This is a genomic window from Paenibacillus phyllosphaerae (assembly GCF_014192105.1).
In the GTDB taxonomy this organism is placed as follows: Bacteria; Bacillota; Bacilli; order Paenibacillales; family Paenibacillaceae; genus Paenibacillus_Z; species Paenibacillus_Z phyllosphaerae.
Map to the genome: position 1 here is coordinate 641266 of NZ_JACHXK010000002.1, position 57671 is coordinate 698936.

Sequence of the window (57671 nt, forward strand, 5' to 3'; positions counted from 1 at the left end):
AACAAATCCGCTCCGTGCACAAATCGTTCATGATGGAGTTCCGCGGTTCCGTTATCCCGGTTCTGTCCCTTAGCAAGGTGCTCGATTGCCCTTCGTTCAGCGAAGCGGGCGAGGCTGAGACCGAGATCGTCGTCATTCGCAAAGGCGAGAAGCTGGGTGCCATTCTGGTCGATGAATTCATTGGGCAAAGCGATATTGTCTTGAAGTCCCTTGGCAATTACTTAACGAATATTGATGCGATCTCCGGAGCGACGATTCTCGGTGATGGCCAAGTCGCGCTGATTATCGATCCGAACGCGCTTATTAAATAAGGAGGGATTACGTATGGGCGAAGAATTGAAAGTAATCGTATTTGGTCTTGGTGAGGAAGAGTACGGAATCGAAGTGGACAAAGTGAGAACGATCGAGCGCATGCTGCCGATCACGCGCGTTCCGAAAGTTCCTTCTTTCATTAAAGGGGTAATAAACCTACGTGGCGTCGTTCTTCCGGTCATCGATCTTCGCGGCCGTTTCGGGTTGGAGGAATCGGTATCGACAGAGAACTCCCGGATTATCATCGTCGCGGTAGGCGATGTGGAAATCGGCTTTATCGTTGACAGCGCGAACGATGTTATCGATATCGACAGCGACAATATCGAGACGCCACCGGAAATCGTCGGCGGTATCCGTGCCAAATACTTGCGCGGCGTAGCGAAAATTGGCGAGAACCGTTTGCTCATTATGCTCAATCTGGCAGAAGTCCTGAAACAAAAGGAAATCGATCAGATATTGGAAATTGAGGGGTAATGCGAGTGACTAACCCGCTATCTAATCTAGAAGGATTCAAACTCGACGTCTTGAAAGAAGTCGGAAATATCGGAGCTGGCCATGCAGCTACAGCTTTGTCACTCTTGTTGGACAAGCCGGTAGACATGAATGTGCCGACGGTAAGCCTGATTCCGTTCGAACAGGTTGCCGACAAGGTTGGCGGTCCTGAAGAGGTCGTCATCGCCGTCTTCTTAAGAGTCGAGGGCGAAGCGCCTGGCAATATGTTTTTCTTGATCCGTGAGGACTCTGCGCGTAAGATGCTTAAGAACCTGCTTTCATTGGAGCATCGTGAGGATTTCGGCTATACCGAAATGGAATTTTCGGCGCTGTCCGAGATCGGCAATATACTGGCTGGTTCCTATTTATCATCATTAGCTGATTTCACCCAGTTGCCGATGTCGCCGACGGTACCATCGATTGCCGTAGACATGGCTGGGGCCATTCTTAGTTACGGACTAATGCAATACGGTGAGATGGGCGATTCCGCATTGCTGATTGACACCAAATTTTTAGAGGATCATGAATCGCTGGAGGGCTTCTTCTTCCTGATCCCGGATCCGGAATCATTCGATAAAATATTCAGCGCCCTGGGAGTGCCGACCGAATGAATCAAGACAACGTGGTGAAAGTAGGCATGGCTGATTTAAACATTGCGCTGGGCGGACATTCACTGAAGACAACTGGGCTCGGATCCTGTGTCGGACTGACTCTCTTCGACGAGAAGAGCAAAGTCGCCGGCATGGCGCATGTAATGCTGCCATCCTCTGACATCGCCAGGGAATCTTCTATTAATATTGCAAAATACGCAGATACGGCAATACCGGAATTGATTGAGCGAATGAAACAGGCCGGAGCGAATACCGGTCGTCTGTTGGCCAAAATGGCTGGCGGCGCCCAGATGTTTGCCTTCTCCTCGCAAAGCGACACGATGAGGATCGGTCCGCGAAACGTGGAATCATGCAAGGCGGTATTGTCACAACTTAAGATACCGATCTTAGCGGAAGATACGGGCGGCAATTACGGCCGCACGATCGAGTTTAACAGCGCTACAGGAATTCTTGTCATTCGCAGCGTTCAGTTCGGGGCAAAGGAGATTTAATACATGATTGGCTCATGGCGCTGGAATGCCGTGCTCGGATCGATCGGCGGTTTTCTAACGATGTTTGCTTCGCTTGGCAGCAATGGTCTGGCAATTTCAGCGATCCGGTTCCTGTACGCCTTTATTGCATTTTTTATCATTGCGTATGTGTTCCGTGCGGTTATCGCTGCGATATTGCGTCCTCCTGCTGCTCCAGACGGGCAGTCACTGACCGGTGATCAAGATGAGGAGAGCAAAGGCCGCCGTGTTGATTATTCAACGCCTGACGAGAGCGACGAGCTTTCGGACATGTTAAAGCAGCAGTTGGATGGAAAGCCGCCTGTGAATCAGACGACCGAGCAGCAACCCCAATTCAAACCGTTACAGCCGGAAAAATTGGTATCGACGCAAAACAGAGACCCTGAAGAAATCGCCAAAGCTATACGTCACCTGACAGGAGAGTGAGACGATGATTGAGCCGAAGACGCCTCATCTGTCCAATATCGAAACTTGGCAGAAATGGAAAGAAGACGGGGACATAGATGCGAAGAAGCGGCTGATCGAGGATTACTTATCTCTGGTTGATTATGTAACCAACCGGATGGCAATAGGCTTGCCGAAGAACGTCTCCAAGGACGATTTGGCCAGCAATGGTGTAATGGGGCTTATTGATGCCATCGAGAAGTTCGATTACCGTCGCGGCTTACAGTTCGAAACCTATGCTTCCTGGCGTATACGCGGTGCTATAATCGACGGGCTTCGCCAAGGCGACTGGGTGCCAAGATCCGTTCGCGAGAAGGCCAAGAAGATCGAAGATGCCTATCAGAAATTGGAACAGACCTACCTGCGTACGGTGTCAGACTCGGAGATCAGCCATTATTTGAATGTCAGCGAAAAAGATTTCCAGAACATGCTGCAGGAAATCGCCGTAACAACGATTTGCTCATTGGAAGACCCAATCCGCGAAGAGGAGTCTGAGACCCGATTGTCCTTACTCGTTGATGAAAAGGCGAAGAATCCAGAGCATAAAGTTCACGAATTTTACCTCAAAGAGTCATTGGTGCGAGGCATCGAGAAGTTGACGGAGAAAGAACGCACGGTCGTGTCCTTGTTCTACTACGAAGAACTTTCATTGAGCGAGATCGCAGAGGTGATGTCGCTGTCGCCATCACGTATCTCGCAGCTGCACTCCAAGGCCATATTGCGCTTGCGCGGTGCGCTGGACAAGCAAAAAGAACAGCTGATGCAACATTAAGATAAAAGGGGGAGTTTAAGCATGTCAGCTTCCGAGCTATTGGAATCATCCATTATGATTCATATTTCCCAGGACAAGCTGACGGCGATGTTGCAGTTTGATGCTGCGGCCGACAACCTCGAATGTACACCGGCGCAATTGATGGAGATCATCGCAAGAAAAGGTGTATTGTTTGGCATCCAGACGGACGTGATCGAGAAAATTGCAAAGCAGCCGAAATTATATATGACTTCGCAGGCTACCATCGCCAAAGGTGAACCAGCCCAAAACGGGAAAGATGGGTATATTCAATTTACTTATGACATGAGCGATACCCGATCAAGACCGGCCGAGCTGGAAGATGGCAGCGTCGACTTCAAAGAAATTACCCAACTGAAGAACGTGAAGAAGGGCCAGTTGATTGCGGAGAAAATACCGCCGGTGCCAGGCACGCCGGGAACACTTGTAACCGGGGAAAAAGTGCAGAGCAAGAACGGCAAAGAAGCCTTCTTCAAACAAGGCAAAAACGTCGTGCTCAGTCCAGACAAAATGGGGCTCTACGCGGCCATCGACGGACTGATTACGCTAACGGATAAGAATAAAATCAATGTCTTCCCGATCTATGAGATTAAAGGAGACGTCGATTATAAGGTCGGTAATATTGATTTCGTTGGAACGGTTATCGTTCGCGGCAACGTGTTGACCGGATTTCGAATTCGAGCGGCAGGCGATATCCGGATCATTGGCGGCGTAGAAGGCGCCGAACTGGAGGCCGACGGATCGGTCGAAATTACCGGAGGCATTCTGGCCAGCAATAAAGGCCATGTGCGTGCGGGGAAGAATGTCAAAAGTTCTTTCATCCAGGATGGCAATGTGACCGCTGCTGGCGATGTTATCGTCTCTCAGAGCATCATGCATTCTCATGTCCGTGCGGGTCAAAGCGTGCTTTGCGCGGGGGCAAAGGGGCTCATTGTCGGAGGCGTGGTGCAAGCGGGGAACAACGTTGTTGCGCGTACGTACGGCAATACGATGTCTACCGTTACAACGATCGAAGTCGGTGTCAGACCGGAGCTGCGTGAAGAGTTCTTAGAGCTGCGCAAGCATCTGAAGGAAACCTCGGATGGTCTCGATAAGACGGAGAAGGCGCTCAATCTGTTAGATCAGCTTGCTGCGGCAGGCCAATTGACGCCTGATAAGCTTGCGCTGCGAATTAAGCTTACAGCGACGAAGCGGCAAGCCGTCGACGAGATTGCCCAGACGCGGGAGCGGATTCTGGAGATCGAACGTTCCTTGGAGGATACGGAACTGTCCAAGGTCGAGGTCATGAATACGATCTACGGGGGCTCCAAGATTGTTATCGGACGTTACACGCGTTTTGTGAAGGATCCGGCCACTCGTGTCACCTTCCGATATTCGGAAGGCGATATCGCAATGTTGCCGAACACTTGACGGCCCTACGATAAGAATTGCTGGGGGAATGACCCATGACGTACAGGTCGATTGATTTACAGGTCTCCGTTCCTCGCGTGCATGAACAGTCTGCCACGCAGCAGCAGGCGATCCACAGATCACATGCTGAGCAGACCCGGTTCGAGACCGATGCGGTTAAGCAAACCGAGGTGCAGCGCACCCAGAACACGGCCATCGAAAGCGGGAATCAGGCGAACGTGGACGAACACCGTCTGAAAGAGGACCGCGGGTTGAAGAATAAACGCAAGCGGTCCCGTCAGAGCCAGGCGGGGGCAGATGAAGAAAAAAATGCAGAAATTGCGGCGAATGAGAGTAAACATCCTTTTAAGGGAAAGCATATCGACATAAGCTTTTAGGTCGCATTTTGCAAATATAGGTGATGCTATGGATCCGTGGCTTTATATTGTACTCCTTGGTGGCGTCGTGTTAGTGGTCGGTCTTTTGATGCCTCGCGGCAAACAGCAGGCTGACCCGCAGCAATCGTCTGTCCGGAGCATGGAAATCGCGCTTGAGCAGTTTATGGAGAATATGGAAGCTGAGAATGGACGAATGGTGGAGTTGGCGGCGAAGGTAAAGCAGGATCTGCATGCCTCTGCCAAATCCAACGATGAACGTTTCAGACAGCTTGAAATTCGCTGTGCTGATTTGGAGCAGGCATTGGCCAGACAAACGATGTCGCAAGCTCCAGTAGCCTACATACAGACGGACCGGATCACTGCTGCTGAACAGGCTGCGCTCAGTCAAGCCGCCGAGACTTTTAAACCTGCCGCACCGATCGAAGCGCCGATGGATATCCTTCCAGAAGAAGCGGATATGGAAGAGGAAGATCCATCATTGCGCGGTCGATACAACGAGTTATTCAGTCTCTATGAGGCGGGTAAATCTATCGAGGCGATTTCCAAGAAGCTCGGTATGAATAAAGGCGAAGTCCAACTCATCTTACAGCTGTCCAAGCAAGAGGAGAAGGTGCACCATGAATAAGCGGACCTTTATGCTCGGTTTCGGCACCGGGATCATCGTTGGCGCCGCACTGCTGCAGCTATTCCTGATTGGCCAAGGGGCAGGCCTTACTACCCCGCTGAATGACGAAGGCGCTACATATACGCAGGAAGAGCTCGATCAACGCATTGTAGAAGAACGCGCGAAGTTCGAAGCTGAACTGACCAAAGGGCAGACCGAAGGCGCAGCCGGCACGACGAAGACGGCTCAGCCGACTGGCAATGCCAATACCGCAACGCAGCCGTCGACTGGGCAGAACGCAGCCAAACAGCCAGCAACCGGCCAAGCAACTACGACCAAACAGCCAGCGGCGGGCCAGACCGCGACAACCAAGCAGCCAACGGCTGGAACAGCTGCGGGAACTACAGGCACTGTCCAAACCAGCGAGGAAGTGATCGGCATTGGGGCCAACGGCCGGCTAATTCTACGGATCTTGCCGGGCAAAGCGCTTCAAGACGTCGCGAATTTGCTGTATGACAACAAAGTGATCGCAGATAAGAAAACATTCATCGCGCAAATGCGCGGGAAGACGATTCGCGCGGGTTATTTTGGCTTTGCAGGCAAACTTACGCTCAAACAGGTACTCAATGTGCTAACAAGCAAGCCGATTCCTCAGAAGCAAGCGCTAGAAGAGATTGCGGCTCGCAAGGCGAACACGGCGGCAGCGCAGACTTCGTCATAAACTTACAAAACAGCAAGAACTAAAAGCTTGCATGGGACATGCACATATGTTATAGTAATTCTCGGTGTTAAAAACACACGTCGATTAATTTCGCCAAGGGTGCTTCAGGTATCTGGAGTTTTGTCGAAAGATGAGATCGGACGGAGGATAACACAAAACCAAACTCAGGAGGTGTGTTGAATATGGCGGTTATTTCCATGAAACAGCTTCTCGAAGCTGGGGTACACTTCGGTCACCAGACTCGTCGTTGGAACCCAAAGATGGATCGTTATATCTTCACAGAACGTAACGGGATTTACATTATCGACTTGCAGAAAACAGTTAAGAAAGTAGAAGAAGCGTACAACTTTGTTCGCTCCGTAGCGGAAGAAGGCGGCACAATTCTCTTCGTTGGTACGAAGAAACAAGCCCAAGACTCCGTTAAGGAAGAAGCAGAGCGTTGCGGCAACTTCTACATCAACCAACGTTGGCTCGGCGGTACGCTGACTAACTTCTCGACAATTCAAAAACGTATCGATCGTCTGAAAACCATTGATAAATGGGAAGAGGACGGCACGTTCAACGTATTGCCGAAGAAAGAAGTTATCATTCTCCGCAAAGAGAGAGATCGTCTTGAGAAATTCCTCGGCGGTATCAAAAACATGAGAGCCCTGCCTAGCGCTCTGTTCATCATCGATCCTCGTAAAGAGCGTATCGCTGTTGCAGAAGCTCGTAAGCTCGGTATCCCAATCGTAGGTATCGTTGACACGAACTGCGATCCGGACGAAATCGACTACGTAATCCCAGGCAACGACGACGCGATCCGCGCTGTTAAGCTGCTCACGGCTAAAATGGCTGACGCGATTGTTGAAGCTAACCAAGGCGAGCAAACGACTGCTTAAGTCGTTTATTCATAAAGTCAGCATGAAAGGGTGGTCAGAAGGTGTTATGCCTCTCACCGCCCTTTTTTTGAACGTAAACTTACGATGAAATCAGGAGGTTCCACCCATGGCGGTTAATGCGAGTGCAGTTAAAGAATTGCGTGAAAAAACAGGCGCAGGTATGCTTGATTGCAAAAAAGCACTGGAAGAAGCAAACGGTGATCTGACAAGAGCGGCTGAAATTCTGCGTGAGAAAGGCCTTGCAGCAGCAGCAAACAAAGCAGGTCGCGTAGCAACTGAAGGCGTAGTTGAATCTTACATACACGCTGGCGGTCGTATTGGTGTTCTCGTTGAGATCAACTGTGAGACTGACTTCGTAGCAAAAACAGATCAGTTCCGCGATTTCGCGCGTGACATCGCAATGCAAATCGCTGCAGCGAACCCTAAGTTCGTAGCGCGTGAAGAAGTTTCCCAAGACGAGCTGGACAAAGAGCGTGAGATCCTGACAGCTCAAGCGCTTAACGAAGGCAAGCCAGAGAAAATCGTTGAAAAAATGGTTGAAGGCCGCCTTGCAAAATACTATGAAGAGTTCTGTCTGCTTGAGCAAAGCTTCATTAAAGATCCAGACAAAACAATCTCGACTCTGCTGAAAGAGAAAATCAGCACAATCGGCGAAAACATCTCCATCCGTCGCTTCGTTCGTTATGAACTGGGCGAAGGCCTTGAGAAAAAAGAAGACAACTTCGTTGCAGAAGTTATGTCGCAAGCTAAACTGTAAATCCGAACGCACTAGGCGGGGCGGGGCGTCCGCCCCGCCTGTTTTTATAGAAAAAAAGCACTTTAAATAAAGAGACGGTTCATCCAAAGAACCGCTAGTGGAGGTAAATTACGTTGCAAAGTCCCGTGTACAAACGCATTGTGCTTAAAGTGAGCGGTGAGTCGCTTTCCGGCAATACCGGCTACGGTATCGAAGCATCCGTTATTTCGTCGATTGCTGAACAAGTCAAAGAAGTTGTCGCATTAGGTGTCGAAGTTGCCATCGTTGTCGGTGGAGGCAATATTTGGCGCGGTATTGCTGGCACGGCCAAAGGTATTGACCGTGCGACTGCTGACTACATGGGGATGCTTGCTACGGTTATGAATTCGCTTGCGCTGCAGGATGCACTGGAACAAATTGAGGTCCCTACACGCGTGCAATCCTCGATTGCCATGCAGCAAATCGCTGAGCCTTACATTCGCCGCCGTGCGATCCGTCACTTGGAGAAGGGCCGCGTTGTCATTTTCGCTGCTGGAACAGGCAACCCATACTTCTCGACGGACACGACTGCGGCATTGCGTGCAGCAGAGATTGAGGCTGAAGTCATTCTTATGGCGAAGAACAAAGTAAACGGCGTATACTCCGCTGATCCGTTCAAGGATCCAACGGCAGAGAAATTCGATACCCTGACGTACATGGATGTGCTGAATCGCAATCTTGGCGTTATGGACTCGACGTCGACATCGCTTTGCATGGATAATAATATTCCGCTTGTCGTATTCGCGATTACGGAACCTGGAAACATTAAACGCGTAGTGCTAGGTGAGAAAATCGGTACTATTGTGAAAGGAAGTGTGTAATCGTGCCACAAGCAATCAAGAAGAATGCCGAAGAGCGTATGGACAAAGCAATCGGTGCGCTCAAGCGCGATCTGACCACATTACGTGCTGGCCGTGCGACTCCGGCTCTACTGGACCGCGTACAAGTTGAATATTACGGTGCGATGACGCCAGTTAACCAGCTGGCTAACATCAACACGCCAGATACGCGCACGCTGATGATCCAACCTTGGGACAAATCCTCCATGGCGGCCATTGAGAAAGCAATCATGAAGTCGGATCTTGGCTTGACGCCTTCCAACGACGGAGCAAGCATTCGTCTGAGCATCCCGGCATTGACTGAAGAGCGCCGTGCGGAGCTGGTAAAACTGACGAAGAAGTTCGGCGAAGAGGCGAAAGTTGCGATCCGTAACATCCGCCGCGATGCGAACGATGACATCAAAAAGTTGGAGAAAACTGATATTTCCGAAGACGAGTCCCGTCGCCATCAGGACGATATTCAGAAGGCTACGGACAAGTTTATCGCCGAAGTGGATAAAGTATTGGCAGCAAAAGAGAAAGAAATCATGGAAGTATAATGTAAACTCACCGGCCCCTCCGACAGGTGGGGTTTGTTGCATCCAATATGCGTCATACGGTGGGAGGGGAAGGACTTTATGTTTCAGCGACTGAAGACGTGGTTTGCCAAGGCGCCTGCACAACCTGTACAGCAGCTTGCCGCCGACAACATTCCGCAGCATATTGCGATAATTATGGACGGCAATGGAAGATGGGCGAAAAAACGCGGGCTGCCGCGTATGGCGGGACATCACTCAGGGATGAAGACCGTAAAACGGATCACGATGGAAGCCAATCGGCTAGGTGTCAAATATTTGACGCTTTATGCCTTCTCGACGGAGAATTGGAAGCGGCCCAAAGACGAGGTGGAGTTTCTGATGAAACTTCCCCAAGAGTTTCTCTCGATCGAATTGAAAGAATTAATCGAGAATAATGTGCAGGTGCGCATGATGGGACTTAGGGAAAATCTGCCGGCGCATACCTTATCTGCTGTCGAGGAAGCCATCCAGCGCACCAAGAATAATACGGGGCTGGTCCTGAATTTCGCTTTGAACTATGGCAGCCGCAAAGAAATGATCGAGGCGGTTCGCCATATTGGCGAAGAAATTCAAAGCGGTCGTTTGAAGCCGGAGGATATCAATGATTCCCATATGAATGAAGCATTGCTTAGCAGCGGATTGCCTGATCCCGACCTGCTCATCCGCACCAGCGGCGAACTTCGGCTTAGCAACTTTATGCTTTGGCAGCTTGCCTATAGCGAGCTATGGTTCACGGATGTTTATTGGCCGGAGTTTACAGAACACCATTTTCACGAAGCTGTAAGTGAATATCAGCGTCGCGCTCGTCGATACGGCGGATTGTAAGCAAACGCGGCTTCATTGGAGCGTGCATCAAGTTGAAACAACGAATCGTAACAGGAATTATTGCAGGCAGTCTCTTTCTCCTAGTCACTTTTTTGGGAGGCTGGTTTTTCTATGGTCTGCTGTTGCTCCTTGCTGTGATCGGTTATTCGGAATATGTTCGAATGAACGGGTTGACTTGGCAGCATCCGGCTTCCTTGCTTGGCTTCGCAGGCATGTTGTTCTTGCTTGTGCCTTGGGAGGAGCTGAAGCTGGATGCGCCGTCTCCTTTATATACCCTGTGGCTGCTCATGTTCCTGCTATTGGCGGTAACGGTTATTACGAAGAATTCGATGAAGATTGATGAGGCCGCGCTGCTATTGTTGGGCTCACTCTACATCGGATATGGCTTCTATGCCATGTATGAAGTGAGGAACGCATCAAGTGACGGTTTGTACACAACCGTTTTCGCGTTTTGCGCCATCTGGTCTTCGGACATTGGAGCGTATTTCTTCGGTAAAGCGTTTGGCAAAAACAAGTTGTGGCCTTCCATTAGCCCGAACAAGACCATTGAAGGGTCGCTCGGGGGAGTGGTTCTATCTTTGTTGATTGCCGTGCTGTTCTACGGGATTGCACCGGAAGTGCTCAACCTCGGACAAGCTTTGCTGATCGGATTGATCGCTGCCGTCGCAGGCCAATTCGGGGATCTCATCCAATCGGCCTACAAACGTGTGCGCGGAATTAAAGATACAGGAGCGCTGCTGCCTGGCCATGGCGGTGTGCTGGATCGTTGTGACAGTTGGATCGTCGTATTCCCGCTGCTCACGATAACAGGCCTCCTGCCTATGAATTAGAAGGACAGGTGGACGTATGAAGAAACTTACGATATTGGGTTCGACAGGTTCGATCGGTACGCAAACGTTAGACGTAGTCGCCCATCAGCCTGAACAATACGAGGTGCAAGGGTTGGCTGCTGGCAATAACGTCAAGTTGCTGATCGAGCAAGCAAACCGCTTTCAGCCGAAAGCGGTTTGCTTGTCAACAAGCGAGTTGGCTGCTGAAGCCGCGCCGCATCTGCCTGCAGGTACGAAGGTACTCCACGGAGAAGAGGGGTTAATCGAGCTTGCAGCGGCAGGTGATGCCGATACGGTGGTAACCGCGATTGTCGGCAGCAGAGGGTTGAAGGCGACCTTGGCAGCGATCGATGCCGGGAAGCAGATCGGCCTAGCCAATAAGGAGACGCTTGTTACGGCTGGGCATCTGGTGATGAATCGAGCCAGGGAGAAAGGCGTGTCGATTCTGCCGATCGATAGCGAGCACTCCGCTATATTTCAATGCTTGAACGGCGAGAATCGCCGGGATATCAAAGGCATTACGCTGACTGCCTCGGGCGGATCGTTCCGTGACCGCACGCGCGAGGAACTGGCTGGCGTCACGGTAGAACAAGCCTTGAACCATCCTAATTGGTCGATGGGAGCCAAAATCACGATTGATTCGGCCACGATGGCGAATAAGGGATTAGAAGTCATCGAAGCGCATTGGCTGTTCGGGCTGCCATATGATCGAATTGGCGTCCTTATTCATCCGGAGAGCATCATTCACTCCTATGTCGAATTCGTGGACCACAGCATCATTGCGCAGTTAGGGCTGCCGGATATGCGCGTGCCGATTCAATATGCCCTGAGCTATCCGGATCGTTACGTTACGCCGACGGAATCGCTCAATCTCGCGGCGATCGGACGATTGAACTTCCGGGAGATGGACTTTGATCGGTATCCTTGCCTGCGGATGGCCTATGAGAGTGGCCGGGCAGGGTTATCCGCGCCGACGGTGTTTAATGCATCGAATGAAGTTGCTGTGGCTCGTTTCCTTCAAGGCCAGATTGAGTTCCTGGACATCGAACGAGTGATTGAAACGGTATTAACCAAGCACCAACTGACAGAGCTTCATGACGTGGAGGCTATTACCGAGATCGACGCATGGGCTAGACGAGAAGCGGAAGCGGTCTAAAGACCGGTTCTCTTGTATCGGACGGGAGAATAATGATAATCTAAGTACAGGCCGTTACGAACAGGAGGCTCGAAAACGATGCACACGATACAGGTTGTCTTTATGACCGTGATGGTATTCTTCGTAATCGTGACGATTCATGAGTGGGGTCACTATTACTTTGCGAAGCGCGCGGGCATTCTGGTTAGAGAATTCGCCATTGGTTTCGGACCTAAGCTGTTCTCTATTAAGCGGGGCGAGACTCGTTACACGCTTCGGCTAATACCGGCAGGTGGATTCGTCCGGATGGCAGGCGAAGATCCCGAACTCGTTGAAGTTCAGCCCGGGCAGACGGTTGCGGTGCGGTTGAATGAAGATCTGGTAACCCGGATTTATCTGGATCGTCTCGATGAACGCGCGAACGTCATTCGAGGCGAAGTCGAGGCGATCGATATCGAGAAGAACCTAACGATCGCGCTTGAAACAGACGGCATCATCGAAAAGTACCGCGTACATCCGCAAGCTTTGATGATCGCCAAAGGCAGAGAAACACAGATTGCGCCGATTGACCGCCAATTCGGGAGCAAGTCGGTCTGGGCCAGGGTTCTTGCGATAGCGGCAGGCCCGATCATGAATTTTGTTCTCGCTTTCGTACTGTTCTTTGCCTATTTTCAGATGGCCGGTGTTCCATTGGATAATCCGGACCATTTGCTCGTTGCCGAAGTCGTGGACGGAAAGCCTGCTTCCAAGACGGATCTGAAGCAGTATGACGTGATCGATTCGGTTAACGGAGTGAAGATTGGGACCGACTATGACAAGATGATCGACGTTATTGCCAAGTCGCCCAATAAAAGCATTACGCTAACGGTTATACGGGACGGTAAGACGATATCGATTCCGATGACGCCGCTGCCTGACCCGGAGACGGGTGACGGGAAAGTGGGCATTTCGGCTGCTTATCATTATCCGACCCGTGACGCGGGCTTTATGGAGACGTTCCCGCTGACGGCCAAAGCCATGAAGAATATGACGATCGCCATATTTGACGGGTTCAAGAAGCTTATTTTAGGCGATTTCAAGCTGGATGATTTGGGCGGACCGGTACGGACTGCGCAAGTTACGGGGCAAATCGCGGCGCAAGGCTTCTCGGAATTGACGAAATGGACGGCGATTCTAAGCTTATACTTAGGTATATTTAACCTGCTGCCGATTCCGGCGCTTGATGGCAGCCGACTGCTGTTCTTGTTGCTGGAAGCGCTAAGGGGCAGGCCGATTGATCCAAATAGGGAGAGCATGGTGCACTTTATCGGATTTGCAATGCTGATGCTGCTCATGCTGGCCGTTACGTATAATGATATTTTGCGATTGGTTAGAGGGGAGCAATAGTCGTTCATGTCGAAAGAGAAGCAATTCGTAACTGAAATCACGCCGCAGAGCGAGGATTTCTCAAGATGGTATATCGATGTAATTAAGAAAGCGGAGCTTATGGACTACTCGCCGGTACGCGGCTGTATCGTATTCCGCCCGGAAGGCTTCGCGCTGTGGGAGAATATCCAGAGCGACCTGGACCGCCGCTTCAAGGAGACCGGCCACCGCAACGCGTACTTCCCGCTCTTCATTCCGGAGAGCTTCTTCCAGAAAGAGAAGGAGCACGTGGAAGGCTTTAACCCGGAGCTTCCATGGGTAACCGAAGCGGGTGGCGAGAAGCTGGAGGAGCGTCTGGCAATTCGTCCGACGTCCGAGACGATCATTGGCCATATGTATTCCAAATGGATTCAGTCCTACCGCGATCTTCCGGTTCTAATCAACCAATGGGCGAACGTCGTGCGTTGGGAGAAGCGTACGCTTCCGTTCCTGCGCACGAGCGAGTTCCTCTGGCAGGAAGGCCATACGGCGCACGAGACGGAAGAAGAAGCGCGCCAAGAGACGATGCAGATGCTAAACACGTATAAGGAGTTCGCTGAGGAAGTGCTGGCAATTCCGGTTATCGTCGGGCAAAAAACGCCATCGGAGCGTTTTGCAGGCGCGGTCGACACCTACTCGATCGAAGCTATGATGAAGGACGGCCGTGCTGTTCAAGCAGGTACATCCCATTATCTAGGCGATAAATTCGCAGTCGCATTCGATATCAAATATTTGGATCGCAATAATACGCTGCAATATTGCCATACAACCTCATGGGGGGTATCGACACGACTCATCGGAGCGCTTATTATGGTACATGGGGATGACCGCGGACTGGTGCTGCCACCGAAGATTGCGCCTACGCAAGTTGTCATGATTCCGATCGGACCGCCTAAGACTCGCGAGCAAGTCGTTGGACGCGTCGATGAACTATTCCTGCAGCTGAAGAAAGCGGGCGTCCGCGTTAAAGTCGACGACCGCAGCGACGTGAGCCCAGGCTGGAAGTTCAACGAATACGAGATGCGCGGCGTACCTATCCGTCTTGAGCTTGGACCACGCGACATGGAGAACGGACAGGCCGTCCTCGTCTCGCGTATCACGGGCGAGAAGCGCATCATCAAGCAAGAGGATCTTCTTACCGAAGTCGAGACGATGCTTGCCGATGTGCACCGCGATATGTTAGAGCGTGCGAAGCAGTTCCGTGCCGATCAGTTCTACTCGGTCGAGACGCTGGATGAGATGAAGGTGCTGCTTGAAGAGAAACGCGGATTTACGCTTGCCGGCTGGTGCGGTTCCGATGCCTGCGAGAAGCAGGTGAAGGAAGAGACTGGCGCGACAAGCCGCAATATTCCGTTCGAGACGGAAGAGAAGAAGACGAAGTGTCTATGCTGTGGTGAGGAAGCGAAGCATACGGTCGTATTTGCCCGCGCTTACTAGAAGCACATTTTCATAACAATAGTTAACTCCCCTACAAGCACACGCGAATTTCGCTACATCATGACCAGCTTGTAGGGGATCTTTATTGATTGGGGAGGAACAAGATGAGCCATACCGGGGAAAAGCGACAGCGCTTTGAACTGCTTATGAAGCAGGCGGAGCTGCCGCAGCAATTGACGGCGGAGCATTTTGGTGACGGATATATTGATAAAGTGATCGTAAGCCGGAGCAACCGGGAATGGACGTTTTGCATACGCAAAGCGTCTTTAATACCTTCTGCGGCTTTTGGCGTTTTTTGCCGATCGGTTCAAGCGAAGTTTTCTCATATCGCTGCCATTACGATCGTATTCCAGTTCGACGAGAACGTGGATACCGATTCGATTGTGCTCGAGTATTGGCCGGCATTCGTAGAATGGGTGCAGCAGAACAATGCATCGGTGAACGGTTGGCTCAGCAAAGGGGTCGTCGAAGTGTCCAATGGCGCAGTCACGCTGTCGCTCATGGATGAGATGAGCCTGGAGCTGGCACGCAAGAAGCGGATCGACGAGATGGCAGTGCAATTTTTCGAACGGCAATTCGATCGTACTTGCAAGGTGAAGTTGGCCGTCGGGAAGAAGAATCAGGAGCATTACGAAGAGTTTGTCCAGAAGCGTCAACAGGAAGAGCGCGAGGTCATCGAGGCGATGATGAACAGCGTTACGATTGAAGCTGAAGCTCCGCCTCTGGATGAAGGCGAAGTGCCGCTTATCGTTGGCTACGATATTCGCGAAGCGCCTGTGCCGATTATGAATATTATCGAGGAAGAGAAGAAGACCACGGTACAAGGCACGATCTTCGGACTGGAAGTGAAGGAACTGCGCAATGGCAGTACGCTGTTCACCTTCAACTTGACCGACTTCAGCGATTCGATTGCGATGAAGATGTTCGCCAAGACCAAGGAAGACGTCAAAGTACTGAGCAATTTGGCGAACGGCAAATGGGTCAAAGCGCGCGGCCGCGTCGAATACGATCGATTCATGATGGAGCCGGAACTCGTCATGATGCCTTCCGATCTTCATGAGGTCGTAGCGCCTTCCGAACCGAAGGATGATGCCAAAGAGAAGCGGGTCGAGTTCCACGTGCACACGACGATGAGCACGATGGATGCGGTCACGCCAGTGGATGCTTACATCAAGCAAGCGGCGAAGTGGGGCCACAAAGCGATCGCGATTTCGGATCATAGCAATATTCAATGTTTCCCGGAAGCAGCCAAGGCGGCGAAGAAGAACGGCATTAAGGTGCTGTTCGGCGTGGAAGCGAATGTCGTCAACGACGCGGTGCCTATGGTGTTTAACTCCAAGGATGTGCCGTTGCAGACCGGCGTTTATGTCGTATTCGACATCGAGACGACGGGGCTTTCCGTCATCAACAACAAGATTATCGAGCTTGCCGGGGTCAAGATGCAAGAGGGCAAGGAGATCGGACGTTTCTCCACCTTTATCGACCCGCATGAAGATATTCCTTACCATATCCAGCAGCTGACGAACATCACGAACGAGATGGTTCAAGGCGCGCCTGAGTTGGAACCGAAGCTTAGAGAATTCATCGAATTTATTGAAGACGCCGTACTGGTTGCCCATAATGCCAAATTCGATATGGGTTTTATCCAAGCGGCATGCAAAGCGCATGGTCTGCCGGAGGTAACGAATCCGGTGCTCGATACGTTGGAACTGGCGCGTTTTCTCCATCCTTCGATGAAGAACCATCGTCTGAACACGCTAGCGGACAAATATAAGATCAGCCTCGAGAACCATCACCGTGCGATCGATGACTCGATTGCGCTTGGCGGCGTGTTGTTCGGCCTCATCGGTGACGCGGCTGCCCGCAATATTACGAATCTGCACATGCTGAATGATTATGTAGGCCTTGATATTTCGAATACGCGGCCTTTCCACTGCGGGATCTACGCTCTTAATGCGGTAGGCAAGAAGAACTTATTCAAACTTATTTCTTTATCGCATACCGACTATTTCAAGCGCGTTGCCTGCATGCCGAGAAGCAAGTTATCCGAGATGCGCGAAGGTCTTCTCATTATATCAGGCTGTGAGAAGGGCGAATTTTTCGAGTCTGTTCTGAACAAGTCGGTTGAAGAAGCGGAAGAGGTTGCCCGTTATTACGATGTGCTCGAGATTCAGCCGGTGGGCTTCTACATGCACTTAGTGGACAAAGGCCTGGTTGGCAGCCGTGCGGAGATCGAACAGGCGTTGCGTCGGGTGTGCGAGATCGGCGATAAGCTGGGCAAACCCGTCATTGCAACCGGGAATGTCCATTACTTAAGGCCGCGTGAGAAAATGTTCCGCGATATTACGATTCACGGCATTACCGGCTTCAGTCCGCTTAAGGATCAGAACAAGCCGGACGCGCACTTCCGCACGACGAAGGAGATGCTCCAGGAATTTGCGTTCCTTGGCGAATCTCGTGCCCATGAGGTTGTTATTAAGAACACGAATGAGCTTGCTGACCGTTTCGAGCCATATGATATGTTCCCGTCTACAGGCGGTCCAACGGATAACGGCCTGTTCTCGCCGATCTTCGAAGGCGCGGACGAAGAAATTCGCAATACTTGCTATGATACGGCCAAACAACTATATGGAGAGCCTTTGCCTGAGGTCGTGGTTGCCCGTCTGGAGAAAGAGCTCATACCGATCATCAAATACGGTTTCTCCGCGAACTATCTCATTTCGGAAAAACTCGTGAAGAAGTCCAATAAAGATGGCTATCTGGTCGGCTCCCGGGGTTCCGTAGGTTCCTCCGTCGTAGCGACATTCCTAGGCATATCGGAGGTTAATCCGCTTCCGGCTCACTACCAATGTCAGAATGAAGCGTGCAAATATAGCGAGTGGTTCCTCGATGGCAGCTACCCGTCCGGATTCGATTTGCCGAATAAGGATTGCCCGAACTGCGGCAGGCCGCTTAAGGGCGAAGGACAAGATATTCCGTTCGAGACCTTCTTGGGCTTCAAGGGCGATAAGGTTCCCGATATCGACTTGAACTTCTCGGGCGAATATCAGCCGCACGCCCATAACTTTACGAAGCAAATTTTCGGCGAGAAGAACGTATTCCGTGCCGGGACGATCGGTACTGTCGCAGAGAAGACCGCATACGGATTCGCCAAGAAATACGAGGAGCATACCGGGAAGAAATGGCGCGGCGCGGAACTTAATCGTCTCGCGTCAGGCTGTACGGGCGTAAAGCGCAGTACGGGTCAGCATCCAGGCGGCATCGTCGTTGTCCCTGATTATATTGAAGTCGAAGATATTACTCCGGTGCAATATCCGGCGGATGATACGAACGCGGAGTGGAAGACGACGCACTTCGATTATCACGCCTTCGACGCGAACTTGCTCAAACTCGATATACTCGGCCACGATGATCCGACCATGATGCGGATGCTGCAAGATCTGACAGGCGTGGACCCGACAACCATTCCGATGAACGATCCGAAGGTTATGAGCCTGTTCAGCTCGACGGATTCGCTTGGAGTCCAACCGAATCAGATCCGCAGCAGCGTCGCCACCTATGGCGTACCCGAGATGGGGACGAAATTCGTGCGCCAGATGCTTGAGGAAACGAAGCCGTCGAGCTTCGCGGACTTGCTGCAGATCTCAGGACTGTCCCACGGGACGGGCGTATGGCTCGGCAATGCGCAGGAATTAATTAAGAATCGGACTTGCACGATCAAGACCGTAATCGGCTGCCGTGACGATATCATGTTGTTCCTGATTTACAAGGCGGGCATGGATGCGTCGCTGGCCTTCAAGATTACGGAGAGCGTACGTAAAGGTAAAGGTTTGACGCCGGAATGGATCGAAGAGATGAAGCGATGCAAGGTGCCGCAATGGTACATCGATTCCTGTCTGAAGATCGAGTACATGTTCCCGAAAGCGCATGCCGCGGCATACGTTATTTCTGCCGTTCGTACCGCTTACTTCAAACTGTACTATCCGATCGAATATTACGCGACGTATTTCTCTGTGCGTGCGGACGACTTTGATCTCGATCTGCTGTGCCAAGGTTATGACGCGATTAACAAGCGGCTGACCGAGATTGAGGCCAAAGGGTTTAACGCGTTGCCTAAAGAGAAGAACAGCATATCCTTGCTGGAGATGGCATTGGAGATGACCGCGCGCGGCTTCACCTTCAAACCGATCGATCTGTACCGCTCGGACGCGACGCGCTTTATCGTGGACGGCACGTCGTTAATCCCGCCGTTCGGCGCCATTGGCGGCATCGGCGAGAATGCGGCGCGCAACATCGCGGCTTCCCGCGAGCAGGGCGAATTCCTTTCGATCGAGGATTTCCAACAGAAATCGAAAGCGTCCAAAACGATCGTGGAAGTGTTGACGGGCATGGGGTGTTTCCGCGGTTTGCCGGAATCCAACCAGCTTTCGTTGTTCTAGCCTTATGGCCAAACCCTGTTGTCACATTTTCAGGGTTATGGTATACTCTTTTTGGTAATGCTGATGATACGAACTTTTGCGTAAAGAGTGGGGAAACCCACTCTTTACGTTTTGTCTACAGCTATTTTAGATGAAGGCAAGGAAGGAATTCGTCGAGCATTGGCCTTTGCCTGGCGTATCATGCAAGCATCGCATGGCATGCGGCATGGGCTTATCGATCTTTTACGGCAGGAACACAATCGATGTAAGACAAGGCGCCTGCCCGCGAATTTCGCGGGTGCGATTGTATATAGGCCGTTCTTTCCGGTCTTACCGGGAGCGAGCGGAAGTTGTGGAGACTGTTCACGTAAAACCTTACATAGGGAAGAGCAGCAGTAGGGAGGCGCAAGGTTGAGCACATCTAAAATTAAATCCGCCGTTGAAGAAATGGTCACGCCGTTTCTAAGCGACAATGGCTTCGAACTCGTTGACGTGGAGTATGTAAAGGAAGGCAGTAACTTTTTCCTGCGTGTATTTGTTGACAAGGAAGGCGGCATCGATATCGATGAATGCGGCCGGATCAGCGAGTATTTGAGCGACAAACTGGACGAGAACGATCCGGTCACGGATGCCTATTTCCTTGAAGTATCCTCGCCTGGCGCAGAACGCCCGCTCAAGAAGCCGGAAGACGTCAAGAAAGCGGTTGGCAAACAGGTGTTCATCACAACGTATGAGCCGATCGACGGAAGCAAGGAATTCGAAGGCAAGCTGGTGGATTTCACGGGCGAAGAGCTCGTCGTTGAAGCCGGCAAGAAGAAACACACACTTCCTTATGCAAAAGTAGCGAGCGCTCGTTTGGCAATTGTGTTCTAAACAGCACGCTCACGTTACGCCTATGGAACGATTTTGAAAGGGGGAACTCATTTCCAATGAGCATGGAGTTTATTGAAGCGCTGTCGGAAATCGAAAGAGAAAAAGGCATTGCTAAGGATATTCTGATTGAAGCTATCGAGGCGGCTTTGATCTCGAGCTACAAACGAAATTTCAATACCGCCCAGAATGTACGGGTAGACATTAACCGTCACTCGGGTGTCATTAAAGTGTATGCGCGTAAAACGGTGGTCGATGAGGTTCTCGATCCGAGACTGGAAATTTCGGTCGAAGCGGCCCGTGCCATTAACCCGCACTACACGCTTGATGATATCGCCGAGATCGAGGTTACGCCGCGTGACTTCGGCCGGATCGCGGCTCAAACTGCGAAACAGGTGGTGACGCAGCGTATTCGCGAGGCGGAACGTGGACTGATCTACAACGCTTATATCGATAAAGAAGAAGATATCGTCAACGGTATCGTTCAACGTCAGGACGTACGCAATTTGTTCGTCGATCTCGGCAAGGTAGAGGCAGTGCTGCCGCTGACCGAACTGATGCCGACTGACAAGTTCAAGCACGGCGATCGTGTCAAATCGTTCATCACGAAAGTGGAGAACACAACAAAGGGGCCGCAAATCTTCCTCTCCCGTACGCATCCAGGCTTGCTCAAGCGCCTGTTTGAGTTGGAAGTTCCAGAGATTTATGACGGCGTCGTTGAGATTCGTTCCGTCGCGCGTGAAGCGGGCTTCCGCTCCAAAATTGCCGTGCATTCCCGTAATGCCGAAGTAGATCCTGTCGGATCCTGCGTAGGACAAAAGGGAATGCGGGTACAAACGATTGTTACGGAATTGAAGGGCGAGAAAATCGACATCGTGCGCTGGTCCGAGAATGTGGAAGAGTACGTAGCGAATGCACTTAGCCCGTCCAAAGTATTGGAAGTCATCGTCTACGAGCAGGAAAAAATGGCTCGTGTTATCGTTCCGGACTATCAGCTTTCCCTTGCGATCGGTATTAAAGGCCAGAACGCCCGTCTTGCTGCCAAGCTGACAGGCTGGAAGATCGATATTAAGAGCGAGACGCAAGCAGAGCAAGAATTCGGCCGTCCGAAATCGGCGATGAGCACCATGCATCAGGATTCCGTCTCCATCGACTAAGCGGCGGCTCGAACGCCAACCTTTTCGATCAGGAGGGATGTACGGTGAGACCTAGAAAAATACCGCTGCGCAAATGCGTGGCTTGCCAGCAGATGATGCCGAAGAAAGAGTTGATTCGGGTAGTTCGTACGCCTGATGAGGCTGTACTTATCGATCTTACCGGCAAAAAAGCGGGCAGAGGCGCTTATTTGTGCGGCAAAGTGGCTTGTTTCAAGCTGGCGAAAAAATCAAAGTCCCTTGACCGCGCGCTGAAGCAAACGGTTGATACTGAGATTTATGACCAATTGGAGCAAGATTTTATCGCCGTCGAAGATGAATTTATCGCTGGCAAAGATCGGGTGGATGACGATGAATAAAGCATTGTCCATGCTGGGAATGGCCATGCGGGCAGGCAAGCTGGTGACCGGAGACGAGACCGTCTTGAAGAATATTCGTCAAGGCAAGGCAAAACTCGTAATCGTAGCTGGCGACGCTTCGGAGAATACCAAGAAGAAGTATCGTGATAAATGCGCCTCTTATGGGGTGAAACATATCGAGGCATTGGACCGCCTTTCGCTGGGCCATGCAATTGGTAAAGCGGAAAGGGTGTTAATAGCCGTAACGGACGCGGGTTTTTCGTCAAGCATCGAACGAAGTTTAATCCAATCTTCGGAGGTGGAGAATATTGACTAAACAGCCAGACAGCAAGGATAAAGACAAAGATAAATTGCGTGTCTACGAGTATGCCAAATCGCTTAATATGAGCAGTAAAGAGATTATTACGATTCTGAAACGTCTCGATCTGCCGGTGAATAATCATATGAGCGTAATGGAAAACGAAATGGTGAATAAAGTCGAAGGCTTCTTCCGAAATATTAAACAGAATGCGGCGGTCAGACGAGCGCAAGAGGGTGCTTCCATTGCTTCGGCAGCAAAACCTACTCAGCAGGACAATAAACCGTCGCAGCAGAATCGTACGATTCAACAGTCCAGCCAAGAGCGTCCGCAAGAACAAGCTAATCTTAAGCAAGAATCGAATGCAGTCACGGCGCAATCCGAGGCTCATGCAGATTCAAATAACGAACGACAGGGGAATACGTCCATTAAAACGAACTCACACACCAACACAAATCAGGGCGGACAAAGCCGTCCGCAAGGTCAAAGCAGTCGTCCGCAAGGTCAAGGCGGACAAGGAGGCCAAGGTGGAAACCGCGGCACAGGATATCAAGGTTCACGTCCGCAAGGTCAAGGCGGCGGACAGGGTGGCCAAGGCGGTTACCGCGGTAACGGTCAAGGCGGACAAGGTGGCCAAGGTGGTCAAGGACGTCCGCAAGGTCAAGGCGGACAGGGAGGCCAAGGCGGCCAAGGTGGAAACCGCGGCACAGGCGGTTATCAAGGTTCGCGTCCGCAAGGCCAAGGCGGCGGTACAGGATATCAAGGTTCCCGTCCACAAGGCCAAGGCGGCGGCACAGGGTACCAAGGTTCCCGTCCGCAAGGTCAAGGCGGCGGCACAGGATACCAAGGTTCCCGTCCGCAAGGTCAAGGCGGCGGCACAGGATACCAAGGTTCCCGTCCGCAAGGCCAAGGCGGACAGGGAGGCCAAGGCGGAAGTCGTCCGGCTGGCCCGCGGAGCAACGATCAATCCAGTAACCGCAGCTCGCAAGGACGCAGCTTCGAATCGCGTCCAGCACCGGCACCTACTGATTTCGGCGGCCGTACAGGCGGCGGTCAAGGCAGCACTGGCCGCAATAACCGCAGCAAGACGAAGCCGGGCGGCAACAACCAGAACGGCGGTCGTAACTTTGATGATTCGCGCACTGGCAACTTCAGAGGCAATAACCGCGGAGGCAAGAATAACCGCGGCAGAGGCGGTCAGCAGGTTGAACGCAAAGAGAAGATCGATAACACACCGAAGAAAATTATCGTTCGCGGCGAAATGACGGTTGGCGATTTGGCGAAGCTGCTCCATAAGGATGCTTCCGAAGTCATCAAGAAGCTCATTTTCCTTGGCGTTATGGCGACGATCAACCAAGAGGTCGATATCGAAACGGTGCAGTTGATCGCCGGCGAATATGGCGTTGAGGTCGAAGTCAAGATCCCGGTCGAGGAAGATGCATTCGAGACGTTCGAAGAGAAAGACGAAGAAGATACGCTCGAAACACGCCCGCCGGTCGTTACGATCATGGGTCACGTTGACCATGGTAAAACAACCCTGCTTGACGCAATCCGCAAAACATCGGTAACAAGCGGCGAAGCTGGCGGCATCACGCAGCATATCGGTGCTTATCAAGCCGAGATTAACAATAAGAAAATCACGTTCCTCGATACTCCGGGCCACGAAGCGTTCACACTGATGCGTGCTCGCGGTGCGCAGGTGACGGACATTACGATTATCGTAGTTGCTGCCGACGACGGCGTTATGCCGCAGACGGTTGAGGCCATCAACCATGCGAAAGCAGCTGGCGTTCCGATTATCGTTGCGGTGAACAAGATCGATAAGCCGGAAGCAAATGCGGATAAAATCAAGCAAGAACTGACCGAGTATGAACTGGTACCGGAAGAGTGGGGCGGAGACACCATCTTCGTCAACGTTTCGGCGAAACAGCGCATTGGTCTTGAAGATCTGCTTGAGATGATTCTGCTCGTTGCCGAAGTGAACGACTACAAAGCGAACCCGAATAAACGTGCTCGCGGTACGGTTATCGAGGCGGAGCTTGATAAAGGTAAAGGTCCTGTTGCACGTGTTCTCGTACAGCATGGTACCCTCAAGATCGGCGACGCCTTCGTTGCAGGCAACTGCTTCGGCCGCGTGCGCGCCATGGTTAACGATAAAGGCCGCCGTCTCAAAGAAGCGGGCCCAAGTACGCCGGTCGAGATTACGGGTCTTACGGAAGTGCCGCTTGCTGGCGATCCGTTCCTCGCATTCGAAGACGAGCGTAAGGCTCGCGCTATCGCTGAACGCCGCGCGATCAAACAACGTCAATCGGAGCTTGGCGCGAATTCCCGCGTAACGCTTGACGATCTGTATAAACATATCAAAGAAGGCGAAATTAAAGATCTGTTCGTCATTATCAAATCCGACGTGCAGGGCTCTACAGAGGCGCTCAAAGGCTCTCTGGCCAAAATTGATATTGAAGGCGTCCGTGTCAAAATCATCCATAGCGGTGTAGGTGCGATTACAGAGTCGGATATCAACTTGGCTTCCGCTTCCAATGCAATCGTAATCGGCTTTAACGTTCGCCCAGAGCCGCAAGCCCTTGCGACAGCGGAGCAAGAGAAAGTCGATATTCGCCTCCACAATATCATCTATAACGTAATCGATGAGATTGAACATGCGATGAAAGGCATGTTGGATCCGGTATTCAAGGAAGTTGTTATCGGTCAAGCAGAAGTGCGGAATATCTTCAAAGTAAGCAAAGTAGGTACGATCGCGGGTTGTATGGTTACTTCGGGTAAAGTCTCCCGCAGCGCCAAAGCACGTCTCATCCGTGGCGGAATCGTCGTATTCGAAGGCGAAATCGAAACGCTCAAACGCTTCAAAGACGATGCCAAAGAAGTAGCTCAAGGCTACGAGTGCGGCATTACGCTTGATCGTTACAACGACCTGAAAGAAGGAGACGTCATCGAAGCCTACGTTATGGAAAAGGTAGAGAGGTGATAAGCCTATGGCGAAAATACGCGTAGGACGTGTCGGAGAACAGATCAAGAAAGAGATTAGTACAATTATCCAGACGGAGCTGAAAGATCCCCGAATCGGTTTTATTACCGTGACGGGGGTTGACGTGACTGGCGACTTGTCGCAAGCGCGCATCTTCTTAAGTGTTCTTGGCAGCGAGGAACAAAAGGAAGAGACGCTTAAGGCGCTAGCCCGCAGCACTGGCTTTATCCGTTCGGAGCTTGGCAAGCGGATTCGTTTCCGTCATACGCCGGAGCTGCTGTTCAAGTTCGACAGCAGCATCGAGTATGGCAGCAAGATCGAGACCTTGCTTGGACAATTGAATGGAGGAAACGGACAATGACGGCGCATATGCCGTCATTTCCTGCATACGCGCAAACCTTGGATGAGGCGCTTGCTTTCATCCGCGAAGGCGATCATTTCCTGGTCGTAGCCCATGTACAGCCCGATGGAGACGCCATAAGCTCGACATTGGTTGTCTCCTGGCTGCTTGGACAGCTGGGCAAAACCTTCGTCATGGTTAACGAAAGCGCGGTTCCGCTGCGACTGGGCTTTTTGGATGGGGCAGCAGAAATTCGTCTTAACAGCGACCTGACAGAGGAAAGGCCTTTTGACCGTATCATTGCGGTGGATTGTGCGGATTTCCGGCGTATTGGCGTTGTTGCAGACCGATTTGCACCTGATGCAAAACTGCTTAACGTAGACCATCATCCGACGAATGATGGCTTCGGAACAACGAATCTTATTCGGCCGGACGCAGCTGCAACGGTCGAAATTCTATATGATTTAATCGTACATGCAGGATTAACGCTTGATTTGCCTGCAGCTACGGCCGTGTATACCGGATTGCTTACCGATACGGGAGGCTTCCGATATTCGAATACGACCCCGCATGTGATGCAGACTGCTGCTTCCTTGCTGGAACTTGGCGTGGCCGGGCATCGTCTTGCCGAGCATTTGCTCGAAAAGATGACGAAGGCGCAACTTCTGCTGCTGCAGAAGGGACTAGCCAATCTGGCCTTCTCTTCCGATAATCGCATCGCCTGGATTCAGGTCGACATAGCCGATCTGCAGGCAACAGGTGCCTCTAGCGAGGATCTGGAGGGTCTTGTCAACTACGCACGTAACGTGGAAGGTGTCGACGTTGGTATTCTCTTCAAAGAGACGACAGATGGTTGCGTGAAGGTCAGCCTTCGTTCCTCTGGGGCGGCGGATGTTTCCGCAATTGCGCGATCCTTTGGCGGCGGCGGACATGTTCGCGCGGCAGGTTGCCGTTTCGAAGCAGGCATGGCGACCGTTGTAGATCAGGTCGTTCAAGCGGTTAGCGAGGCGTTGAAGGCATGATGGATGGTATTTTGGCGGTATGGAAGCCAGCCGGATGGACCTCGCACGATGTCGTGGCTAAGGTTCGGCGTATACTGAAGATTAAGCGGATCGGTCATACCGGGACGCTCGATCCTCAAGTAACCGGCGTGTTGCCGCTTTGTATCGGAAGAGCGACGCGCGTTGTGGAATATGTGCAAGAACGCCCGAAATCTTATGAGGCCGTGCTTCAACTTGGCATCGCAACGGATACAGAGGATATGACGGGGACGATTCTGGAGGATCAACCCGGCATATCGGTCTCCGAAGCGGATATACATAAGGCAATGGCGGCTTTTGTCGGAGAGATCGATCAAGTGCCACCAATGTTCTCCGCCGTAAGGGTCGATGGCAAACGATTATACGAGCTTGCGCGTGATGGGCAGGTTGTGGAGCGAAAGTCGCGGCGGGTCACGATTCACGACCTGAAGCTGATATCGTCCGATTTGAATCAGCCTTATCCGACACTCCGGTTTTCCGTCGTATGCTCCAAGGGAACGTATATCCGGACGTTGTGCGTAGACATTGGCAAAGCGCTTGGCGTTCCTGCTTCGATGAAGGAACTCATACGGACGATGTCCGGCGGGTTGACGCAAGAAGATTGCTTGACGCTCGAACAGATCGAGGAGCTGCAGCGCAATGGTGAGTTGGAAGAGAGGCTGATTCCTGCGGATGAGCCGCTCGATTATATGCCTTCAGGCGAAGTTGGCGAGATTACAGCCAAGAATGCCTTGCAAGGCAAACGAATTCTCTTCCGCTACATTAAGTCGGCGCAGCCGCCTGAGGAGATCGACGCGTTAATGCGCCTTTATGCGGAGGACGGGACGTTTCTGGGCTTGTTCGAGCCGGAACGTGAGACGGGCACGATGAAGCCGGTCAAAGTGTTTACGCCGCTATAGGCCTGGTAACTAATTAGGTAAAGACCATAAAGCAGGTGTTTAAGCTGTGGAAATCGTTACTTTGCATTACCCATTGCAATTAACAGATGAACAACACATATCGAGGCCAAAGACGATTGCAATCGGTCATTTCGACGGTGTTCATTTAGGCCATAAGAATGTCATCCGGCGGGCGGTTGAATCTGCGCGTGTAGAAGGACTGCAATCAGCAGTGATGACCTTCCATCCGCATCCGAAGGAAGTGCTCGGCCAAGGCGATCAATACGTGACTTGCCTAACGCCGCTTGCGGACAAGATCGATCGTTTCCGTCAGTTAGGCGTTGATGTGGTCTATATCGTACAATTCGATCTGACATTTGCCGCAGTCACGCCGGAAGCATTCGTAACGAATATTTTGACGCCGCTTCATGTGCGCCGCGCGGTCGTTGGATTTGATTTTTCGTTCGGTGCAAGAGGGGCAGGGACGACGGAGACGCTTCGTGTTCTATGCGAGCCTAACGATATAGCCGTAGATATAATCGACCCGTTCCTGCAGGATGGCGCGAAGGTGAGCAGCACGCGGATTAGGGAATGTCTGTCTGCCGGAGAAGTGAAGCAATCGGCCCAACTGATGGGCACGGCTTATGCGGTGACAGGAACAGTGATGCATGGTGAGGGCAGGGGGCGAACGATCGGATTCCCGACCGCGAATGTCGAGCTGTCCGCTCCGTATGTTGTGCCGCGTTTAGGTGTGTATGCTATTTTCGTTCAAGTGGATGGCCAGCGTTACTCCGGCGTATTGAATATCGGTAAGAAACCGACCTTCCATGATGACTTGCCTAAGCCGGTGTTTGAAGCGCATTTGTTTGACTTTGCAGGTGACTTGTATGGGAAGCAGATGGACATTCATTTCATCGATTTCCTTCGTGCAGAACAGAAATTCAGTTCGATCGATCAGCTGATCGCGCAGATCCATTCGGATGCACAGCAGGCACGGACCATTTTATCGGCAATAATCTAGCGGATGACATTTACTTTTCCTTATAGACTGTGGTATACTCTTAAACGTTGCGATGTGATAGGGATGTCCTATTCCTGATCGTTCGCATATTGAACCTTTGCTTGGCCGGAGCGTTCTCACCGACGACTGGCGAGGCAATTGGCGATTATTAGAAGGAGGTGAACAAGGATGGCACTTACGCAAGAGCGTAAACACCAACTGATCGATGAGCACAAGACTCACGCGAACGACACCGGTTCTCCGGAAGTTCAAATCGCTATCCTGACGCAAAACATTGTAAACTTGACAGACCATCTTCGGACGCACAAGAAAGACCACCACTCGCGCCGCGGTCTGCTTAAGATGGTTGGTCAGCGCCGCAAGCTGCTGGCTTACCTGAAAAACAAAGATGTTAGACGTTATAGCGCTTTGATCGAGAAGCTCGGTCTTCGTCGTTAACATGCGAGAAAAAGCAACCTGGATGTTCAGCCGTCCGAACCGGATCGTGCTGTTCCGGGTTGCTTTTTGTAACGTCTGGAGATTTCATGCTTCGACAATCTCGAGGTATGCCTAGACGTTTAGTTTGAAAAGCTACATACGAGGGATATTGAGCAGCATGAAGCTGAACAAGTATTTTCCCGATTGATAAGCTCCAATATGATACTGGAGCTTTTCTTATATGATCTGCGGCAGAAGGATTTGCCATCAGAGTAGTCGAATGGAAATTTGATAGGATCTGCAAACCGAGCAGCATATGATGCAAGGATATGGACTGCCGGCAGCAGCAAGGAGGGATTTCATGTTGCAGCGTGTAGAAATGACGCTTGGCGGACGACCGCTGATTCTTGAAACAGGTCGTCTTGCGAAGCAAGCGAATGCGGCGGTAACGGTTCGTTATGGCGAAACGGTAATTCTCTGTACGGTTACAGCTTCGAATGAGCCGAAGAAGCTGGACTTCTTCCCGCTTACCGTTAACTATGAAGAACGCTTGTATGCCGTAGGCAAAATCCCAGGCGGCTTCATTAAGCGTGAGGGGCGTCCAAGCGAGAAAGCGATTCTGGCGAGCCGTCTGACTGACCGCCCGATTCGCCCGCTCTTCCCGGAAGGCTTCCGGAACGAAGTGCAGATTGCCGATATCGTTATGAGCGTGGATCAGGATTGCCCGCCGGAGATTGCGGCGATGATCGGTACATCCGCGGCGCTTTCGATTTCGGACGTTCCATTCAACGGACCGATCGGCGGCGTAATTGTCGGACGTATTGATGGCGAATTCATCATCAACCCGACGGTAGAGCAAGAAGCGAAGACGGATATTTTCGTCGTTGTCGCGGGTACGAAGGACGCTATCATGATGGTGGAAGCGGAAGCGAACGAAGTGCCGGAATCGGTCATGCTTGAAGCGATCATGTTCGGACATGACGAGATCAAGAAGATCGTTGCGATTATTGAGGAGCTTCAAGCAACCGCGGGTAAGCCGAAGATGAAAGTGACATTGCATCAAGTGGACGAGACCGTGAACACGCAAGTTCGTGCGTTCGCAGAAGCTCGCTTGGTTGAAGCGGTACGCATTCATGAGAAGCATGCTCGTCAAGATGCGATTGATGCGGTTAACGCAGAGACGATCGCTCACTTTGAAGTCGAATACGCAGAGACGCCTGAACTGCTTGGCGATGTGAAAGAAGTGCTTTACGATATCGTCAAAGAAGAAGTGCGTCGTCTCATTACGCATGACAAGGTCCGCCCAGACGGCCGTAAATTGGACGAGATCCGTCCGATCGAATGCGATGTCGCGCTGTTGCCGCGCACGCATGGTTCAGGACTCTTTACACGCGGACAGACGCAAGCGCTCAGTATTTGTACGCTTGGCGCGCTGGGCGACGTTCAGATTTTGGACGGCATCGACCTCGAAGAAACCAAACGCTTCATGCACCATTACAACTTCCCGCCGTTCAGCGTCGGTGAGGCTCGTCCGCTTCGTCCGCCAGGACGCCGCGAGATCGGTCACGGCGCACTTGGTGAGCGCGCGTTGTCCAAAGTCATCCCGGGGGAAGCCGAATTCCCGTACACGATTCGTCTCGTATCGGAAGTTCTGGAATCGAACGGTTCGACAAGCCAAGCGAGTATTTGCGCAAGCACACTTGCGATGATGGATGCAGGCGTTCCGATCAAAGCGCCAGTCGCTGGCGTAGCCATGGGTCTGATCAAGGATGGCGAACATTTCTCCATTCTGACGGATATTCAAGGTATGGAAGACCATCTCGGCGACATGGACTTCAAAGTAGCAGGTACACCGGAAGGCGTTACCGCTATTCAGATGGACATCAAGATCGACGGTATCGACCGCGCGATTCTGACCCAAGCGCTCGAACAAGCGCGTGTAGGCCGGATGCATATCCTAGGCAAAATGAACGAAGTCATGCAGCAGCCTCGTAAAGAGCTGTCGCAATATGCGCCTAAGATTGTCACCATGCAGATCAACCCGGACAAAATCCGCGACGTTATCGGTGCTGGCGGCAAGATCATCAATAAAATTATTGAAGAGACTGGCGTTAAGATCGATATCGAGCAAGACGGCAAAGTATTCATCGCCTCCTCCAACCAGGCAGCGAATGAGCGTGCCAAAGCGATTATCGAAGGCATCGTACGCGAAGTCATCGTGGGCGAAGTTTACCTCGGCACGGTCAAGCGGATCGAGAAATTCGGCGCCTTCGTTGAAATTCTCCCGAACAAAGACGGACTGGTGCATATTTCGCAGATTTCCACCGAGCGCGTAGCCAAAGTGGAAGACGCTGTGAAGATCGGTGACCAGATTACGGTTAAAGTAACGGAGATCGATAACCAAGGGCGTATTAATCTTTCCCGCAAAGCGGTATTAGTAGCAGCACAGGAGCCGGCGCAATCGTAAGGCGAGCGCGCCCCTTCTTCTTATAGGTCCCAAAGGAAAGAGTCAGATTTGATCTGTCTCTTTTTTTGTTTTCCCTATCTTTTCATCCGGTTCATAAATTTGTCCGAGCCATAATAGGATGGGAGAGAAGGGTGGGACGAGGGAATGAGGATAGGAAAAACAATCGTCATGGCTGTCCTGATGGGAACGCTGCTCATCGCAGTCCGTGTCAGCGATGACTGGTCGTCCTATGTCATGGACGTCAAGGAAGGAAGCATTACGATCGCCTCCGCTTATGCGCACCAAGATCAATCGCTGCGCAGAACGATTCAAGAAGAGGCTGCGAAGCAGCGGGTTGAACCGGTTAACGCGAAGGTGGATCGGATTTGGAAAGCGATTCCCGGTTATAACGGATTGGAGATTGATGTCGAGCTGACGTTCCAGGGCATGAAGAACGCTCCGCAGCATACGCCGATCCAATATGTTTACAAAGAGGTCGAACCGGCTGTGTCATTGGATGATCTCGGCGCACAGCCGATCTATAGAGGGAATCCGAATAAGAAGATGGTTGCCCTTATGATTAACGTCGCCTGGGGCAATGAGTTTCTGGAACCGATGCTGAAAACATTGCAGAAGGAGAAGGTGAAGGCGACCTTCTTCCTGGATGGCAGTTGGCTGAAAGCGAATGCTGAAACGGCCAAGCTCATACAATCTTATGGGCATGAGATTTCCAATCACGCTTATTCGCATCCCAATATGAGCAAGCTGTCGCGCAGTGAGCAGCTTAAGCAGATTACCCGGACGGAGGCTTTGCTCAAATCCACGCTAGGTGTGACTAACAGTTGGTTTGCGCCTCCATCAGGGGATTATAATCAGCTCACTGTGGATGTTGCGAGAAGCCAAGGGCTTAAGACTGTGCTATGGACGCTCGATACGGTCGATTGGCAGCATCCGGCGCCAAGCACGATCGTGCAGAAAATCCGCAGCCGGGTCGAGCCGGGAACGCTCATCTTGATGCATCCTACCGATTCGGCCAGCGGCGCCTTACCGGGTATGATCGCGGCGATCAAGAGCAAAGGTTACTCGCTTGGCACCGTTAGCGAGACGCTTTCTCCAGCCAGGGTGCCTTCAGTTGTGACGAAGCCCTAATTTTGTTATAGTGTTATCATTGATTTTGGATCATGCTTACGATGCTGGCGATCTTTGCGCAAATGACAGACAAAGAGACGTCTAGGAGGACATGCGAGTGAACAATTATACACTTAGCAATGGTTTGCGGGTTGTGGTGGAATATATCCCAACCTGCCGCTCGGTATCATTCGGAATATGGGTCAAGACAGGTTCCCGGAACGAGACGCCGGAGAACAACGGGATTTCCCATTTTATCGAACATATGCTGTTCAAAGGGACGAAGAAACGCACGGCGAAGGATATCGCGGATCTGTTCGATGGCATTGGCGGTAACGTGAACGCCTTCACGGCCAAAGAATACACCTGCTATTTTGCCAAAGTGCTCGATCAGCATTTGCCGCTTGCCGTAGACGCATTGGCGGATATGTTCTTCGAATCGGAGTTCGACGAGAACGAGCTTAGCAAAGAAAAGAACGTCATCCTGGAAGAGATTTCAATGTACGAGGATACGCCAGACGATAAAGTCCATGACGAAGCGTCGCGCGCCTCATATGGCGATCATCCGCTTGCTTATTCCATTCTGGGACTGGAAGAGCGCCTGACCGCAATGACGAGTGATACTTTACGCGAGCATATGAAAGCCAACTACCGCATCGACAATACGGTGATTAGCGTAGCAGGGAACGTAGAAGAGAAGGCGCTGCTCGAGCTGCTGGAAGCCCATTTCGGCGCATTCAGCAACCAGGGAGAGAGTAACCCGGTTACGGCGCCGACGTTCAGCGGTACATACTTGTTCCATAAGAAAAAAACAGAGCAAAACCATATCTGCATGACCTTCCCGGGATTATCGATTAATGATTCGCAGCTGTACGCGATGATTCTGCTGAATAACGCGGTAGGCGGCGGAATGAGCTCCCGTATGTTCCAGGAGATTCGCGAGAAGCGCGGTCTTGCGTATTCAGTCTATTCCTATCACACCTCGTATGCGGATAGCGGATTGTTCACGATTTACGCAGGAACGGCGCCGAAGCAGACGAAGGACGTGCTTGATCTAACGATCGAGATGATGCAGGACCTTTCCGCGAAGGGCTTATCGGATGCGGAACTTCACCGCGGCAAGGAGCAACTGAAGGGCAGCCTTATCCTTAGCTTGGAGAGCACGAGCAGCCGGATGAACCGTCTCGGCAAGAATGAGCTCATGCTGGGCCGTCACTATACGTTGGATGAACTGCTGTCCCGGATCGATTCGGTCACGATGGACGATATCCGCGATGTAACGAAGCGATTGCTTGCTGAGCCGTTTGCCGTAGCAATGGTAGGGAGCAACGATAAAGCGGCAGCGGCGATTGGGAGGGACTGTCTTGTATCAGGTTCAATTTAAGCGACTGCCTGGCAATGAGGATATCGAGCTTCCGAGCAAAATGTCTGAGCTTGCGGCAGGCTACGATGTGCGCGCAGCGGTGACGGAGCCGATCACCCTGCACCCAGGAGAACGCAAGCTCATTCCGACGGGCTTCGCAATGGCGATGCCTGGCGAGCTGGAAGCGCAGATTAGACCGCGAAGTGGTCTGGCGTTCAAGCATGGCATTACTTGCTTGAACTCGCCGGGAACGATCGACGCGGATTATCGCGGCGAGGTCAAAGTACTGCTCGTGAATCTAGGCCAGGAGCCGTTCACAATTGAGCGGGGCGAACGGATTGCCCAAATGCTGTTCCAAGTCGTGCCGGCAGTCACCATCCATGAAGTTGAAGAACTTTCGGACACGATTCGCGGCGCTGGCGGCTTTGGCCATACAGGCGTTTAACTAATAGTCATGAAAAGCCGGATTCCATCCTTGGAATCCGGCTTTTTTGTGTGCCCTGAAGAACCGAGTGAGCCGAGATGCCCCGCGTCAGCTGCCCGGGAGAGAAATGGGTATTGGCGCAAGCACCCATTGTAGGCTTTTGCATAAGATGGTCTATAACCAAGTGGGCAAACAGACAATCGCGCTTGGCTTCTATGCGGGTGGGGTTGACTTTAGGAAAGGAGTGACTTGCGTAAATGCTGACAGGGGTTCAAGTCGTGCTGCTCGGTGGAGATGCACGCCAGCTGGAAGTCATTCGCAAGCTGACTGAACTGGATGCTTCCGTTACAGTTGCCGGCTTTGACCAGTTGCATACACCTCTTGACGGCGCAGTTAAAGCAGAGTATAGCCAAGAGCTGTTTCACACTGCAGACGCGCTAATTTTGCCTGCCGTTGGTACTGATGACGAAGGAAGAATTCCGACAGTCTTCAGCGATCAGGAATTGGTACTATCGAGCGAAGAAGTGGCCAAACTGCCGAAGCATTGCACGATTTATGCCGGGATGGCGAAGCCGTATCTCCGTGAACTGTGCACACAGCATAACATCGGGCTCGTGGAATTGTTCGATCGTGACGACGTCGCTATTTATAACTCGATACCAACTGCCGAAGGCGCCATCATGATGGCGATTCAGAATACGGATATAACGATTCACGGCTCATCTTCGATGGTGCTGGGGATTGGCCGGACGGGATTGACACTCGCGCGCACGCTGCAAGGATTAGGCGCGAAAGTGAAGATGGGCATCCGTCGCGAGGAGCATTATGCAAGGGCGTATGAGATGGGTTTTGAGCCTTTTTACTTGAACCAGTTGATCAGTCAGGTGGGTAATATTGACTTGCTTTTTAACACAATTCCGACTATGATAGTCACAGCGCAAATTATCGCAAATTTGCCATCGCGAGCGGTCATTATCGACCTTGCTTCCAAGCCGGGCGGAACGGATTTCCGTTTTGCTGAGAAGCGGGGTATTAAGGCATTGCTTGCCCCTGGTTTACCTGGGATCGTCGCGCCGAAGACGGCTGGACGAATCATAGCGGATGTGCTCAGTCGACTGATCATGGACGAGACCAGTAAGCGGGGGAATGCGCAATGAAATGGCAAGGGAAAACGGTTGGCTATGCTCTGACAGGTTCTCATTGTACGTTTGAAGAAGTAATGCCTGTCATTCAACGTTTTGTAGATGAAGGCGCGAATGTTGTGCCGATCGTCACGAATACAATTCTAACAACAGACACGCGCTTCGGCACATCGGCTGGATGGTTGGAGCAGCTGAAGTCGATTACCGGCAACGAACTCATTACATCGATTGTTCAGGCAGAACCGCTTGGTCCATCCAAGCTGCTGGATGTTATGGTCATCGCGCCTTGCACAGGGAATACGACAAGCAAACTGGCGAATGCAATGACAGACAGTCCCGTACTTATGGCAGCCAAAGCGCAAATGCGCAATCAACGTCCGCTTGTCATTGCCATCTCCACGAACGATGGACTTGGACTGAACGCGGCGAACATTGCGAAGCTGCTCGTAACGAAGAACGTGTATTTTGTACCGTTCGGCCAGGATAATCCGATTCAGAAGCCGAATTCGCTCGTAGCGAGAATGGATCTGGTTCCGGAGGCCTGCGAAGCGGCACTTGAAGGCAAACAACTTCAACCGCTGCTCGTCGAACGCTTTCATAATTAGTTCGTTTAGCCGGAGTATTCCGAATATTAACTACCTTTTGCTTACGTCTTAAGAGGTAGGAGCAGGGCGCAATCTCTATGAGGGATTCGCCTGCTCTTATCTCCCTTTCATTCGTTCGCCGGACTTCGTCCATTACGGGCCGTGCTTGATCCGCTGGAGTGAATCCGGGCATTAGCCGGTTAGCGCTCCCAGTCCAGGAGCAGATCGCCTTATGGCCATGCATGCGAATTGACAAGTTCCAAGAGAACGGCCTATACGCTTTAATTAGACTATGACCTGGAAGACGTGAAGGCATTATTGTCCGATGCACTAGGTGTCATCGATAAGGATGATCCTGCTTATCAGGCCAGGCATACCCGCTTGCGACTGAAGCTGCCGGCAACGATTCGTTTCATCGGCCAAGGGCCCGTGACCGAGGATGATCCGCGCAGCCTCTAACATGTGGATTGTTTCGGGCAATTGACATCAAGGCACTGCTTGAAGACAGTACAAATTGCAGCACTTTATCGCCAATAAAGAATAGAGCTTCTTCATGATGAGCGGGTTGCCTTTCGTGACGGTCTGACTTTCGTCTTGCGGTCGGATACGGAGGTTTGAACATGCCCATTCTAGTCCAGAAATTCGGTGGAACCTCGTTATCCTCGAATGAATCACGTCAACTCGTGCTGAAGCATATTGAACGTGAACGAAAGCTGCAATACGGCATCGTCGTTGTCGTATCGGCAATGGGGAGAAAAGGTGAACCTTATGCCACCGATACGCTCCTGTCGCTGATTCAAGATAATGGAGATGCGCTCCCGACACGGGAGAGGGATATGCTGATGGGCTGTGGAGAAATTATTTCCGCGGCCACTTTGTGCAGTCTGCTGAATGCAGCTTCAATCCCTGCCGTTGCCTTAACCGGCGGGGGAGCAGGAATGATTACGGATGCACAGTTCGGCCGGGCACGTATTCTGGAGATCCGGACGGAGTCGATTACAAGACATCTGCAAGAAGGCAAGGTAGTTGTCGTGACAGGCTTCCAAGGCGTTACGGAGGCTGGCGACTTAACGACGCTTGGCCGCGGCGGAAGCGACACTTCCGCAACTGCGCTTGGCGCAGCCCTGCACGCGGAACGAGTCGATATTTATACCGACGTTAACGGCATTCTGACGGCTGACCCAAGGATTGTCGAGGATGCACGACCGCTTACCGTAGTAGGCTATGCCGAGATTTGCAACATGGCCAGACTTGGGGCGAAAGTCATCCATCCGCGAGCCGTAGAGATCGCGCAGCAGGCCCGCATTCCGATTCGCGTCCGTTCGACATTCTCGGAGGATGAAGGAACACTGGTGACAGATGTTCCGGAATTCCGCCGGTCGGCTTCCGTTAGGGATCGTCACGTCACAGGCGTGACCCATGTTAGCGGAATTACGCAGATTACGGTTCATGCGCAGGATGGACCGGCTGACGTTCAGTTACAAGTATTCCAGGCTATGGCGCGTCATCACATCAGCGTTGACTTTATCAACGTGACGCCTGGCGGCGCGGTCTATACCGTATTTGACCACGATGCAGATCAAGCCGTTGCCGTTCTTCAATCGATCGGCTTCTCGCCGAAAGCTGTCAATGAATGCGCGAAAGTGTCCGTTATTGGCGGTGGGATGAACGGGGTCCCAGGCATAATGGCCCGTATCGTGGAGGCGTTAACGGAACAGGGAATCCCTATTTTGCAGTCGGCGGATTCGAATACGACGATCTGGGTGCTTGTTAAGGAAAGAGATATGGCAGACGCCCTTCGTGCACTGCATGCTAAGTTCTCACTTCATGAATAAATTTCAGCAACGAATAACGGCTCTAATTTTTCATTTTTAACATAGCATTGTCCAAACAAAGCCTGCGCTAGCTGCTCTTTAGCATAGCGCAGGGCTGAAGTATTTAGGGGGAGACCAGATGCAATTCGGCAGACTAATCACCGCGATGGTAACACCGTTCGATGATAACGGTGCAATTGACTGGGAGACAACCGGGCAATTAATCGATTTTTTGATTGAAACGCAGCAAAGCGATAGCCTGGTTATTTCGGGTACGACAGGCGAATCGCCTACGCTGACGGATGAGGAGAAGGAACAGCTCTTCCGCTTTTCCGTTGAACGTGCGAACGGCCGGTGCAAGATTATCGCCGGGACAGGCAGCAACGATACGAGGCACTCCATTCATTTGACGAAAATTGCAGAATCCTGTGGCGTGGATGCCGTTCTGCTCGTCGTTCCATATTACAATCGTCCTACGCAAGAGGGCATTTACCAGCATTTCAAAGCAATTGCCGCTTCTACGAAGCTGCCTGTCATGCTGTACAATGTACCGTCTCGGACAGTTGCGAGCATGACAGCTGAGACAACGCTGCGCCTAGCCGAGATCGACAACATCGTAGCGACAAAAGAATGCGCTTCACTCGAACAAGTTACGCAGATTGTCGCTGGAGCACCTGCCGGCTTTACCGTATTTAGCGGCGATGATGGTGTTGCGCTTCCTGTGCTCGCCGTCGGCGGCTATGGGATCGTCAGCGTGGCCAGCCATATCGTCGGCAGCAAGATGAAGCAGATGATTGAAGCTTATCTGGCAGGCCGCGTCGAGGAAGCTGCCAAGCTTCACGTGGAATGCTTCCCGGTATTCAAAGGTCTGTTCGAACTGCCGAACCCGACACTGGTCAAGGCAGCGCTTGCTCTGATCGGTCAGCCGGTTGGCGGAGTACGCCTGCCGCTAGTTGTTGCGAGCGAGGCCGATATCGAGTCGCTTCGCCGGATATTGCCGTAAGCCGTCTCTCTTTGACAATTGGAAAAGCACTCGTGATAAGGCCGGTGCGGAATGCATCGGTCTTTTGTTTTCAACAAATTTCGCTACAAATTTATTCCAATACATAACAAGAAAGAATACGTTTACTTGTGTTTCTTAATTTCAATCATGTATAATGTTCTCAAGTGACGATGTGCGGCAAATTTTAGTAAATGGATTAAGGTTTGGAGCGGCGTCCATAACCACTCGAAGATCAACACCCCGAATTTCGACTTTATTGAATAATGGGGTTTACATTACTGCATTTTTAATAGGAGGTACAGATCCACTTGTCGAAGAAAAACACCCAGGATAAATTGCTCATTTTCGCATTGGGCGGCGTAGGTGAAATCGGAAAGAACATGTATGTCATTCAATATGGCAATGACATCGTTGTCGTTGATTCGGGGCTGAAGTTCCCGGAAGAGGATATGCTTGGCATTGATATTGTCATTCCAGACATTACATACCTGACAGAGAACCGCGACAAAGTTCGCGCAATTCTAATTACTCACGGTCACGAAGACCATATTGGCGGTCTTCCGTATGTACTGAAGAATCTGAATGTGCCTGTATACGGCACGAAGCTTACGCTCGGCCTTATCGAAGGCAAATTGAAAGAAGCAGGCCTGCTCGGAGAAACGAAGCGCATTCTCATCAACGCAGAGTCCGAGATCCAATTGGGCTCGATTAAAGCTTCCTTCTTCAAAACGAACCACAGTATTCCGGATTCCGTCGGCGTGTGCTTGGATACGCCGGAAGGAACGGTCGTACATACGGGTGACTTTAAGTTCGACCATACGCCAGTGAACAATCAATATGCTGACCTGCAGCGGATTGCCGATATCGGCAAACGCGGCGTTCTTGCGTTGTTGTCTGACAGTACGAACGCTGAACGCCCAGGTTTCACGCCTTCGGAGAGCATGATCGGGCCAGAGCTGGAAGATATTTTCCGCAAATCGCCGCAACGTGTCGTTATTGCAACGTTCGCATCGAACGTGCACCGTATTCAGCAAGTTATTAATGCTGCTATCGCCACACGCCGCAAAATTGCTGTCGTAGGCCGTAGTATGGTGAACGTGGTTTCGATCGCATCTGAACTAGGATATCTCGATATTCCGGAAGGTATGCTTATCGAACCGGAAGAAGTGAACAAAATGGCCGCTGACCGTGTCGTCGTACTGTCGACAGGAAGCCAAGGCGAGCCTATGTCAGCGCTCACGCGCATGGCACGCAACACGCATCGGAAGATTGACATTATGCCAGGGGATACCGTCATTATTGCAGCTACACCGATCCCGGGCAATGAGCGTTACGTAGGTCGTACAGTGGACGAGCTGTTCCGTCTCGGCGCTAACGTTATTTATGGCCCAGGCTCCATCTCCGGCGTACACGTATCCGGTCACGGTAGCCAAGAAGAGCTGAAGCTGATGCTCAACCTGATTCGTCCGAAATACTTTATTCCTATCCACGGTGAATATCGTATGCTCCGTCATCATGCGTTGCTCGGCGAAGCAATCGGCATGGAGAAAGAGAATGTGTTCTTGATCGATAACGGAGATACCGTTGAATTCCAGAATGGCGTAGCCCGTAAAGGCAACAAGGTGCCAGCTGGCAATGTACTGATCGACGGCCTTGGTGTTGGCGATGTCGGCAATATCGTACTTCGTGACCGCAAGCTGTTATCGCAAGACGGTATTCTGGTGGTTGTTGTAACGCTTAGTAAGCAAGATGGCGCAATTCTTTCGGGTCCTGATATTATCTCTCGCGGTTTTGTCTATGTACGTGAATCGGAAGGTCTGCTGGAAGAGGCGAACCGTATTGTGACCTCGACACTGCACAAGCTGATGAACGATAATGTCAATGAATGGGCTTCCCTGAAGACGAACGTGAAGGATGCGCTTGGCCGCTTCTTGTACGAGCAGACTCGCCGTCGTCCGATGATTTTGCCTATTATTATGGAAGTGTAAGGAACCAAGAGGTTCTCCCATTTTCGCATATGCGAATCGGGAGAACCTTTTTTTATTTTCCTGCCCTCCTGTATAATTCCATACCCCCACACCATACTATGCAGAGCGAAAAACTATTCGTTCTTCAAGGAGGAACCGACATGTGGGAAGATCAAGTTACAAATGAGAAAGCCGAGCAGCCGGAACCGAGTCCAGGTCCAGGTCCGGAACGTAAGCCAATGGGCCCTAATCCAACCGTAGATACGATTCAACAGCTGGGACAGACTTCTACGCCCCAGGCAGAATCGAATATTTTCTGCATGACGATTATTGGGCAAGTGGAAGGTCATATGGTCTTGCCGCCTCAGAATAAGACCACCAAATACGAGCATACGATCCCTCAACTCGTGGCAGCTGAGCAGAACCCTAAGATCGAAGGCATTATCATCGTGTTGAATACCGTCGGCGGTGATGTAGAGGCTGGACTGGCTATTGCCGAGATGATTGCTTCACTTACGAAGCCAACGGTGACGCTCGTGCTTGGCGGCGGACATTCCATTGGCGTGCCGATCGCGGTCTCGGCCAACAAATCGTTTATCGCGGAAACCGCCACAATGACGATTCATCCGATTCGGTTGAACGGCCTAGTTATTGGCGTGCCGCAAACCTTCGAATACTTGGATAAGATGCAAGAGCGTGTTACGCGCTTCGTGACCTCGCATTCCAAGATAACGGAAGAGAAATTTAAGGAATTGATGTTCAAGACAGGCGAACTGACGCGAGATATTGGCACGACGGTCATTGGAGCTGACGCGGTCAAGCATGGTCTGATCGATGCGGTCGGCGGGATCGGTGAAGCGCTACGTGAGCTGAACCGTTTCATCGATGAGCGGAAGAAAGCGACGGTTCCGGGGGGACTGACCCAATGACGCTTTATACCAGTATGCCGCTCGAACTTGTGCTGGACGGCGTGAACACGCAGCCTGGTCCCTTCGTAGACGTGGTTCACGGCGGGGTAAAGATGCAGGTGGAACCGGTGTCACCGGGAATCGGCCGTATTGTGCGGCTATTGGAATGCCCGCTGGATGCTTATCTGGATCCACAATATGCGCCTGGAACAATCGTCACTTATGCTTCTACCGTAGGCTGAATAGCACGCTCGCTGGATAGGAACATTTGTCCACCTATGGTATAATGGCAACCAGAGGTGACGACATTTGGCAAAGCGAAAGAAAAGGAAGAAGCGCTCGATTGGCACGAGCCTGAAATATGAAGTGTATGGTATATTGCTCATTACACTTTCGGTTATCGCACTCTCTGGCGAGGCTGCGGTAGGCCGTTCGTTGTCCAAGCTGTTTGGACTCATGTTAGGCAAATTTTACTTTGTAATCGCTTTGGTAGGGATCTATATTGGACTGGTTGTCATGGTCAAGCGTGCTTGGCCGTCCGGATGGACAAGCCGCAAGACAGGCGTAGTTCTGCTTGTTCTTGGGATGACTTTGTATAGTTCCATGACGATGATGGATCTGAAGACAGAGCCGGTAGGCGGCTTGACATCCGGATACATTCTGCAGGAGCTAGGAAGCGATGTCAGGGCCATCTTGTTGGATGAAGTGCCTGCAGCGGCGGAAGACGGAAGCGGGACACAAGCGGTTGCGGGAAGAGCAATAAGCGGCGGGTATGCAGGAGCGATTCAATATACGCTCCTTTTCATGCTCTTTGGTTATTTCGGCTCCCGCTTCGTGATGGTTGTCATGTTTGCGATTGCATTCATGCTGCTGACAGGCAAGTCGTATGTGGAGATTATCCAAACGGTGCGCAAACGCGGAGGGAGGCTGTTCTCCTTGCTGCGGGTGAAGCTGTTCTCCGGCGTCGGCCGTTCCAGATCGAGGTCGGCTCCTGCAGCGGCAAGTGCCCAGGCTAGCCGCACCAACGTGCTCGATCATGACGATCTCGACGACGATGACGATGAAGAACAGCCGGTGCCTGTCAGAACCCGATCGGGAAGGCTTCCGATCTTCTCTTGGTTCACCGACCAGTCAACCCCGGAGGCCAATGGAGGACAGTCGGAACAGCAGGACTGGGCGATGGATGATGAAGATGAGTTCCGTTCTTCGACCGCGAGAGGGCCTAGAGAACCTGCGTGGCAGGATGCGGATGATGATGAGAAAGATTCGAATTGGAACTCCCACCCGCCAAGAGAGCAGCAACAGTCTAATCACATTGCAGACGATACATATCGCGATTCGTGGGAGCAAGAGAATGCTGAGCATCACGCAGCTGCCCAACATCACATGGAAGATTCGAATCAATGGAACGAGCAGCATCAGGAAGGTAGCTACCTAGACCAGCATCTGCCGGTTGAAGCAGTCGAACCTCCAGACGGAGATAGCGCGGACATGGAAGCAAGCGCACCTGTTTTGGATGACGATGCTGTGCTCGACAGTCCAATGCTTGAAGCGGGTGAAGATTCCAATCTGCAGCCCGAACTGATACGACCCGTGCCGGTTAAGAAGCCATACCAACTGCCGCCTTTCTCGCTATTGGCGCGTCCAAGCGGAGGAGGGAGGATGGGGGATATCGGCGATGATTCTAGGCGCAAACTTGAGGCAACGCTCGAAAGCTTCGGCGTCCGGGCAAAGGTGCTCGATGTCGTGCGGGGACCTGCGGTTACGCGTTATGAAGTTCAGCCGGCTACAGGCGTTAAGGTCAGCCGTATCGTCGGTCTCACGGACGATATCGCGCTTGCGCTCGCGGCCAAAGATATCCGGATGGAAGCGCCGATCCCTGGCAAATCGGCGATCGGGATCGAGGTGCCGAACACGGAAGTATCGGTTGTTACGATGCGCGAGGTGATGGAGAATCCCGCTTTCCAAGGCTCATCGGCCAAGCTGTCCATTGCGTTCGGTCGGGATATCTCCGGCCAGTCGATAGTCGGTAATTTAGCGAAGATGCCGCATTTGCTCGTTGCAGGCGCAACCGGATCAGGGAAATCGGTCTGCATTAACGGCATCATAACGAGTATTCTTTACAAAGCTAGGCCCGATGAAGTGAAGTTTCTGATGATCGACCCGAAGATGGTCGAGCTCAATATGTATAACGGGATTCCTCATTTGCTTGCACCCGTCGTTACGGATCCGCGAAGAGCTTCGCTGGCTCTGAAGAAAATCGTCGTGGAGATGGAGAAGCGGTATGAGCTCTTCTCCAAGTCCGGCACGAGGAATATGGAAGGCTATAATACGCTTATGGCGGATAATCCGTCTGCGATTCTTCCTTTCATCGTTGTTATCGTCGATGAGCTTGCCGATTTGATGATGGTCGCGGCTGGCGACGTCGAGGATGCCATTACGAGGCTTGCGCAGATGGCTCGCGCTGCCGGCATCCATCTTATTATTGCGACGCAGCGTCCATCGGTAGACGTAATTACAGGTGTCATCAAAGCGAATATCCCATCCCGAATTGCATTCGGCGTATCCTCTCAGGTGGATTCCCGTACCATTCTGGATATGGTCGGTGCTGAAAAGCTGTTGGGACGCGGGGATATGTTGTATCTCCCAATGGGCGTATCCAAGCCAATACGCGTGCAAGGGGCGTTCCTCTCCGATCAGGAGGTTGAATCGGTCGTTAACTTTACCCGCAATCAAGCGGAGGCCGAATATAAGGAAGACCTTGTGCCTGAGCTGGACGATACGTCCGGGGAGGAAAGTGAACAGCTTGATGAGTTGTACGATCAAGCCGTGCGCATTGTGCTTGAAGCCAAGCAAGCTTCGGTGTCCTTGCTGCAGCGCAGAATGCGGGTGGGCTATAATCGGGCAGCCCGGCTCATCGATCAGATGGAGGCCAAATCCGTCATCGGTCCTTACGAGGGCAGCAAGCCGCGTGAAGTGCTGATGAGCCTTGACCAATATGACGCCGGAAAGATTAGCTCTTAAGGCAATACCATGCATAGAAGGAAGGAATGTCTCTCATACTAGGATTAAGCTTGCTTGCTCCTTTAGAATCCACTTGCAAGGGAAAGGCAGATCCTAAAGATGAGAAATCGTTTAATTGCGGTGACTTTGGTCATCGTCCTTCTGTTGTTTGGTGCGTTTACGCTAAGACATGCCGGAAGCGGAGAAACGACGGAGACCTTCAGCAATGCCACGCTCAAGGTCGGCTCTTCCGGGAAGGATGTCTACGAGCTGCAAGGCCGACTGAAGTTTTTAGGCTTTTATTATGGTAAGGTTGACGGGGACTACGGTTGGAATACACTCAAGTCCGTTAAGTGGTTCCAATCGGAATTCGGTCTGAAAGCCGACGGAATCGTGGAGGCCAAGACGAAGTTGAAGCTATGGGAGGCGACCAAGAAATACAAGCCGACCGCCGCTGAGCTTCCTCCGGCCTCAGGCACGACGAATTCCGGAGGGACGGCTGCCACGAAGCCGAAGGCAGAGTCGACGGGAACAGCGACCAACTTGTCGAAATCGAATCGTCTCGGACTTTCTGAGAATGACATTAAGTTGATGGCGAACGCGGTGTACGGCGAATCCCGCGGAGAATCGTACGAAGGGCAAGTTGCGGTAGCTGCCGTTATTTTGAACCGATTGAAGTCGCCGAGCTTCCCGAATACGATCTCGGGCGTAATTTTTCAGCCGGGAGCCTTCACGGCAGTGGCGGATGGCCAGATTTGGCTGACGCCGAACGACCGGGCCAAAAAAGCAGTCCAGGATGCCATTAACGGATGGGATCCTACCGGCGGCTGTATTTATTACTTTAACCCGGATACCGCAACATCGGCATGGATTTGGTCCAGGCCGCAGGTGAAAACAATCGGCAAACATATCTTTTGTATGTAGCCCTACTTAAGCGAAGCAGCCCGTGACCCATGCGGGTTGCTTCTTCCATTTCCGATCAGGTAGAATGGAATAGATTCAGGCGGGCTGGAATAGATTTACACTGACTTTAAAACCAGAGCGGAAGGGGAAAGCGAGAAGCGTGACCAAATCCCGATTTGAACGAGGACAGATGAACCGCATTCGTCTTCACGTCCTCCCGACTAAAAGATTCAAGACGTTTTCCATATCTCTGTATGCCGGGTTGCCTCTTAAAGAAGAGACCGTTACTCCGGTAGCGCTTATTCCCTTCGTGCTTCGCCGCGGGACGGCTTCGACACCGGAAACCATTGCCTTCCGCGAACGTTTAGATGACCTGTATGGAGCGGGTTTTGGGTTTGATATCTATAAGCGCGGCGATGCGCAGATCGTCCAGTTCCGTCTGGATGTCATCAACGACCGTTTCGTCTCATCGGATCAACCACTGCTCTCCGAGTCGCTTCAACTGTTAGGCGAGGTGCTGACGGCGCCAGCTCTAGAGAATAACACGTTCCGTTCAAAGTATGTGGAAGCGGAGAAAGAAACGCTGCGCAAACGTCTGGACGCGATCATTAATGATAAAATACGTTACGCCGCTGAGCGCTGCATCGAGGAAATGTGCAGCGACGAGCCTTATCGGCTGCATGCTCTCGGTCAACGTTCCGATATTGATGCCATTACGGCTGAATCGTTAACGCAGCAGTATCGCAACTGGTTGGCAGAGGCATCCTTCGATCTTTATGTTGTCGGCGATACGACATTGGAAGAAGTGGAATCGCTCGTTAGCCGCGCGTTCCAGATTGGAGCCGGAGAACCGGCTGCCTATCAGCGCTCAGCTGCACCTAGAGCGGTGGATGAAGTGAAGACGGTTATCGAACAGATGGATGTCAGCCAAGGCAAACTCAATATGGGTCTTCGGACGCATACGACATATGCGGACGATGATTATCCGGCCGCGCTGTTGTTTAACGGGATTCTAGGCGGATATCCGCATTCGAAGCTGTTCCTCAATGTCAGGGAAAAGGCTAGTCTTGCGTATTACGCAGCGTCCCGGTTTGATGGGCATAAAGGCATTTGTACGATTCAGTCGGGTATCGAAATTGATAACTTCGAGCGTGCGACTGCCATTATTAAAGAACAGCTCGACAGTATGCGTGCCGGCAACTACAGCGAGCTGGAGCTCAGCCAGACGAAGGCGATGATCGCCAACCATCTCCGTGAGCTGAAAGACTCAGCCAATGAGATGATTGCATACGATTTCAACGCCGTGCTTTCCGGCCGGGAACGCACATCGGAAGAGCTGCTCGAGCTTGTTCAGAATGTCACGAGCGAGCAGATTTCGCAAGTCGCTCGCAAGACCGAGCTGGATACGATTTATTTCCTGCGTGATCGGAAGGAGGCCTAAAGTCCATGGAAGTATTGTCCTACCCCGGCGTTCAGGAGACGCTGTATCGTGAAGTGATGCCTAATGGGCTCGAAGTCGTAGTGCTGCCTAAGGAAGGCTTCAGTAAAACTTATGCCACCTTCTCCACGCGTTACGGTTCGATCGACAATCGATTTGCCGTCGGTGACAGCGAGCCGATTTCCGTACCGGACGGAATCGCTCATTTTCTCGAGCATAAGATGTTCGAGGAGCCGACTGGAGATATTTTCGCTACATTTGCCTCGCAGGGCGCTTCGGCGAACGCATATACGAGCTTTGACCGGACCGTCTATCTGTTTTCGGCCACTGAGCAAATAGAAGCCAATCTCGAAACCTTGATTAATTTCGTCCAGAGCCCGTATTTCACCGACGAGAACGTAGAGAAAGAAAAAGGGATTATCGAGCAGGAAATCAACATGTATCGCGACAATGCGGATTGGCGCGTTTATTTTGGCCTGATCGATGCGCTGTACCAGAAGCATCCGATTCATATCGATATTGCCGGTACGGCCGAATCGATCCGTCAGATTACGAAAGAAACGCTTTACAGCTGTTACGAGACGTTCTATCACCCGTCGAATATGTTTTTGTTCATCGTAGGCGGCGTCGATGCGGAGAAAGTGTTGGAGCTCGTTCGCAACAACCAAGCGAAGAAAGACTTTTCGCCGCAAGGCGAAATTAAGCGTTTCTTTGATCCGGAGCCGGAAGCGGTCAAAACCGCTCGCAAAACGGCGGTACTGCCCGTTTCGCTCCCTAAGTGCCTCTTCGGCTTCAAGGAAAATCGCGCGCCATTAGCTGCCGAAGAGCTGCTCCGGTCCGAGATTGCCACCAAGCTCATGCTTGATACGCTGCTAGGCTCGAGCTCCCCGATCTATCATGCGCTGTATGATGATAATTTGATTTCCGATTCGTTCGGTCATGAGTTCAACAGCAGCCATGACTACGCATTCTCCGTTATCGGCGGCGAAACTCGTAATCCGGATGAGCTGCTGGCCCGTCTGCGCACGGCGATCGAAGAAGCGAGAGTGAACGGCATAAGTTCGGGGTCGTTCGAACGGACGAAACGGAAGAAAATCGGCGGATACCTCAGACTTCTGAATTCCCCAGAAGCCATTGCCGGCGAATTTACCCGTTACCGCTTCCGCGGTGCGGATCTGTTCAAGTTGATTCCCGTCTATGAGAGCATTACGCTGGAGGAAGTTAACGAACGGTTGCGTAATCATTTCAACTGGGATCTGATGGCGGTCTCGATTGTTTCGAAGGATCCTGCTTGAAATCATTGAAAGAAATGACGGTTCTTGTGACCGGGGGAAGCCGCGGGATTGGCGCTGCGATTGCGCGCCGTTTCGCGGCCGAGTCCATGAATATCGTCATCCATTATATGCAATCGCATGAAGCGGCGAACGAAACCGCCCGAAGCTGTATGCGAATGGGTTCGGAGGTCATGACCGTTGCTGCGGATCTACGCTCGAAGGAACAGATTCTTCGTATGCGCGAGAAGCTGGAAGCACGGGGCATGTTGCCCGATATCCTCGTTAATAATGCCGGAATCGCTCATTACGGCATGCTCTCAGATGTGACGGAAGACGAATGGGACGATGTCATGTCGGTTAATCTCAAGGGAATGTTCCTGAGTACCCAGATGTTCATGCCGAGCATGATCTCGCAGCGGTATGGCCGAATCATTAACGTCTCTTCCATATGGGGCATGTCTGGCGCTTCTTGCGAAGTGTTATATTCAACGACGAAGGGCGGCATGAACGCCTTTACGAAGGCGCTTGCCAAGGAGCTTGCGCCATCGGGTGTAACGGTGAACGCGGTCGCTCCGGGAGCGGTTGACACGGTTATGTTGGACAACCTGGATGCTTCGGAGAAGCAGGCACTCGAATCCGAAATTCCGCTTGGGCGATTTGCCCAACCCGATGAGATCGCCTCATTGGTTTATTTCCTTTCGCTCCCTGAATCATCTTATATTACCGGTCAGATTATTAGCCCGAACGGCGGCTGGCTGACGTAACGAGGCTTTTTGTGATCGGATTAATCTATGTTTGAAACTTTTGGACAGGCCCTCTCGTCGTATAAGAGTAGCCCCTTGCGCGTACAATACGACTGTTGCCGGTTAACGGTTAAACGCCAAAGGAGGGCCTTAAGACGATGACAACTGTACTTACTAGCTTCGACACATGGAAACAGTTTCTGTCCGAGCGCGTTGAGCAAGCGAAGAAGCTTGGCTTGAACGAGGATACGATTGCGAATCTTGCGTTCGAAATCGGTTCTTTCCTTGATGAGCGCGTCGATCCGAAAAACGACGAGCAGCGCATCCTGAAAGAAATTTGGGATGTAGGTAACGAAGAGGAAAGAAAAACGATTGCAAGATTGATGCTGAAGCTGGTTAACTAATCCATTAGGCTTGCATGCGAAAAGCCTCTCGTAGCGGGAGGCTTTTCTGCAATATTCTTTTGAAACCATTGCAGGAAAAAGACGAATATTGTAGAATATTCTTTCTGGATAGGGCTTAAAATTGACGGATAAGGGACTACGGCTCCCTGGACGAGGTGTCTCATGGAATACAAACAGTGGTATATGGAATATAAGATACATAAGAATCGGCCAGGCTTGCTGGGCGACATCGCTTCCTTGCTTGGGATGCTTGAAGTGAACATACTTACGATCAACGGCGTCGAGAACCGTACGCGCGGGATGCTGCTTCAGACGAATGATGAAGAGAAGATTGAAATTCTCGGCCGGATGCTTCAGAAGGTAGAGAATATCACGGTCACGAAGCTTCGTTCTCCGCGACTGGTCGATATTCTGGCCGTTCGGCATGGTCGTTATATTGAGAGAGACTCCGATGATCGCAAGACATTCCGTTTCACAAGGGACGAACTAGGACTTCTCGTCGACTTCCTTGGCGAAGTATTCAAGCGTGAGGGCAATCAGGTCATCGGCCTGCGGGGGATGCCGCGTGTAGGCAAGACCGAATCGATTATTGCCGGCAGCGTATGTTCGAACAAACGTTGGACGTTCGTCTCCTCGACGCTGCTCCGCCAGACGGTTCGCAGCCAGCTGTCCGAGGAAGAGATGAACGCGAACAACATCTTCATTATCGATGGAATTGTAAGCACAATCCGTTCCAATGAGAAGCACTACAGCTTGCTGCAGGAGATTATGGCCATGCCATCGACGAAGGTTATCGAGCATCCGGATATTTTCGTGAAAGAATCGGCTTATGATTACAGCACTTTTGATTACATTATCGAATTGCGCAATACGCCGGACGAAGAGATCAATTACGATTCGTTCACCGCTCACTACAACGATTTTTAATACAAGGGAGGTGTGGTCATGTCGGATTTAGGCGCCCTGCTGAAGAAAGCGCGGGAGCAGCGTGGATTGTCGCTGGATGATGTGCAGGATTTGACGAAAATTCGGACACGTTATCTGGAAGCGATCGAGGAAGGGAATCATTCGGTCCTTCCCGGCTCGTTCTATGTGCGCGCCTTCGTGAAGAATTACGCCGAGAACGTCGGTCTGGACGCCGACGAAGTATTGCGATTGTACCAACATGAAATGCCGGCGCCTGCGCCGGAGCCGGTCGTCGAAACCGTTCAGCGTCCACGCCGATCTCAGGTTCATGCAACCGACCGTTGGAGCAGATGGGGCTTCCGTACGCTCATGTGGTCGTTTCTCATCCTCATCGTCGTCATCGTGTATGTCTTCTATATCAGTAAACCTGCGGATAATGTAGATACCGCCGATGATCAGACGAAGATGACCGAGAACGCGGAACCGCCTAAAGCGGAGGAACCGGCAAATCAAGGGACAACGAACGGGCAGAATGCGACGCCTGCAGAGACGGTAACGCCTGATCCTGTCGTGCCTGAGACGCCGACGATCTCGGCTCCGGTACTGGAGAAGACCTCTGGCAGTACGGACTACTATACGTTAGGCGCAGCGGAGAAACATACGGTAGAGATCAAATCTGTCGGGGATGCAGGAGCCACTACATGGCTTGGCGTTCGAGCGAAGGACAAGAGCGGCAAGTATCTGCTGAATATGAATCTAGATACCGGGAAGTCAGAGACGCTCGAGATCGCCGGACCCTTCTACATTACGTTTGCCAAAGCGCATCTGATTGAAGTTACTGTAGACGGTACGCCGATCCCAGACGGTGATAAGACGAAGACCCACAAGTTCCAATTCAATGAATCGGAGAATGCAGCGGGCAACAGCGCTGCCGGGACTGGGACTACAGAGACGCAAACGGACGCAACGGGAACATCTACGCCATAACGCACTGTCTCTTTATCCTACGAGCGGCAATATAAGGCACTCACCCAGTGGCTGGCAAGGGTGGGTGCCTTTTCTTGTGTTCTCGAATCAGGTATAATACGTGACGTGAGATTGTTATAGAGGAGTTGGACAAGTGAGTTCGGAAAGTTCATTTGATATTGTTTCGAAAGTGGACATGCAGGAGCTGAGCAATGCCATTACGCAAGCGGAACGCGAAATCGATACGCGTTTCGATCTTAAAGGCACCAAGAGCAGCATTTCCTTAGAGAAGGACAACCTGATCGTCGCGTCTGACGATGATTATAAACTCGGTATTGTCCTCGACATCCTGCAGTCGAAGATGATCAAACGCGGCGTGCCGATCAAGAATCTGGAGTACGGCAAGATCGAGCCGGCTTCCGGTCAGACGGTTCGCCAGAAGATCCGCCTTAAGAGCGGGATTGAGCAAGATGTATCCAAGAAGATCAACGTGCTCATCCGCGATTCGAAGCTGAAGGTGAAAAGCCAGGTTCAAGGCGATCAACTCCGTGTAACCGGCAAGAGCAAAGATGATCTGCAAGCCGTTATGCAACTGCTTCGCGGAGCTGATCTGGCAATCGATCTTCAATTTACCAACTTTAAATAAACTGGTTGCCTCAAGCCAAAGTCCCGCGCTTCCTGCATGTCAGGAAATCGGGACTTTTTGCTATTTTTGACACTGCCAATACCTTGTATTATACTTGAAACGATAGCTTTTTCGGAAAGGGATATGGGGTCCATGACGGAACGAGTTAAGGTTGTAACGCTTGGGTGCGAGAAGAACCTGGTTGACTCTGAGATCATGTCCGGTCTCATCCATGAACGTGGATACCGCCTTGTCGATCAGGCGGACGACGCGACAGTGATCATTGTCAATACATGCGGGTTTATCGATGCGGCTAAGGAAGAATCGGTCAATACGATTCTCGAGATGACCGACTTGAAGGACACCGGACGATTGAAAGCGCTCATCGTATCCGGTTGTTTGACGCAGCGATATAAGAAGCAGCTCATGGAAGAGATGCCGGAGCTCGACGGAATCGTTGGTACCGGCGATTTTCACCACATCAATGATATTGCTGACGAGGCGCTTCGCGGCAAACGGCCCGTGAAAGTGGGGAATCCTGCTTTTGATTATGATCAGCAGCTCCCGCGCATGACGTCTACGCCTCGTCATACCGCCTGTCTGAAGATTGCGGAGGGCTGCGATAATGCATGCACCTTCTGTTCGATTCCGATCATGCGCGGTGCCTTCCGAAGCCGTTCGATCGAATCGGCCGTGGCCGAGGCGTCTAATCTAGCCTCGCAAGGCGTGAGGGAGATAAGTCTGATCGCTCAGGATTCGACCAACTATGGGACGGATCTGTACGATAAGTTCATGCTGCCTGAGTTGCTGAACCGCGTCAGCGAGGTGGAAGGGATCGATTGGGTACGGCTTCATTATGAATATCCCGGTTTCTTTACCGATGAACTGATAGATGTGATTGCCTCGAATCCGAAAGTGTGCAATTATATCGATATGACCCTGCAGCATAGCGAAGACCGAATTCTCAAAAGGATGCGCCGCCCTGGCCATCAGCGTGATGTCAGGGAGCTTGTGGCGAAGATCCGTTCCCGTATCCCGGACGTTGCTCTGCGCACATCGATGATCGTCGGTTCCCCTGGCGTGACGGATGATGACTTTAATCAGCTGTGCGAGTTTATACGGGAGATTCAGTTTGACCGTTTAGGGGTATTCACTTATTCAGCTGAAGAGGATACGCCGGCTGTCCGTCTGCCGGATCATGTCCCTGATGAAGTGAAGGAATGGCGTGCCAATACGCTAATGGAGATACAACGAGAGGTTTCGAAGATGAACAGCGGAAAATATGTGGGACGCGAAGTGAATGTGCTTGTTGAGCGATATGATGGACGAAGCGACGTATATATAGGGCGATCGGAATATGATGCGCCTGAAATTGATGGCGAAGTGTTTATCTCGAACTGCAGCGCAGCAATCGGCGAACTTCAAAAGGTGCGAATTACGCATGCTTATGAATTCGATATGTCCGGGGAGGGCGTCTAGGTCGTGAATTTAGCTAACAGAATAACACTAGCCCGTATTTTTTTGGTGCCGATCATTATGTTTTTGCTTCTGATCAATGTCGATCTGGAACCTCTTACTTTTGAGGACTTCTCGATTACATGGAATCAGATTCTAGCTGCGCTCATTTTTATTGTGGCGGCAAGCACAGATGGTCTGGACGGGTACATAGCAAGGAAGAACAAGATTGTCACGAATTTAGGGAAGTTGTTGGATCCGCTGGCCGACAAACTGCTTGTTGCCGCGGTACTGATTTCCTTGGTGGAGATGGATAAGGTTGATGCCTGGATTGCCATCGTCATCATTAGCCGCGAATTCGCCGTTACGGGATTGCGCCAAATTGCCTTGCTGGAAGGATCGGTTCTGGCCGCCTCTGCCTGGGGAAAGTGGAAGACAGCCGTTCAAATCACGATGATCATTGCACTGCTGCTGAACAATTTCCCGTTTACGTTTATCGATTTCCGATTTGACCTGATTTCCAGCTGGGCTGCGGCACTTATAACGGTATATTCGGGCATCGATTATTTCATTAAGAATAAGAATCTGATTCCGCTAACGGAATAGGACATCACGGACAAAGCATCACCTTTGGCGCGCAGGCGAAAGAGGTGGTGCTTTCATCATATTAGGATTGGAGCTGTGACTGACGTATGCGTGCTGAAATTATCGCGGTAGGGACCGAATTGCTGCTTGGACAAACCGTTAATACGAATGCGGCCTATATCTCGCAAGGCTTGGCTGAACTTGGCATCGACGTTTATTTTCAGACCGTTGTAGGCGACAATGAAGGACGAATCCGTCAGGCGATCGAGCTGGCGCGTACGCGTGCTGAACTGATTGTGTTCACCGGCGGGCTTGGCCCAACGCAAGATGACCTGACGAAGGATGCGCTGGCCGCGCTGCTAGGCCGCCCGCTCAGTTTGCACGAACCGTCGATGGCCAAGATCGAACAGTTATTTGCTTCACGCGGACTTCATATGGTAGAGAGCAATAGAAGGCAAGCGAATATGATCGAAGGCAGCGAACCGTTGGAGAATACAGCGGGACTGGCCGTCGGGAATGGACTAACGGTAGATGGCATCCATTATTTGCTCCTGCCGGGTCCTCCCCGTGAGATGAGACCGATGTTCGATGGACCGGCCAAGGCATGGCTGCGCTCAATCGCGGGAGAGGATCGCAGGCTGTTCTCCCGAACGCTGAAATTCGCCGGGATTGGAGAGTCTTCGCTCGAAGAGGCGCTGATCGATCTCATTGAGCAGCAGACGGATCCGACGATTGCGCCTTATGCGAAGGAAGGCGAGGTCGCGATTCGGATTTCGACCAAAGCGGTGTCGGAGCTTGAGGCAGCAGAGCGTCTGGATGTGACAGAGGCCCAGATTAATGCGCGCGTCGGCAAGCATATTTTCGCGCGGGAGGATATTCCGCTGGAGGACGCCGTCGTTCGTCTTCTGCGAGGCGCCAGATTCAAGCTTGCCAGCAGCGAGAGCTTGACTGGCGGATTGTTTGCGGAGCTGATCACGAACATCCCAGGCAGCAGCGGAGAGTTTGTAGGCGGTGTCGTTACCTATACGAACATGATGAAGCATAAGCTGCTTGGCATTCCGCTAGCCCAGCTTGAAGGACCCGGAGCCCCAGGGGCTATCAGCGAGTCCACAGCTAAGCTAATGGCGGAGCGGGTAATGGAACTGACCGGTAGCGATTTTGGCGTTTCCCTGACCGGTGTGGCGGGGCCGGCAGAGTCGGAAGGCAAACCGGTGGGACTCGTATACTTCGGGATCGCGCAGCGCGGCAAACAGACGATCGTGCATACCGCTCATCTCAGCGGCAATCGTAACATTATCCGGGTGAGGGCGGCCAAGGCAGCGCTCTATCGGCTATGGCAGGTGCTTGCAGGAGTCGAAGCCTAGCAACGTAGGTCTTGGAATCGAAAGAATAGCTTGTCAAGCTTGGCGTATTCGATTATAATCGACATTAGTTGACGGAAGAACCGTGGCGAAGATTACTTTGCTGCGGTTCTTTTTTTGTCCATTTACGAGCTGGCAGAAAAAATAAGAATATATGTTCGTAAAAACTCTTGTCAACGCGAACGAAACAAGGTATCATTACATTATCAATCGAAAAGGGTGTGAATGCGTTGTCAGATCGTCGCGCAGCGCTCGAGATGGCTTTGCGTCAAATCGAGAAACAGTTTGGTAAAGGCTCAATTATGAAGCTTGGTGAATCTGCTAACATGACGGTTGAAACGGTTTCTAGCGGATCCCTAGCATTAGATATTGCTCTTGGAATTGGCGGTTTCCCAAGAGGTCGTATTATTGAAATCTACGGTCCGGAATCTTCCGGTAAGACTACAGTTGCACTCCATGCGATCGCGGAAGTGCAACGTTCTGGCGGACAAGCTGCATTCATCGATGCGGAGCATGCGCTTGATCCGCTTTATGCAAGCAAGCTTGGCGTTAATATCGACGAGTTGCTGCTGTCCCAGCCAGATACAGGCGAGCAAGCATTGGAGATTGCAGAGGCGCTCGTACGCAGCGGCGCGGTCGACATTATCGTCATCGACTCGGTTGCGGCGTTGGTTCCGAAGGCTGAGATTGAAGGCGAGATGGGCGATTCCCACGTAGGTCTCCAGGCTCGTCTGATGTCCCAAGCTTTGCGTAAACTTTCCGGTGCAATCAGCAAGTCGAAGACGATTGCCATCTTCATCAACCAGCTTCGCGAGAAGGTTGGCGTTATGTTCGGTAACCCGGAGACAACACCTGGCGGCCGTGCGCTTAAGTTCTACTCCAGCGTTCGTCTTGACGTACGCCGCGTAGAGACAATCAAGCAAGGTAACGACATGGTCGGTAACCGTACTCGGATAAAAGTCGTGAAGAACAAAGTAGCGCCTCCGTTCAAACAAGCGGAAGTCGATATTATGTACGGCGAAGGCATCTCCAAAGAAGGCAGCATCATCGACATCGGCGTTGAGATGGACATTGTCCAGAAGAGCGGGGCATGGTTCTCTTACAATGGCGAGCGTCTGGGTCAAGGCCGCGAGAATGCGAAGCAATTCTTGAAGGATCATAAGGAAATTTCCGGAACGATCGAGAATCAGATCCGTGAAGCGAGCAATCTTGCAAATGCGGCTGCGCTTAATGCAGGCAACTTCAGCCAGGATGATGATGAGGACGAGCCAGAATTCGATATGTAATAATAAGTTCATTTTTCATAGCAGACCAGAACGCCTGCAGGGCGTTTCTGGTCTGCTTTTGAATTCGGGAGGGGTAATAAGACGTTGAATGCGGCAGAAGAGCCTACAGCGCACACAGGACTCGTCCAGATCACGTCCATTGAGCAGGTGCGCAGAGAAAAGTATCGGTATCATCTGTTTGTGAATGGCGAGCAGGACGAGCCCTTTATGTCCGTCCACGAAGACATTATGATCAAATACCGGCTGCTGAAGGGGAGAGAGATTCACCCGGAAGAACTGAAAGAAATCGTAGAAGAGAATACGAAGCATAAGGCTTATACGCTCGGAATCGCTTATATCGGGATTAAGCCCCGGACGCATAAGGAACTTTCCCAATACTTGACCCGCAAGGGGATCGACGAACAGTCCATTGAACAGGCGATTGCGCGGCTCAGCCGGGAACGGCTTATTGATGATACGGATTATGCCAACCGCTTCGCGGCAGAACGACTGCGCAATCAGCTCAAGGGAAGACGCTTGCTGCAGCAAGAGCTGAGAATGAGAGGGATCGAGAAGGACACGGCAAGAAACGCAATCGATCGCCTGGACGACGATGAGGAGCTCGCAATGGCCATCCGGGCAGGCGGGAAGAAGTGGCCCTATCTGAAAGGCGAGCCTCGCGAGCGGAAGCATAAGCTGATGACCTTTCTTCTTCGAAGAGGATTTCCGGGACATGTAGTGAAAGCAGCTGTCACTCAGGTTATAAGTCAGCCGGAAGATGACGATGAATGGCAGATGCTTGACAACTGATTTTCACAAAAGATAAAATGAAAGATGTATTCCTTTATCATGAATCAATTTTCCTTCCAAAGATTGATTCGAAACGATCATTTTCGTCAAAAATCATGATTGTGAATGCGGGTTGAACACCGGCCAGAAACGTAACACAATGAAAACCAAATAACGACCCAAGCGTTTGACTTGGTGAGTGCAACGAGGAGGTGAGAAAGATGTGGTATATCTGGCTCCCGATCACCCTCCTTGTTGGCTTGATTTTCTTTGGGCTAGGCTATTATATTCGGAAGTCCATCGCCGAGGCCAAGATTCAAAGCGCTGAGCATGCCGCTAGTCAAATTGTTGACAGCGCACGCAAAGAAGCAGAAGCGCTGAAGAAAGAAACGGTCCTCGAAGCGAAGGACGAAGTCCACAAGCTCCGTACTGAGGCCGAGAGAG

At 51.7% G+C, this 57671-nt stretch carries 57 protein-coding genes (2 of these 57 only partly in view); all 57 read left to right on the top strand.

Translation table 11 applies throughout. The annotated features are described in order from the left end of the window. Positions 1–311, top strand: the final stretch of a protein-coding gene (locus tag FHS18_RS07185; RefSeq protein WP_183598432.1) for a chemotaxis protein CheA. Its footprint begins 1792 nt before the window's first position; only the last 311 of its 2103 coding nucleotides appear in the window; its start codon lies off the left edge, out of view; its stop codon occupies positions 309–311. 13 nt (positions 312–324) lie between these two features. Further along, complete coding sequence (locus tag FHS18_RS07190) at positions 325–786, top strand: chemotaxis protein CheW (protein WP_183598434.1); 462 nt, start codon at positions 325–327, stop codon at positions 784–786. A 5-nt stretch (positions 787–791) separates the two neighbouring features. Further along, entirely contained in the window at positions 792–1415 is a 624-nt protein-coding gene (locus FHS18_RS07195) for a chemotaxis protein CheC (RefSeq protein ID WP_343060437.1), read from the top strand. Continuing rightward, positions 1412–1906 carry a chemotaxis protein CheD gene (locus FHS18_RS07200; protein WP_183598438.1) on the top strand — a complete coding sequence of 165 codons (495 nt, stop codon included), beginning with the start codon at positions 1412–1414 and terminating at the stop codon, positions 1904–1906. Before FHS18_RS07195 ends, FHS18_RS07200 begins: the two co-directional genes overlap by 4 nt. A gap of 3 nt (positions 1907–1909) precedes the next feature. After that, on the top strand, positions 1910–2350 hold the full coding sequence (locus FHS18_RS07205; RefSeq protein ID WP_183598440.1) for a hypothetical protein: 441 nt from the start codon (positions 1910–1912) through the stop codon (positions 2348–2350). A 4-nt stretch (positions 2351–2354) separates the two neighbouring features. Next, positions 2355–3140 (top strand): FliA/WhiG family RNA polymerase sigma factor, encoded by a 786-nt coding sequence (locus FHS18_RS07210; protein ID WP_183598442.1) that lies wholly within the window; start codon positions 2355–2357, stop codon positions 3138–3140. Between the two features lie 21 nt (positions 3141–3161). After that, positions 3162–4568: a flagellar assembly protein A gene (locus FHS18_RS07215; RefSeq protein ID WP_183598444.1), complete on the top strand. Its 1407-nt coding sequence runs from the start codon at positions 3162–3164 to the stop codon at positions 4566–4568. Between the two features lie 35 nt (positions 4569–4603). Beyond that, positions 4604–4945 carry a hypothetical protein gene (locus FHS18_RS07220; protein ID WP_183598446.1) on the top strand — a complete coding sequence of 114 codons (342 nt, stop codon included), beginning with the start codon at positions 4604–4606 and terminating at the stop codon, positions 4943–4945. Positions 4946–4973: 28 nt separating this feature from the next. Beyond that, the gene (locus FHS18_RS07225; protein ID WP_183598448.1) at positions 4974–5570 is read left to right on the top strand and encodes a DUF6115 domain-containing protein; all 597 of its coding nucleotides are present in this window, start codon (positions 4974–4976) and stop codon (positions 5568–5570) included. Further along, positions 5563–6270, top strand: coding sequence for a hypothetical protein (locus tag FHS18_RS07230; protein ID WP_183598450.1), 708 nt, complete (start codon positions 5563–5565; stop codon positions 6268–6270). The genes FHS18_RS07225 and FHS18_RS07230 overlap by 8 nt, the downstream gene beginning before the upstream one ends. A 182-nt stretch (positions 6271–6452) precedes the next feature. Beyond that, the gene (gene rpsB / locus FHS18_RS07235; protein ID WP_183598452.1) at positions 6453–7151 is read left to right on the top strand and encodes a 30S ribosomal protein S2; all 699 of its coding nucleotides are present in this window, start codon (positions 6453–6455) and stop codon (positions 7149–7151) included. 106 nt (positions 7152–7257) lie between these two features. Then, on the top strand, positions 7258–7908 hold the full coding sequence (tsf, locus tag FHS18_RS07240; protein WP_183598454.1) for a translation elongation factor Ts: 651 nt from the start codon (positions 7258–7260) through the stop codon (positions 7906–7908). Between the two features lie 113 nt (positions 7909–8021). Then, a complete protein-coding gene (gene pyrH / locus FHS18_RS07245; protein ID WP_183598456.1) occupies positions 8022–8747 on the top strand; it encodes a UMP kinase in 726 nt (241 codons plus the stop codon). 2 nt (positions 8748–8749) lie between these two features. Beyond that, complete coding sequence (frr, locus tag FHS18_RS07250; RefSeq protein WP_183598457.1) at positions 8750–9304, top strand: ribosome recycling factor; 555 nt, start codon at positions 8750–8752, stop codon at positions 9302–9304. A 78-nt stretch (positions 9305–9382) separates the two neighbouring features. Further along, a complete protein-coding gene (gene uppS / locus FHS18_RS07255) occupies positions 9383–10147 on the top strand; it encodes an undecaprenyl pyrophosphate synthase (protein ID WP_183598459.1) in 765 nt (254 codons plus the stop codon). Positions 10148–10179: 32 nt separating this feature from the next. After that, positions 10180–10977, top strand: coding sequence for a phosphatidate cytidylyltransferase (locus tag FHS18_RS07260; RefSeq protein WP_183598461.1), 798 nt, complete (start codon positions 10180–10182; stop codon positions 10975–10977). A gap of 16 nt (positions 10978–10993) precedes the next feature. Continuing rightward, a complete protein-coding gene (locus tag FHS18_RS07265) occupies positions 10994–12133 on the top strand; it encodes a 1-deoxy-D-xylulose-5-phosphate reductoisomerase (RefSeq protein ID WP_183598463.1) in 1140 nt (379 codons plus the stop codon). A gap of 78 nt (positions 12134–12211) precedes the next feature. Continuing rightward, the gene (gene rseP / locus FHS18_RS07270) at positions 12212–13498 is read left to right on the top strand and encodes an RIP metalloprotease RseP (protein ID WP_183598465.1); all 1287 of its coding nucleotides are present in this window, start codon (positions 12212–12214) and stop codon (positions 13496–13498) included. A gap of 6 nt (positions 13499–13504) precedes the next feature. After that, positions 13505–14953, top strand: a complete 1449-nt coding sequence (gene proS / locus FHS18_RS07275) for a proline--tRNA ligase (protein WP_183598467.1) — start codon at positions 13505–13507, stop codon at positions 14951–14953. A gap of 104 nt (positions 14954–15057) precedes the next feature. Continuing rightward, a complete protein-coding gene (locus FHS18_RS07280; protein ID WP_183598469.1) occupies positions 15058–19392 on the top strand; it encodes a PolC-type DNA polymerase III in 4335 nt (1444 codons plus the stop codon). A 390-nt stretch (positions 19393–19782) separates the two neighbouring features. After that, positions 19783–20244 carry a ribosome maturation factor RimP gene (gene rimP, locus FHS18_RS07285; protein ID WP_183598471.1) on the top strand — a complete coding sequence of 154 codons (462 nt, stop codon included), beginning with the start codon at positions 19783–19785 and terminating at the stop codon, positions 20242–20244. 56 nt (positions 20245–20300) lie between these two features. Beyond that, a complete protein-coding gene (gene nusA / locus FHS18_RS07290) occupies positions 20301–21398 on the top strand; it encodes a transcription termination factor NusA (protein WP_183598473.1) in 1098 nt (365 codons plus the stop codon). A 44-nt stretch (positions 21399–21442) separates the two neighbouring features. After that, a complete protein-coding gene (gene rnpM, locus FHS18_RS07295) occupies positions 21443–21754 on the top strand; it encodes an RNase P modulator RnpM (protein ID WP_183598475.1) in 312 nt (103 codons plus the stop codon). Further along, on the top strand, positions 21741–22070 hold the full coding sequence (locus tag FHS18_RS07300) for a L7Ae/L30e/S12e/Gadd45 family ribosomal protein (protein ID WP_183598477.1): 330 nt from the start codon (positions 21741–21743) through the stop codon (positions 22068–22070). Before rnpM ends, FHS18_RS07300 begins: the two co-directional genes overlap by 14 nt. Then, the gene (infB, locus tag FHS18_RS07305; RefSeq protein WP_183598479.1) at positions 22063–25035 is read left to right on the top strand and encodes a translation initiation factor IF-2; all 2973 of its coding nucleotides are present in this window, start codon (positions 22063–22065) and stop codon (positions 25033–25035) included. The genes FHS18_RS07300 and infB overlap by 8 nt, the downstream gene beginning before the upstream one ends. Positions 25036–25042: 7 nt before the next feature. Then, the gene (rbfA, locus tag FHS18_RS07310; protein WP_183598481.1) at positions 25043–25396 is read left to right on the top strand and encodes a 30S ribosome-binding factor RbfA; all 354 of its coding nucleotides are present in this window, start codon (positions 25043–25045) and stop codon (positions 25394–25396) included. Next, the gene (locus tag FHS18_RS07315) at positions 25393–26397 is read left to right on the top strand and encodes a DHH family phosphoesterase (protein WP_246427485.1); all 1005 of its coding nucleotides are present in this window, start codon (positions 25393–25395) and stop codon (positions 26395–26397) included. The genes rbfA and FHS18_RS07315 overlap by 4 nt, the downstream gene beginning before the upstream one ends. Next, on the top strand, positions 26397–27314 hold the full coding sequence (gene truB / locus FHS18_RS07320; RefSeq protein ID WP_183598716.1) for a tRNA pseudouridine(55) synthase TruB: 918 nt from the start codon (positions 26397–26399) through the stop codon (positions 27312–27314). Before FHS18_RS07315 ends, truB begins: the two co-directional genes overlap by 1 nt. A 46-nt stretch (positions 27315–27360) precedes the next feature. Then, a complete protein-coding gene (locus FHS18_RS07325; RefSeq protein WP_183598483.1) occupies positions 27361–28314 on the top strand; it encodes a bifunctional riboflavin kinase/FAD synthetase in 954 nt (317 codons plus the stop codon). 168 nt (positions 28315–28482) lie between these two features. Continuing rightward, positions 28483–28752: a 30S ribosomal protein S15 gene (rpsO, locus tag FHS18_RS07330; protein ID WP_161696834.1), complete on the top strand. Its 270-nt coding sequence runs from the start codon at positions 28483–28485 to the stop codon at positions 28750–28752. A gap of 340 nt (positions 28753–29092) precedes the next feature. Next, entirely contained in the window at positions 29093–31198 is a 2106-nt protein-coding gene (gene pnp / locus FHS18_RS07335) for a polyribonucleotide nucleotidyltransferase (RefSeq protein WP_183598486.1), read from the top strand. A 144-nt stretch (positions 31199–31342) separates the two neighbouring features. After that, on the top strand, positions 31343–32326 hold the full coding sequence (locus FHS18_RS07340) for a polysaccharide deacetylase family protein (RefSeq protein WP_183598488.1): 984 nt from the start codon (positions 31343–31345) through the stop codon (positions 32324–32326). A 97-nt stretch (positions 32327–32423) separates the two neighbouring features. Next, the gene (locus FHS18_RS07345; RefSeq protein ID WP_409348530.1) at positions 32424–33689 is read left to right on the top strand and encodes a M16 family metallopeptidase; all 1266 of its coding nucleotides are present in this window, start codon (positions 32424–32426) and stop codon (positions 33687–33689) included. Further along, positions 33670–34113: a dUTP diphosphatase gene (gene dut / locus FHS18_RS07350; protein WP_183598492.1), complete on the top strand. Its 444-nt coding sequence runs from the start codon at positions 33670–33672 to the stop codon at positions 34111–34113. Before FHS18_RS07345 ends, dut begins: the two co-directional genes overlap by 20 nt. A 236-nt stretch (positions 34114–34349) precedes the next feature. Beyond that, entirely contained in the window at positions 34350–35249 is a 900-nt protein-coding gene (gene dpsA / locus FHS18_RS07355; protein ID WP_183598494.1) for a dipicolinate synthase subunit DpsA, read from the top strand. Then, a complete protein-coding gene (locus FHS18_RS07360; RefSeq protein ID WP_183598496.1) occupies positions 35246–35839 on the top strand; it encodes a dipicolinate synthase subunit B in 594 nt (197 codons plus the stop codon). The genes dpsA and FHS18_RS07360 overlap by 4 nt, the downstream gene beginning before the upstream one ends. Before the next feature lie 285 nt (positions 35840–36124). Continuing rightward, complete coding sequence (locus FHS18_RS07365; protein ID WP_183598498.1) at positions 36125–36277, top strand: hypothetical protein; 153 nt, start codon at positions 36125–36127, stop codon at positions 36275–36277. Between the two features lie 161 nt (positions 36278–36438). Further along, positions 36439–37653 (top strand): aspartate kinase, encoded by a 1215-nt coding sequence (dapG, locus tag FHS18_RS07370; RefSeq protein WP_183598500.1) that lies wholly within the window; start codon positions 36439–36441, stop codon positions 37651–37653. A 118-nt stretch (positions 37654–37771) separates the two neighbouring features. Continuing rightward, a complete protein-coding gene (dapA, locus tag FHS18_RS07375; protein ID WP_183598502.1) occupies positions 37772–38635 on the top strand; it encodes a 4-hydroxy-tetrahydrodipicolinate synthase in 864 nt (287 codons plus the stop codon). A 308-nt stretch (positions 38636–38943) separates the two neighbouring features. Continuing rightward, a complete protein-coding gene (locus FHS18_RS07380) occupies positions 38944–40623 on the top strand; it encodes a ribonuclease J (RefSeq protein WP_183598504.1) in 1680 nt (559 codons plus the stop codon). A gap of 140 nt (positions 40624–40763) precedes the next feature. Beyond that, positions 40764–41531: a ClpP family protease gene (locus FHS18_RS07385; RefSeq protein ID WP_183598507.1), complete on the top strand. Its 768-nt coding sequence runs from the start codon at positions 40764–40766 to the stop codon at positions 41529–41531. Continuing rightward, positions 41528–41752 (top strand): YlzJ-like family protein, encoded by a 225-nt coding sequence (locus FHS18_RS07390; RefSeq protein ID WP_183598509.1) that lies wholly within the window; start codon positions 41528–41530, stop codon positions 41750–41752. Before FHS18_RS07385 ends, FHS18_RS07390 begins: the two co-directional genes overlap by 4 nt. Before the next feature lie 67 nt (positions 41753–41819). Continuing rightward, a complete protein-coding gene (locus FHS18_RS07395) occupies positions 41820–44534 on the top strand; it encodes an FtsK/SpoIIIE family DNA translocase (protein WP_246427486.1) in 2715 nt (904 codons plus the stop codon). Positions 44535–44633: 99 nt separating this feature from the next. Next, positions 44634–45437 (top strand): spore cortex-lytic enzyme, encoded by an 804-nt coding sequence (sleB, locus tag FHS18_RS07400; RefSeq protein ID WP_183598511.1) that lies wholly within the window; start codon positions 44634–44636, stop codon positions 45435–45437. Between the two features lie 139 nt (positions 45438–45576). Beyond that, positions 45577–46857 (top strand): EF-P 5-aminopentanol modification-associated protein YfmF, encoded by a 1281-nt coding sequence (yfmF, locus tag FHS18_RS07405; RefSeq protein WP_183598512.1) that lies wholly within the window; start codon positions 45577–45579, stop codon positions 46855–46857. Between the two features lie 5 nt (positions 46858–46862). After that, positions 46863–48149, top strand: coding sequence for an EF-P 5-aminopentanol modification-associated protein YfmH (gene yfmH, locus FHS18_RS07410; RefSeq protein WP_183598514.1), 1287 nt, complete (start codon positions 46863–46865; stop codon positions 48147–48149). 14 nt (positions 48150–48163) lie between these two features. After that, a complete protein-coding gene (gene ymfI / locus FHS18_RS07415) occupies positions 48164–48892 on the top strand; it encodes an elongation factor P 5-aminopentanone reductase (protein WP_183598720.1) in 729 nt (242 codons plus the stop codon). Between the two features lie 137 nt (positions 48893–49029). Beyond that, a complete protein-coding gene (locus FHS18_RS07420) occupies positions 49030–49275 on the top strand; it encodes a DUF3243 domain-containing protein (protein ID WP_183598516.1) in 246 nt (81 codons plus the stop codon). A gap of 162 nt (positions 49276–49437) precedes the next feature. Then, positions 49438–50202 carry a DUF3388 domain-containing protein gene (locus FHS18_RS07425; protein ID WP_183598518.1) on the top strand — a complete coding sequence of 255 codons (765 nt, stop codon included), beginning with the start codon at positions 49438–49440 and terminating at the stop codon, positions 50200–50202. An 18-nt stretch (positions 50203–50220) separates the two neighbouring features. After that, a complete protein-coding gene (locus FHS18_RS07430) occupies positions 50221–51168 on the top strand; it encodes a helix-turn-helix domain-containing protein (RefSeq protein WP_183598520.1) in 948 nt (315 codons plus the stop codon). A gap of 133 nt (positions 51169–51301) precedes the next feature. Continuing rightward, entirely contained in the window at positions 51302–51793 is a 492-nt protein-coding gene (locus FHS18_RS07435; protein WP_183598522.1) for a YajQ family cyclic di-GMP-binding protein, read from the top strand. Between the two features lie 132 nt (positions 51794–51925). Then, on the top strand, positions 51926–53251 hold the full coding sequence (gene rimO, locus FHS18_RS07440) for a 30S ribosomal protein S12 methylthiotransferase RimO (protein ID WP_183598524.1): 1326 nt from the start codon (positions 51926–51928) through the stop codon (positions 53249–53251). Positions 53252–53254: 3 nt separating this feature from the next. Next, the gene (gene pgsA, locus FHS18_RS07445; protein ID WP_183598526.1) at positions 53255–53833 is read left to right on the top strand and encodes a CDP-diacylglycerol--glycerol-3-phosphate 3-phosphatidyltransferase; all 579 of its coding nucleotides are present in this window, start codon (positions 53255–53257) and stop codon (positions 53831–53833) included. An 86-nt stretch (positions 53834–53919) separates the two neighbouring features. Then, positions 53920–55176 carry a competence/damage-inducible protein A gene (locus tag FHS18_RS07450; RefSeq protein ID WP_183598528.1) on the top strand — a complete coding sequence of 419 codons (1257 nt, stop codon included), beginning with the start codon at positions 53920–53922 and terminating at the stop codon, positions 55174–55176. Between the two features lie 227 nt (positions 55177–55403). Further along, the gene (recA, locus tag FHS18_RS07455; protein WP_183598530.1) at positions 55404–56459 is read left to right on the top strand and encodes a recombinase RecA; all 1056 of its coding nucleotides are present in this window, start codon (positions 55404–55406) and stop codon (positions 56457–56459) included. An 84-nt stretch (positions 56460–56543) separates the two neighbouring features. Continuing rightward, positions 56544–57248 carry a RecX family transcriptional regulator gene (locus tag FHS18_RS07460; RefSeq protein ID WP_183598532.1) on the top strand — a complete coding sequence of 235 codons (705 nt, stop codon included), beginning with the start codon at positions 56544–56546 and terminating at the stop codon, positions 57246–57248. A 200-nt stretch (positions 57249–57448) separates the two neighbouring features. Continuing rightward, positions 57449–57671: the start of a ribonuclease Y gene (rny, locus tag FHS18_RS07465; protein WP_183598534.1), read on the top strand. 1316 nt of this gene lie beyond the right edge of the window; 223 of the gene's 1539 nt are visible here — the first part of the coding sequence; it begins with the start codon at positions 57449–57451; its stop codon lies off the right edge, out of view.

Excerpts from the sequence above, each read along its gene's own strand:
- FHS18_RS07190 (WP_183598434.1), top strand. The coding sequence starts at position 325 with ATGGGCGAAGAATTGAAAGTAATCGTATTTGGTCTTGGTGAGGAAGAG.
- FHS18_RS07200 (WP_183598438.1), top strand. The coding sequence starts at position 1,412 with ATGAATCAAGACAACGTGGTGAAAGTAGGCATGGCTGATTTAAACATT.
- FHS18_RS07205 (WP_183598440.1), top strand. The coding sequence starts at position 1,910 with ATGATTGGCTCATGGCGCTGGAATGCCGTGCTCGGATCGATCGGCGGT.
- FHS18_RS07210 (WP_183598442.1), top strand. The coding sequence starts at position 2,355 with ATGATTGAGCCGAAGACGCCTCATCTGTCCAATATCGAAACTTGGCAG.
- FHS18_RS07215 (WP_183598444.1), top strand. The coding sequence starts at position 3,162 with ATGTCAGCTTCCGAGCTATTGGAATCATCCATTATGATTCATATTTCC.
- FHS18_RS07220 (WP_183598446.1), top strand. The coding sequence starts at position 4,604 with ATGACGTACAGGTCGATTGATTTACAGGTCTCCGTTCCTCGCGTGCAT.
- FHS18_RS07225 (WP_183598448.1), top strand. The coding sequence starts at position 4,974 with ATGGATCCGTGGCTTTATATTGTACTCCTTGGTGGCGTCGTGTTAGTG.
- FHS18_RS07230 (WP_183598450.1), top strand. The coding sequence starts at position 5,563 with ATGAATAAGCGGACCTTTATGCTCGGTTTCGGCACCGGGATCATCGTT.
- rpsB (WP_183598452.1), top strand. The coding sequence starts at position 6,453 with ATGGCGGTTATTTCCATGAAACAGCTTCTCGAAGCTGGGGTACACTTC.
- tsf (WP_183598454.1), top strand. The coding sequence starts at position 7,258 with ATGGCGGTTAATGCGAGTGCAGTTAAAGAATTGCGTGAAAAAACAGGC.
- uppS (WP_183598459.1), top strand. The coding sequence starts at position 9,383 with ATGTTTCAGCGACTGAAGACGTGGTTTGCCAAGGCGCCTGCACAACCT.
- FHS18_RS07265 (WP_183598463.1), top strand. The coding sequence starts at position 10,994 with ATGAAGAAACTTACGATATTGGGTTCGACAGGTTCGATCGGTACGCAA.
- rseP (WP_183598465.1), top strand. The coding sequence starts at position 12,212 with ATGCACACGATACAGGTTGTCTTTATGACCGTGATGGTATTCTTCGTA.
- proS (WP_183598467.1), top strand. The coding sequence starts at position 13,505 with ATGTCGAAAGAGAAGCAATTCGTAACTGAAATCACGCCGCAGAGCGAG.
- FHS18_RS07280 (WP_183598469.1), top strand. The coding sequence starts at position 15,058 with ATGAGCCATACCGGGGAAAAGCGACAGCGCTTTGAACTGCTTATGAAG.
- nusA (WP_183598473.1), top strand. The coding sequence starts at position 20,301 with ATGAGCATGGAGTTTATTGAAGCGCTGTCGGAAATCGAAAGAGAAAAA.
- FHS18_RS07300 (WP_183598477.1), top strand. The coding sequence starts at position 21,741 with ATGACGATGAATAAAGCATTGTCCATGCTGGGAATGGCCATGCGGGCA.
- rbfA (WP_183598481.1), top strand. The coding sequence starts at position 25,043 with ATGGCGAAAATACGCGTAGGACGTGTCGGAGAACAGATCAAGAAAGAG.
- FHS18_RS07315 (WP_246427485.1), top strand. The coding sequence starts at position 25,393 with ATGACGGCGCATATGCCGTCATTTCCTGCATACGCGCAAACCTTGGAT.
- truB (WP_183598716.1), top strand. The coding sequence starts at position 26,397 with ATGGATGGTATTTTGGCGGTATGGAAGCCAGCCGGATGGACCTCGCAC.
- rpsO (WP_161696834.1), top strand. The coding sequence starts at position 28,483 with ATGGCACTTACGCAAGAGCGTAAACACCAACTGATCGATGAGCACAAG.
- pnp (WP_183598486.1), top strand. The coding sequence starts at position 29,093 with ATGTTGCAGCGTGTAGAAATGACGCTTGGCGGACGACCGCTGATTCTT.
- FHS18_RS07340 (WP_183598488.1), top strand. The coding sequence starts at position 31,343 with ATGAGGATAGGAAAAACAATCGTCATGGCTGTCCTGATGGGAACGCTG.
- dpsA (WP_183598494.1), top strand. The coding sequence starts at position 34,350 with ATGCTGACAGGGGTTCAAGTCGTGCTGCTCGGTGGAGATGCACGCCAG.
- FHS18_RS07360 (WP_183598496.1), top strand. The coding sequence starts at position 35,246 with ATGAAATGGCAAGGGAAAACGGTTGGCTATGCTCTGACAGGTTCTCAT.
- dapG (WP_183598500.1), top strand. The coding sequence starts at position 36,439 with ATGCCCATTCTAGTCCAGAAATTCGGTGGAACCTCGTTATCCTCGAAT.
- dapA (WP_183598502.1), top strand. The coding sequence starts at position 37,772 with ATGCAATTCGGCAGACTAATCACCGCGATGGTAACACCGTTCGATGAT.
- FHS18_RS07385 (WP_183598507.1), top strand. The coding sequence starts at position 40,764 with ATGTGGGAAGATCAAGTTACAAATGAGAAAGCCGAGCAGCCGGAACCG.
- FHS18_RS07390 (WP_183598509.1), top strand. The coding sequence starts at position 41,528 with ATGACGCTTTATACCAGTATGCCGCTCGAACTTGTGCTGGACGGCGTG.
- sleB (WP_183598511.1), top strand. The coding sequence starts at position 44,634 with ATGAGAAATCGTTTAATTGCGGTGACTTTGGTCATCGTCCTTCTGTTG.
- yfmH (WP_183598514.1), top strand. The coding sequence starts at position 46,863 with ATGGAAGTATTGTCCTACCCCGGCGTTCAGGAGACGCTGTATCGTGAA.
- ymfI (WP_183598720.1), top strand. The coding sequence starts at position 48,164 with ATGACGGTTCTTGTGACCGGGGGAAGCCGCGGGATTGGCGCTGCGATT.
- FHS18_RS07420 (WP_183598516.1), top strand. The coding sequence starts at position 49,030 with ATGACAACTGTACTTACTAGCTTCGACACATGGAAACAGTTTCTGTCC.
- FHS18_RS07425 (WP_183598518.1), top strand. The coding sequence starts at position 49,438 with ATGGAATACAAACAGTGGTATATGGAATATAAGATACATAAGAATCGG.
- FHS18_RS07430 (WP_183598520.1), top strand. The coding sequence starts at position 50,221 with ATGTCGGATTTAGGCGCCCTGCTGAAGAAAGCGCGGGAGCAGCGTGGA.
- rimO (WP_183598524.1), top strand. The coding sequence starts at position 51,926 with ATGACGGAACGAGTTAAGGTTGTAACGCTTGGGTGCGAGAAGAACCTG.
- FHS18_RS07450 (WP_183598528.1), top strand. The coding sequence starts at position 53,920 with ATGCGTGCTGAAATTATCGCGGTAGGGACCGAATTGCTGCTTGGACAA.